The 57,671-nt window shown below is 65.3% G+C and carries 48 protein-coding genes and 1 pseudogene (1 of these 49 running past the window's edge); 14 read left to right on the forward strand and 35 right to left on the reverse strand.

Annotated features, from left to right (window positions below):
- Window positions 1-212 precede the first annotated feature (212 nt).
- Window positions 213-791: a DUF4337 domain-containing protein gene (locus LGN10_RS05300; protein ID WP_124858972.1), complete on the reverse strand. Its 579-nt coding sequence runs from the start codon at window positions 789-791 to the stop codon at window positions 213-215.
- A gap of 520 nt (window positions 792-1,311) precedes the next feature.
- Here LGN10_RS05300 and LGN10_RS05305 point away from each other — a divergent pair.
- Together LGN10_RS05305 and LGN10_RS05310 are read left to right on the forward strand one after the other, a co-directional pair.
- Entirely contained in the window at window positions 1,312-1,752 is a 441-nt protein-coding gene (locus LGN10_RS05305; RefSeq protein ID WP_012340013.1) for a hypothetical protein, read from the forward strand.
- A 138-nt stretch (window positions 1,753-1,890) separates the two neighbouring features.
- A complete protein-coding gene (locus LGN10_RS05310) occupies window positions 1,891-2,901 on the forward strand; it encodes a patatin-like phospholipase family protein (protein WP_059574383.1) in 1,011 nt (336 codons plus the stop codon).
- A gap of 167 nt (window positions 2,902-3,068) precedes the next feature.
- Here the strand turns inward: LGN10_RS05310 and LGN10_RS05315 are convergent, their stop codons facing one another.
- From LGN10_RS05315 to LGN10_RS05350, 8 genes are all read right to left on the reverse strand, one after another.
- On the reverse strand, window positions 3,069-4,514 hold the full coding sequence (locus tag LGN10_RS05315; protein ID WP_124858976.1) for an NAD-dependent succinate-semialdehyde dehydrogenase: 1,446 nt from the start codon (window positions 4,512-4,514) through the stop codon (window positions 3,069-3,071).
- 153 nt (window positions 4,515-4,667) lie between these two features.
- On the reverse strand, window positions 4,668-5,972 hold the full coding sequence (locus LGN10_RS05320; protein ID WP_226222075.1) for a cytochrome c: 1,305 nt from the start codon (window positions 5,970-5,972) through the stop codon (window positions 4,668-4,670).
- Window positions 5,973-5,986: 14 nt separating this feature from the next.
- Window positions 5,987-8,206, reverse strand: coding sequence for a xanthine dehydrogenase family protein molybdopterin-binding subunit (locus LGN10_RS05325; protein WP_226222077.1), 2,220 nt, complete (start codon window positions 8,204-8,206; stop codon window positions 5,987-5,989).
- A 1-nt stretch (window position 8,207) separates the two neighbouring features.
- Window positions 8,208-8,663: a (2Fe-2S)-binding protein gene (locus LGN10_RS05330; protein ID WP_059574387.1), complete on the reverse strand. Its 456-nt coding sequence runs from the start codon at window positions 8,661-8,663 to the stop codon at window positions 8,208-8,210.
- 150 nt (window positions 8,664-8,813) lie between these two features.
- Complete coding sequence (locus LGN10_RS05335) at window positions 8,814-9,113, reverse strand: putative quinol monooxygenase (protein WP_060310945.1); 300 nt, start codon at window positions 9,111-9,113, stop codon at window positions 8,814-8,816.
- A 90-nt stretch (window positions 9,114-9,203) separates the two neighbouring features.
- Window positions 9,204-10,262 (reverse strand): NADP-dependent oxidoreductase, encoded by a 1,059-nt coding sequence (locus LGN10_RS05340; RefSeq protein WP_226222079.1) that lies wholly within the window; start codon window positions 10,260-10,262, stop codon window positions 9,204-9,206.
- A gap of 233 nt (window positions 10,263-10,495) precedes the next feature.
- On the reverse strand, window positions 10,496-11,116 hold the full coding sequence (locus tag LGN10_RS05345; protein ID WP_059574390.1) for a TetR/AcrR family transcriptional regulator: 621 nt from the start codon (window positions 11,114-11,116) through the stop codon (window positions 10,496-10,498).
- Between the two features lie 170 nt (window positions 11,117-11,286).
- The gene (locus LGN10_RS05350) at window positions 11,287-12,306 is read right to left on the reverse strand and encodes a DNA-binding protein (protein WP_226222081.1); all 1,020 of its coding nucleotides are present in this window, start codon (window positions 12,304-12,306) and stop codon (window positions 11,287-11,289) included.
- 240 nt (window positions 12,307-12,546) lie between these two features.
- On the opposite strand from LGN10_RS05350, the gene LGN10_RS05355 reads away from it, so the two are divergent.
- The 3 genes from LGN10_RS05355 (at window position 12,547) to LGN10_RS05365 (ending at window position 15,141) form a co-directional block, all read left to right on the forward strand.
- Window positions 12,547-13,212, forward strand: a complete 666-nt coding sequence (locus tag LGN10_RS05355) for a cation diffusion facilitator family transporter (protein ID WP_226222083.1) — start codon at window positions 12,547-12,549, stop codon at window positions 13,210-13,212.
- A gap of 178 nt (window positions 13,213-13,390) precedes the next feature.
- Window positions 13,391-13,798, forward strand: coding sequence for a helix-turn-helix domain-containing protein (locus LGN10_RS05360; protein WP_226222085.1), 408 nt, complete (start codon window positions 13,391-13,393; stop codon window positions 13,796-13,798).
- A gap of 2 nt (window positions 13,799-13,800) precedes the next feature.
- Complete coding sequence (locus LGN10_RS05365; protein WP_226222087.1) at window positions 13,801-15,141, forward strand: type II toxin-antitoxin system HipA family toxin; 1,341 nt, start codon at window positions 13,801-13,803, stop codon at window positions 15,139-15,141.
- Between the two features lie 158 nt (window positions 15,142-15,299).
- On the opposite strand, the gene LGN10_RS05370 is transcribed toward LGN10_RS05365, so the two are convergent.
- Window positions 15,300-16,427 carry a 4-hydroxyphenylpyruvate dioxygenase family protein gene (locus tag LGN10_RS05370; RefSeq protein WP_059574395.1) on the reverse strand — a complete coding sequence of 376 codons (1,128 nt, stop codon included), beginning with the start codon at window positions 16,425-16,427 and terminating at the stop codon, window positions 15,300-15,302.
- Between the two features lie 356 nt (window positions 16,428-16,783).
- Here LGN10_RS05370 and shiA point away from each other — a divergent pair, with 356 nt between their 5' ends.
- A complete protein-coding gene (gene shiA / locus LGN10_RS05375) occupies window positions 16,784-18,091 on the forward strand; it encodes a shikimate transporter (RefSeq protein ID WP_059639479.1) in 1,308 nt (435 codons plus the stop codon).
- Between the two features lie 216 nt (window positions 18,092-18,307).
- The gene (locus LGN10_RS05380; RefSeq protein WP_012340028.1) at window positions 18,308-19,609 is read left to right on the forward strand and encodes a UDP-N-acetylglucosamine 1-carboxyvinyltransferase; all 1,302 of its coding nucleotides are present in this window, start codon (window positions 18,308-18,310) and stop codon (window positions 19,607-19,609) included.
- A gap of 56 nt (window positions 19,610-19,665) precedes the next feature.
- Here the strand turns inward: LGN10_RS05380 and LGN10_RS05385 are convergent, their stop codons facing one another.
- Together LGN10_RS05385 and LGN10_RS05390 are read right to left on the reverse strand one after the other, a co-directional pair.
- Window positions 19,666-20,328 (reverse strand): hypothetical protein, encoded by a 663-nt coding sequence (locus LGN10_RS05385; RefSeq protein ID WP_226094200.1) that lies wholly within the window; start codon window positions 20,326-20,328, stop codon window positions 19,666-19,668.
- Window positions 20,329-20,379: 51 nt separating this feature from the next.
- Window positions 20,380-20,613 (reverse strand): AbrB/MazE/SpoVT family DNA-binding domain-containing protein, encoded by a 234-nt coding sequence (locus tag LGN10_RS05390; RefSeq protein ID WP_099317453.1) that lies wholly within the window; start codon window positions 20,611-20,613, stop codon window positions 20,380-20,382.
- Between the two features lie 148 nt (window positions 20,614-20,761).
- Here LGN10_RS05390 and LGN10_RS05395 point away from each other — a divergent pair, with 148 nt between their 5' ends.
- Window positions 20,762-21,535 carry an IclR family transcriptional regulator C-terminal domain-containing protein gene (locus tag LGN10_RS05395; RefSeq protein WP_059574399.1) on the forward strand — a complete coding sequence of 258 codons (774 nt, stop codon included), beginning with the start codon at window positions 20,762-20,764 and terminating at the stop codon, window positions 21,533-21,535.
- An 18-nt stretch (window positions 21,536-21,553) separates the two neighbouring features.
- Here the strand turns inward: LGN10_RS05395 and LGN10_RS05400 are convergent, their stop codons facing one another.
- The 6 genes and pseudogenes from LGN10_RS05400 to LGN10_RS05425 all read right to left on the reverse strand — a co-directional run bounded on the left by LGN10_RS05400 (window position 21,554) and on the right by LGN10_RS05425 (window position 27,633).
- A complete protein-coding gene (locus LGN10_RS05400) occupies window positions 21,554-23,854 on the reverse strand; it encodes an ATP-dependent DNA helicase (protein ID WP_226222089.1) in 2,301 nt (766 codons plus the stop codon).
- Window positions 23,851-25,545: a VRR-NUC domain-containing protein gene (locus LGN10_RS05405; protein ID WP_226222091.1), complete on the reverse strand. Its 1,695-nt coding sequence runs from the start codon at window positions 25,543-25,545 to the stop codon at window positions 23,851-23,853. Before LGN10_RS05405 ends, LGN10_RS05400 begins: the two co-directional genes overlap by 4 nt.
- Window positions 25,546-25,642: 97 nt before the next feature.
- Window positions 25,643-26,546, reverse strand: a pseudogene (locus tag LGN10_RS05410) (MipA/OmpV family protein).
- A gap of 182 nt (window positions 26,547-26,728) precedes the next feature.
- Window positions 26,729-27,040, reverse strand: coding sequence for a hypothetical protein (locus LGN10_RS05415; RefSeq protein ID WP_059574402.1), 312 nt, complete (start codon window positions 27,038-27,040; stop codon window positions 26,729-26,731).
- A 14-nt stretch (window positions 27,041-27,054) separates the two neighbouring features.
- The gene (locus LGN10_RS05420; RefSeq protein WP_059639473.1) at window positions 27,055-27,252 is read right to left on the reverse strand and encodes a hypothetical protein; all 198 of its coding nucleotides are present in this window, start codon (window positions 27,250-27,252) and stop codon (window positions 27,055-27,057) included.
- An 81-nt stretch (window positions 27,253-27,333) separates the two neighbouring features.
- Entirely contained in the window at window positions 27,334-27,633 is a 300-nt protein-coding gene (locus tag LGN10_RS05425; protein ID WP_226222094.1) for a hypothetical protein, read from the reverse strand.
- Between the two features lie 120 nt (window positions 27,634-27,753).
- Here LGN10_RS05425 and LGN10_RS05430 point away from each other — a divergent pair, with 120 nt between their 5' ends.
- From LGN10_RS05430 to LGN10_RS05440, 3 genes are all read left to right on the forward strand, one after another.
- Window positions 27,754-28,002 (forward strand): hypothetical protein, encoded by a 249-nt coding sequence (locus LGN10_RS05430; RefSeq protein WP_059574405.1) that lies wholly within the window; start codon window positions 27,754-27,756, stop codon window positions 28,000-28,002.
- Window positions 28,003-28,348: 346 nt separating this feature from the next.
- On the forward strand, window positions 28,349-28,780 hold the full coding sequence (locus LGN10_RS05435; RefSeq protein ID WP_059574406.1) for a CBS domain-containing protein: 432 nt from the start codon (window positions 28,349-28,351) through the stop codon (window positions 28,778-28,780).
- Window positions 28,781-28,881: 101 nt separating this feature from the next.
- The gene (locus LGN10_RS05440; RefSeq protein ID WP_226222096.1) at window positions 28,882-29,385 is read left to right on the forward strand and encodes a PRC-barrel domain-containing protein; all 504 of its coding nucleotides are present in this window, start codon (window positions 28,882-28,884) and stop codon (window positions 29,383-29,385) included.
- Between the two features lie 22 nt (window positions 29,386-29,407).
- On the opposite strand, the gene LGN10_RS05445 is transcribed toward LGN10_RS05440, so the two are convergent.
- From LGN10_RS05445 to LGN10_RS05460, 4 genes are all read right to left on the reverse strand, one after another.
- The gene (locus LGN10_RS05445) at window positions 29,408-29,983 is read right to left on the reverse strand and encodes a DUF4142 domain-containing protein (RefSeq protein WP_319001213.1); all 576 of its coding nucleotides are present in this window, start codon (window positions 29,981-29,983) and stop codon (window positions 29,408-29,410) included.
- A gap of 102 nt (window positions 29,984-30,085) precedes the next feature.
- Complete coding sequence (locus tag LGN10_RS05450) at window positions 30,086-30,631, reverse strand: hypothetical protein (RefSeq protein ID WP_059574409.1); 546 nt, start codon at window positions 30,629-30,631, stop codon at window positions 30,086-30,088.
- Between the two features lie 80 nt (window positions 30,632-30,711).
- Window positions 30,712-31,122, reverse strand: a complete 411-nt coding sequence (locus LGN10_RS05455; protein WP_226222099.1) for a BON domain-containing protein — start codon at window positions 31,120-31,122, stop codon at window positions 30,712-30,714.
- A gap of 68 nt (window positions 31,123-31,190) precedes the next feature.
- Window positions 31,191-33,173, reverse strand: coding sequence for an ATP-binding protein (locus LGN10_RS05460; RefSeq protein ID WP_226222100.1), 1,983 nt, complete (start codon window positions 33,171-33,173; stop codon window positions 31,191-31,193).
- Between the two features lie 149 nt (window positions 33,174-33,322).
- Here LGN10_RS05460 and LGN10_RS05465 point away from each other — a divergent pair, with 149 nt between their 5' ends.
- Both LGN10_RS05465 and LGN10_RS05470 read left to right on the forward strand, forming a co-directional pair.
- A complete protein-coding gene (locus LGN10_RS05465) occupies window positions 33,323-33,622 on the forward strand; it encodes a hypothetical protein (RefSeq protein ID WP_226222101.1) in 300 nt (99 codons plus the stop codon).
- 6 nt (window positions 33,623-33,628) lie between these two features.
- Window positions 33,629-34,606, forward strand: a complete 978-nt coding sequence (locus LGN10_RS05470; protein WP_059639467.1) for a sigma-54 interaction domain-containing protein — start codon at window positions 33,629-33,631, stop codon at window positions 34,604-34,606.
- Between the two features lie 51 nt (window positions 34,607-34,657).
- Here the strand turns inward: LGN10_RS05470 and LGN10_RS05475 are convergent, their stop codons facing one another.
- Window positions 34,658-36,457: a methyl-accepting chemotaxis protein gene (locus LGN10_RS05475; protein ID WP_059639466.1), complete on the reverse strand. Its 1,800-nt coding sequence runs from the start codon at window positions 36,455-36,457 to the stop codon at window positions 34,658-34,660.
- Between the two features lie 199 nt (window positions 36,458-36,656).
- Window positions 36,657-36,911 carry a DUF3562 domain-containing protein gene (locus LGN10_RS05480; protein ID WP_059574414.1) on the reverse strand — a complete coding sequence of 85 codons (255 nt, stop codon included), beginning with the start codon at window positions 36,909-36,911 and terminating at the stop codon, window positions 36,657-36,659.
- A gap of 544 nt (window positions 36,912-37,455) precedes the next feature.
- On the opposite strand from LGN10_RS05480, the gene LGN10_RS05485 reads away from it, so the two are divergent.
- Complete coding sequence (locus LGN10_RS05485; RefSeq protein ID WP_059639465.1) at window positions 37,456-37,890, forward strand: hypothetical protein; 435 nt, start codon at window positions 37,456-37,458, stop codon at window positions 37,888-37,890.
- A 510-nt stretch (window positions 37,891-38,400) separates the two neighbouring features.
- Here LGN10_RS05485 and LGN10_RS05490 read toward each other — a convergent pair.
- From LGN10_RS05490 to LGN10_RS05535, 11 genes are all read right to left on the reverse strand, one after another.
- Complete coding sequence (locus tag LGN10_RS05490; protein ID WP_226222102.1) at window positions 38,401-39,336, reverse strand: universal stress protein; 936 nt, start codon at window positions 39,334-39,336, stop codon at window positions 38,401-38,403.
- Window positions 39,337-39,559: 223 nt separating this feature from the next.
- A complete protein-coding gene (locus LGN10_RS05495) occupies window positions 39,560-40,942 on the reverse strand; it encodes an amino acid permease (RefSeq protein ID WP_226222104.1) in 1,383 nt (460 codons plus the stop codon).
- 721 nt (window positions 40,943-41,663) lie between these two features.
- Complete coding sequence (locus LGN10_RS05500; RefSeq protein ID WP_226222449.1) at window positions 41,664-43,331, reverse strand: ShlB/FhaC/HecB family hemolysin secretion/activation protein; 1,668 nt, start codon at window positions 43,329-43,331, stop codon at window positions 41,664-41,666.
- A gap of 83 nt (window positions 43,332-43,414) precedes the next feature.
- A complete protein-coding gene (locus LGN10_RS05505) occupies window positions 43,415-43,753 on the reverse strand; it encodes a small multidrug resistance protein (RefSeq protein ID WP_124859007.1) in 339 nt (112 codons plus the stop codon).
- Window positions 43,750-44,940, reverse strand: coding sequence for a hypothetical protein (locus tag LGN10_RS05510; RefSeq protein WP_226222106.1), 1,191 nt, complete (start codon window positions 44,938-44,940; stop codon window positions 43,750-43,752). Before LGN10_RS05510 ends, LGN10_RS05505 begins: the two co-directional genes overlap by 4 nt.
- A 14-nt stretch (window positions 44,941-44,954) precedes the next feature.
- Window positions 44,955-46,394, reverse strand: a complete 1,440-nt coding sequence (locus LGN10_RS05515) for a UbiA family prenyltransferase (protein WP_124859009.1) — start codon at window positions 46,392-46,394, stop codon at window positions 44,955-44,957.
- Window positions 46,395-46,560: 166 nt separating this feature from the next.
- On the reverse strand, window positions 46,561-46,737 hold the full coding sequence (locus tag LGN10_RS05520; RefSeq protein ID WP_221622683.1) for a hypothetical protein: 177 nt from the start codon (window positions 46,735-46,737) through the stop codon (window positions 46,561-46,563).
- Window positions 46,738-46,780: 43 nt separating this feature from the next.
- Window positions 46,781-47,140: a hypothetical protein gene (locus LGN10_RS05525; protein ID WP_124859012.1), complete on the reverse strand. Its 360-nt coding sequence runs from the start codon at window positions 47,138-47,140 to the stop codon at window positions 46,781-46,783.
- Window positions 47,137-48,654, reverse strand: coding sequence for a hypothetical protein (locus tag LGN10_RS33780; RefSeq protein ID WP_413227136.1), 1,518 nt, complete (start codon window positions 48,652-48,654; stop codon window positions 47,137-47,139). Before LGN10_RS33780 ends, LGN10_RS05525 begins: the two co-directional genes overlap by 4 nt.
- Window positions 48,651-56,273, reverse strand: a complete 7,623-nt coding sequence (locus tag LGN10_RS05530) for a hemagglutinin repeat-containing protein (RefSeq protein WP_413227137.1) — start codon at window positions 56,271-56,273, stop codon at window positions 48,651-48,653. The genes LGN10_RS33780 and LGN10_RS05530 overlap by 4 nt, the downstream gene beginning before the upstream one ends.
- Before the next feature lie 540 nt (window positions 56,274-56,813).
- Window positions 56,814-57,671: the 3' portion of a DedA family protein/thiosulfate sulfurtransferase GlpE gene (locus tag LGN10_RS05535; RefSeq protein WP_059639459.1), read on the reverse strand. Its footprint extends 168 nt past the window's final position; only the last 858 of its 1,026 coding nucleotides appear in the window; its start codon lies beyond the right edge, outside the window; it ends in the stop codon at window positions 56,814-56,816.

The raw sequence follows: 57,671 nt of genomic DNA on the forward strand, positions 1-57,671 counted from the left end.
TGATCCGTTCCGTTGCAGCCATCGCAGCCTCCGGCGCCGGACAACCGGCGGCCCGTCAGCTTACGCAGCCCGAATGCGGACATCTCTATGTAGCCAAAAGCGGACATTTCTATCTAGCCGCTACAACCTGTTTTGGTGATAATTCACGTTATGTAAAATCACAACCACTGGTCTGTATCGATACGACTGCAGCCCGACGGCCTCTCAGTCAATCAAACCCCAAAGAACGCCAACCCCGCCACCACGATGCCGATCGCGGCTACGCCGATCGACAGCCCCTGCATCCATGATCGCCGCGTGAGGATCGTGATAGCTGCCAGTGCAATCGAGATCTGGATGACGGTCGTCGCCTGCGACCATCGATGGTGCCGGTGCATCCGCTCCTCGCTCGCCGCGTTATTCTTCTCGACTTCCTTTTCGAGCGCCTCGGCGCGTGCCCGGATCGGTTCCTTGTCGGCACGGTATCTCGCGGCATCCGTCTCGAACCGCTTTCGCTGCGGCGATGTCTCCGGGCTCAACGCCGCACCGAGTTCGGCGAGATTCTGCTTGTCACCCTTCGCCTGGTAGTAGGCCCACTGATTTGCAGCCTCGGTTTTCCTGATCGCGGCGTCATTCTTGTAGAGCAGCGCGAGGCTCTCGTCGGCACCGCTCTGGTAGGCCGATATCGCGCCGAAGCACGCAAGCACGGCTGTCAGCACTGCAATGCGCGACGTACCTCGATCGCCACCATGAGACTCGTGATGTTCCACCGCATGGTCGTGAGGGCCATGAACTTCGTATTCTTCAGACATTCGTAGCAAACCCGCAAAAGTTGAATGAATTTGTCGCCGGCTGGCCGTTTGGCTAACGTTAAACGCCACTCCTGCCATCCGACGCATGCGAAACCATCCATGATGGCCGGACAGGTTCGAATGTTTCAAATATATGCAATTCGATCGTAATTGTTTTAGTTTCGATTAAATTCGCCTCTTTCACCAACCTTGTCATCCGTCATTTCATTTCCTATAAATCACTGGTGCCAAGTCAATCGAAAATGTAGTGGCGACACTCGAGATAATCACCCCAATAGAAGGAAATTGAATGCCCGGCATTCAATAAACCAATGCTGCGGCGTGTCCCGCCGTCTCGGCCGTGACCGCTGGCGTTGTCCGGCGCCATCATGGTCGATCTGCCATCGCCCAGCCGGATTGGATCACCACAAAATTCGCCGGAATCGCGGCCTTTGACGATGCCGGCGCGCCATGCGTCCGAAGCGCATGGTGCTGTTCTCGAAGGCGCGGGGAAGCATCCAACCTCTTCAAGGTGAAAAAAATGAGTCTCAATCCGATTGAAAATCAGCCACACGGGACCTTTGCAGAATTCGCCAATACTGCCCCTGTTTCTGCCATTGAGGTCGATACATTCAAAATGGCGCTCTATCACGACGGCGTGCAGTTGGGCTGGCTTGGCCAAAACAGCGGCGAATGGGCCGTTCTCGTCGATTCCGCCGCGAAAGCGTTGACGCTCGAACAGTACCCTTATAACGGCGTGACGTATTATCGGATCCTCGGCACCAGCCGATATATGTCCGTCAGCAATAACGCCTACGTTGGTTTCTATAACTGGATAGGCGCGCGCGGATGGACGCGCCAGGGCTCGATTTTGATTTCCGATTTCAACCACCAGAAACTGTCGCTCTATTCCAAGGACAACGCGTATTTGTATGCGTGGGATGCCTACACCGTGCTCGATGTGAGGTTCGACGAGCAATAACGCACGACGCTTCGCCCGCTGGCTTGAATTTCCGGCGGCGACACGGCGCAGGAAGCGGCGCATCCCCCGGCGACACCGGCGGGATGCCCGCCGGGTTGCGCCATTCGCATTCATCCCACGATCAAAAAGGGAAACGCAATGACCTTCAAGATTCTCAGTTGCGATGGCGGCGGTATCCGGGGATTGATCACCGCCCTGCTCATCCAGGACCTCGACCGGCGCAGCCGGATCATCGCGAGCGCCGACGGCTTTGCCGGCACATCCACGGGGGGCCTGATCGCCCTGGGGCTCGCCCGCGGTGTATCCATTTCCGAGATCGTCGATATCTACAGGACGAAGGGCTCGGTGATCTTTCGGGAAAACGGTGCGTGGCTGGCGCAAAAGCAAGCACTCGAACAGCACACGCAAGCACTCGAACAAGGCACGGTCCTGGCTGGTCCGGGCGTGTTCCAATGCCAGTATGTCAACACCGGGCTACAGGAGATCGCCAAGTCGCTGGTCGGCAGCGGCAAGCTGGCGGATCTGTCCCGCTTCGTCGCAATCAACTCGGCGCGCCTGTGGGATCCGCCCACCAAGAGCTGGGCTCCGTGCACCTTCTCCAACGGAAACGGCAACGCCTATCGTAACGTCAGCCTGTTCGATGCCGCACTTGCCACGTCGGCTGCGCCGACGTATTTCCCGCCGTACGAAATCGCCGGGCTTGGCTATTTCGCCGATGGCGGCGTGTTTGCGAACAATCCTTCCGTGTCCGCCATTGCCGAGGCGCTGGCCAGCACTCGCGCAGGCAGTCTCGACGATGTGCGCCTGTTGTCGCTCGGCACCGGAACCAGCCCCGTGGGCATTCCCCCGGACGCTGTCGTCAACCCGTTGACCTGGGGCGTTTCGAAATGGCTGTGGCCGCTCGAAAGCGGGCGCGTACCGGCAGCAGCCCTGCTCGGGCTGACGATGGATACGACGGCGGCGATCGCCGCACAACAGGCCGGGCAGATACTGAACGCCCATTACCAGCGCGGAAATTTCGTGCTCGGTCAAGCCGTCGCCCTCGATGACTGGCAAAAGGCGCCGGAACTGGAGAAGGAAACCCAGGCGTACATGAGAACCGCCGAGTGGCAACGTGTGTGCCAGTGGGTGGAGCAATTCTGGCGCTGATCGCTCGTCGATAGCCGGGCTTTCGTGAGCAGCAGGCGCTGCAGGTGCCGACGGCGAACGAATCAGAAACAACGAGGCCGGGCAGAACGCCCGGCGCTCGGCAACGCCAGCCGCGTGCGGACCGCAAATGGCGGCACGCACGCGGCCAACCTGCCATCAGACCACCCTCAGACGGCCATCACCGTCACCGACTTCGTAACGAGATACGGCTCCAGCGCTTCCGGCCCGCCTTCCGACCCGTAGCCCGAATCCTTCACGCCGCCGAACGGCATTTCCGGCCACGGCGTCGCCGGCTGGTTGATCCACAGCATCCCGACTTCGAGGCGCTGCGTCAGCAGATGCACGTTCGCGAACGAACGCGTGAACGCGTAGCCGGCCAGCCCGAACGGCAAACGGTTCGCCTCGGCGATCGCATCCTCCAGCTTGTCGAAACCGCGGATCGCCGCGACCGGGCCGAACGGCTCGTTGTTGAACACGTCCGCTTCGAGCGGCACGTTCGCGATCACGGTCGGTGCGAAGAAGTTGCCTTCCGCACCGATCCGCTCGCCGCCGGTTTCGATGCTCGCGCCGACCTTGCGCGCGTTGTCGACGACCGACGCCATCGCGCTCAGGCGCCGCGGGTTCGCGAGCGCGCCGAGCGTCGTGCCTTCGTCGAGGCCGTTGCCCACCTTCAGTCCTTCCGCATGCTTGACCAGCGCGCGCGTGAATTCGTCGCGGATGCTGTTGTGCACGAGAAAGCGCGTCGGCGAAATACAGACCTGCCCCGCATTGCGGAACTTCGCCCCGCCGGCTGCCTTCACTGCGAGCGCGACGTCCGCATCCTCGGCGACGATCACCGGTGCGTGGCCGCCCAGTTCCATCGTCGCGCGCTTCATGTGCTGGCCCGCGAGCGCGGCCAGTTGCTTGCCGACCGGCGTCGAACCCGTGAACGTGACCTTGCGGATCACCGGGTGCGGGATCAGGTACGACGAGATTTCAGCCGGATCGCCGAACACGAGGCCGATCACGCCGGCCGGCACGCCTGCATCCACGAACGCGCGCAGCAGCGCGGCCGGCGATGCGGGGGTTTCTTCCGGCGCCTTCACGAGGAACGAGCAACCCGTGGCGAGCGCGGCACTCAGCTTGCGCACGACCTGGTTGACCGGGAAATTCCACGGCGTGAACGCCGCGACCGGGCCGACCGGCTCCTTCACGACCGTCTGCTGCGCGCCGAGGTTGCGCGGCGGCACGATCCGGCCGTACACGCGGCGCCCTTCGTCGGCGAACCATTCGATGATGTCGGCCGCTGACAGCACTTCGACGCGCGCTTCGGTGAGCGGCTTGCCCTGCTCCTGCGTCATCAACTGCGCGATCGTGTCGGCGCGTTCGCGTACCAGCGCGGCCGCCTTGCGCATCGTCGCCGCACGCTCGTGCGCGGGCACCTTGCGCCATGCTTCGAAGCCGCGCTGGGCGGCGGCGAGCGCGCGGTCGAGATCGGCGATGCCCGCGTGGGCCACCTTGCCGATCGGCTTGCCGGTCGCCGGGTTCACGACGTCGATCGTCCTGCCGCTCGCGGCGTCGACCCACTCGCCGTCGATCAGCAGTTGCGTATCCGTATAAGTCACGTTAGCCATCCAGACACCCCTACATTGCGTCGATAAAACGCGCGCCGCCGCGAACGGCCGCGCGCCGGTTGACAGAAAAAGCCATGCCGCCAGGGCAGGCACGCACCCGGCGGCATGGGGGGCAGGCACGCCGGCCCGCCCTCGTTTCGCGGCGCCCCGCGCTCAGTGCGCGGCCGCCGTCGCCTTGCGGAGTTTCGCGACGTCCGCCGCCTGCACGGCCGGCGCGCCGTTGTTCCACCCGGCGCGCATGAACGTCAGCACGTCGGCGATCTGCTGGTCGTTCAACTGGTTCGAGAACGCCGGCATCGGATACGCGGACGGCACGCCACCGATCACGAGCGTGTCGCTGCCGTTCAACGTCACGTTGATCAGCGACGATGCATCCGCCTCCAGCACGTTCGGATTGCCGGCGAGCGGCGCGAGCAACGGTGCATAGCCGCGCCCGTCCACCCCGTGGCAATGCAGGCAGTAAGCGTTATACACCTTCGCGCCCGGATCAGCTGCCGGCCGGCCCAGCGCGACCTGCGTCGCCTTCGGATCATAGCGGTACGGCGGCGCGCCCGTGCCGCCTGCCGCCGGCAGCGATTTGAGATAGCGCGAGATCGCGGCCAGATCGTCGTCGGTCAGTTCCTGCGTGCTGTGGTTGATCACGCTCACCATCGAGCCGAACGCGGTCGCGTGCTGATTCGCGCCGGTCTTCAGGAACTGCGCGACGTCCGCCTCGTTCCAGCGGCCAAGCCCGGTGTTGTGCTCGCCGGTCAGGTTCGACGCGAACCAGTTGTCGATCGATGCGCCCGACAGGAACGCCGCGCCGCTTTCGTCGAGCGCCTTCTCCTGGAAGCCGACGCCGCGCGGCGTGTGGCACGACCCGCAGTGCCCGAGCCCCTGCACGAGATACGCGCCGCGGTTCCACACCGCATCCTTCGCCGGCTTGTCCGCGTACGGTGTGGAATCGAGGAATACCATGTTCCACAACGCGAGCGGCCAGCGCATGTTGAGCGGCCACGGGATGTCGGACGGCCGGTTCGCCTGCTTCACCGGTTCGACGCCGTGCATGAAGTACGCATACAGCGCCTTCACGTCGTCGTCCTTCAGCTTCGCATACGACGGATACGGCATCGCCGGATACAGGTTGTGGCCGTCCTTCGCGACGCCCTTGCGCAACGCGCTGGCGAAATCGGCCTCGGTATAGCCGCCGATGCCCGTATCCCGATCGGGCGTGATGTTGGTCGTGTAGATCGCGCCCATCGGCGTGACCATCTTCAGGCCGCCCGCGAACGGCGTGCCGCGCGGCGCGGTATGGCACGCGACGCAGTCGCCGGCTTTCGCGAGATACGCGCCGCGAGCGACGAGCGCGCTGTCGGCGGGCGCCGTTTGCGCGGCATGCGTGGCCGTGCCGGCCAGCAGTGCGGACAGCGCGAGCAGCGACGCGCGCAGCGCCTTCAGGTTCAAGGTGAGATGTCGCATGGTCGTCCCTCCCCTCAGGCCGTTTTCAGCTGGTTGCCGACCGGCAGCTTGCGCAGCCGCGTGCCGGTGGCCGCGAAGATCGCGTTCGACAGCGCCGCCGCGGTCGCGGCCGTGCCCGGCTCGCCGATCCCGCCCGGCGCATCGCCGCTCTTCACCAGATGGACTTCGATCGGCGGCACCTCGTTGATTCGCATCATCCGGTAGTCGGTGAAGTTGCTCTGCACGACGCGGCCGTCCTCGATCGTGATCTCGCCGTACAGCGCGCCGGTGATTCCGAAGATGATGCCGCCCTGCACCTGCGCCTCGATCGTGTTCGGATTCACGACCATCCCGCAATCGACCGCGCACACGGCGCGCTTGACCTGCACCTCGCCGCCGTCCACCGCGACGTCGATGACGATCGAGAAGAAGCTGCCGAACGCATGCATCACCGATACGCCGCGCCCCTGCCCCTTCGGCAGCGACGCGCCCCAGCCGGCCGCCTTCGTCGCGACGTCGAGCACGTTGCGGGCGCGCGGCGACTTGTCGAGCAGCGCGCGGCGGTACTGCACCGGGTCGGTCTTGGTCTGCGCGGCCAGTTCGTCGATGAAGCTTTCGACGACGAACGTGCTGCGCGTCGGCCCGACGCCGCGCCAGAACGCGGTCGGCACGTGGCGCGGCTCCTGGCGCACGTAGTCGACGAGCTGGTTCGGCAGGTCGTACGGCAGTTCGGCCGCGACCTCGACCGCGTCGGGATCGACGCCGTCCTTGACCGCGGGCGGCGCGAAGCGCGCGAGGATCGACGAGCCGACGATCCGGTGCTGCCACGCAACCGGCTTGCCGTTCGCGTCGAGGCCGGCGGAGATCTTGTCGTAGTAGCACGGCCGGTACATGTCGTGCTGAACGTCCTCCTCGCGCGTCCAGATCACCTTCACCGGGGCATTGACCTGTTTGCCGACCTTCACGGCCTGGCCGATCATGTCGGTTTCGAGCCGTCGGCCGAATCCGCCGCCGAGCAGATGGTTGTGCACGACGATCTTGTCGGGCGACAGCCCGGTCAACTGTTGCGCCGTGTCGCGTGCGCGGGTCGGCACCTGCGTGCCGACCCAGATGTCGCAGCCGTCGCCGCGCACGTGCACCGTGCAGTTCACCGGCTCCATCGTCGCGTGGGCGAGCAGCGGCTGTTCGTAGACGGCATCGACGCGCGTCTTCGCGTTCGCGAACGCCTTGCCGACGTCGCCTTCCTTGCGCGCGACCGCGCCCTTGCCGTTCGCCGCCGCCTGCGCGAGATCCGCGAACAGATCCTTCGTCGACACCTTCGCGCCCGCCCCTTCGTTCCACTTCACGACGAGCGCCGATGCGCCGCGCTTCGCGGCCCACGTGTGATCGCCGACCACCGCGACCGCGTTGTCGACGCGCACGACCTGGCGCACGCCGGGGATCTTCTTCGCGGCCGTGTCGTCGACGCTCGCGACCGTGCCGCCGAACACCGGGCTGTTTACGATCACCGCGTACAGCATCCCGGGCAGGCGCACGTCGAGCCCGAACTGCGCGGTGCCGTCGACCTTCTCCGGCGAATCGAGGCGCTTCGCGGGCGTGCCGATCAGCTTGAAATCCGCCGGCGGCTTCAGCACGACGTCCTTCGGCACCGGCAGCTTCGCCGCCGCGTCGGCCAACTGGCCGTACGATGCGCGCCGCCCGCTCGGCGGATGCTGCACTTCGCCGTTCGCCGCGCGGCAGCTCGCCGGATCGACGCTCCATTGCTTCGCGGCCGCCGAGACCAGCAGCGTGCGCGCGGTGGCGCCCGCGCGGCGCAGCGGCTCCCACGCGTAGCGCACCGACGTCGAGCCGCCGGTGAGCTGGCCGCCGAGCAGCGGGTCGAGGAACAGTTTCTCGTTGGGCGGCGCATGATCGAGCGTCACGCTCGACAGCGGCACTTCGAGCTCTTCCGCGATCAGCATCGGCAGCGCCGTATAGACACCCTGCCCCATCTCGACCTTCGGCATCACCAGCGTGACCTTGCCGGCGCGGTCGATCTGCACGAACGCGTTCGGCGCGAACACGCCGGGCGGCGCGGGTTCGGCGGCGTCGCCGCCGATCACCGAGCGACGTGTATCGTCACCGGCCGCCGGCAGGCTGAAGCCGAGCAGCAAGCCGCCGCCGGCGGCGGCGCCGAGCGACATGCCAAGTTTCAGAAACGACCGGCGCGACACGCCCGCGCCGGCCCGACCTGCTTCGATCAGTCCGCGTGACATGTCAGGCTCCTTTTGCGGCTTGTTTGACGGCCGCGCGAATCCGGTGGTACGTGCCGCAGCGGCAGATGTTGCCGGCCATCGCCGCGTCGATATCCGCATCGCTCGGGTTCGGGTTCGATGCGATCAGCGCGGTGGCGGCCATCACCTGCCCCGACTGGCAGTAGCCGCACTGGACGACGTCGAGCTCGCGCCACGCCTGCTGGACCTTGTGGCCGGCCGGCGTCGCGCCGACGGCCTCGATCGTCGTGATCTTGCGGCCGGCGACGGCCGCGACCGGCAGCACGCACGAACGTGCGGCCACACCGTCGAGATGCACGGTGCACGCGCCGCATTGCGCGATGCCGCAGCCGAACTTGGTGCCGGTGAGGCCGACGACGTCGCGCAGTACCCAGAGCAAGGGCATGTCGTCGGGGGCGTCGACCGAGCGGGTTTCGCCGTTGATGTTGAGGGTGATCATTCAGCCTCCGGGGCCGTTGTATTTGGGGAAGCGGCGCGAACGAGGCGCGCTGCGCCGCAGGGTCGTCGTCATCGCCGTTGCGTCGTGCGCAACGGGTGCCCCCGCGGCCCGGGTGCGGGCGAGCCGCGGCGGTGTTGCTTGCTTGCGTTGTTAGTCGGCCACGTCGATGGCCGACAGCACCTTGATCACCGGAGGTGCGGTGAACCACTCGGCCGACTTCGTGCGGAATTCGCCGAAATACGGGCTCGCGAGGTGCGCGTCGAATGCCGCCTGGTCGTCGTAGATCTCGTACAGATGCAGGTTCGGCGATCCGTCCTGCTCGCGGAACAGGTCGTAGCGGCGATTGCCCGGCTCGGTGCGCGTCTTCGCGACCATGCTGCGCAGTTCGGCCTCGGCGGCCTGCGCGTGTTCGGGTTTCAGGAACAGCGAAGCGATCACGTGAAGCGCCATTTTTCACTCCTTTGAAAACGGAAACGAGCATGCCACAAGCCGGCGTCTCGCGGCGCCAGCGTGCAGCGGGTATGTCGCCGTGCGGCGGGATCAGGCCAGCTCGTCCGGGCCGACGCGCACGACGACCTTGCCGAAATTCTTGCCGGCGAGCAGGCCGATCAGTGCTTGCGGCGCGTCGGCGAGATCGGGAACGACGTCCTCGCGCGTCTTCACCTTGCCTTGCGCGACCCATTCGGTCATGTCCTTCAGGAACGGCGCATAGCCGGTCGCATAGTGATCGAGGATGATGAAGCCCTGCACGCGGATGCGCTTGCGCAGGATCGCGCCCATCAGCGCCGGCACGCGGTCACGGCCGGTCGACACGGCCTTGTCGTCGTAGGCCGCGTCGTTGTAATGCGCGATGATTCCGCAGACGGGCACGCGCGCATGGTCGTTCAGCAGCGGCCACACCGCGTCGAACACGGCGCCGCCGACGTTTTCGAAATAGATGTCGATGCCGTTCGGGCACGCATCCTTCAGCTTCGCGACAAACGCCGGATCGTGGTGGTCGACGCATGCGTCGAAGCCGAGCGTACCGGTCACGTACGCGCACTTGTCGGCGCCGCCCGCGACGCCGACCACGCGGCAGCCCTTCAGCTTCGCGATCTGGCCGACCACCGCGCCGACCGCGCCGCTCGCGGCCGCGACGACCACGGTTTCGCCGGCCTTCGGCTCGCCGATCTTCAGCAGGCCCGTGTAGGCGGTGAAGCCCGGCATGCCGAGCACGCCGAGCGCGTACGACGGGTGCGCGAAATCGCGGCCGAGCGGGATCAGGTCGCGCCCGTCGGACAGCGCATAGTCCTGCCAGCCGGCGCCGGCGACGACGAGATCGCCTTCGCGAAACGCCGGCAGATTCGACGACACCACGCGGCTGACCGTGCCGCCGACCATCGGCTGGCCGAGTTCGGCCGGCGGTGCGTAGGACGGCGCGTCACTCATCCGGCCGCGCATGTACGGGTCGAGCGACAGCCAGACGGTGCGCAGCAGGACCTGGCCGGCGCCGGGCACCGGCACGTCGCCGGTTTCGGCGCGGAAGTTGTCCGGTGTCGGTGCGCCGACCGGGCGCGAATTCAGGACGATCTGGCGGTTTGCAGTCTTGCTTTGCGGCATGTGAGCCTCCGTCAACAGGAATGAACGTGCGTCGTGGGCACGATCGGATCAGGGATGGACCAGCAGGAAGTGCGCGCCCCCGACGGCCGCGGCGGTGTGGCCGGGGCGGTCGCAGGCAGGCGGTGGGAGCGATCGGGACAGCGTAACGCGGCGTATAGCGTTCGTCATGAATGATTGAGTAGACCAGTCGTCTATAACGAGGGCAAAAACAAGGCGCGCCATGCGCGCCGGAATTACGACTGCGCGCCGTCGGACGCGGCCGGCGGCAGATTCAGCATGCGCCGCGTTTCGATCATCGCCCTCTCGAGCGGTTTGCGGTTGCGGTGAATCTTTTCCAGCAGTGTCGCGCCCAGCCACAGCTCGTACAGGATCGCGGCCGCGTGCGACGGATCGTCGACGCCGCTCAGCGAACCGTCGGCCAGCCCGGCCTCGATGCCGCCCGCGAGCCGCTCGATGATCTGACTGGTGCCGCGCCGCAGTACCGCGCGCATCGCTTCCGACAGGTCCGACACTTCGGCGCCGAGCTTGACCGCGAGGCACTTGCCTTCCGGATCGTCCGCGCACTGCGTGTGCAGCCAGTTGCCCCAGTACGTCATCAGGCGCTCGGCGCCCGTGCCGGCCTGCTGCTTGAACAGTTTGTCGAGATGCGCGAGATAGCCTTCGAAATACGATTCGAGCAGCGCTTCGCCGAATGCCTCTTTCGAGCCGAAGTAATGGTAGAACGAGCCCTTCGGGATGCCCGCCGCGGCGAGAATCTCGTTCAGACCGACCGCCGAAAAGCCCTTGTGGAGCATGATCGGCTTCGCGATGTTCAGGATGTGCTGGCGGACTTCGGCGCCTGAAGATGCATTCATGATGGCGTATGGTAGCAACGATTAGACCGGTCGTCTAGTAACGTCGAGCCGGCATGTTGAGCGGCACTTTACCCGATCCCCGTCGGGCGCCCAATGCCCCGGCCGGCGCTCTCTTCGCTTGTCCGTGCCGTCTGCGTGCGGCGCGTCATATCGGCGCCCCGGTTTCGCTATCAGCGCGGCGCTTCGTCGGCGCGCTTTCTGGTGCGCGCCCGCCGCTCGCTGCGCTCGGCGGCCGGGACGGTCTTGACGCCGCGCAACGGCGGCCGGCGCGCGAGCGCTGCCATCTCGCGCCTCAGCGCGTCGAGTTCGTGGCTGCGCGCCGCGCCGGTCGCCAGTGCGCCGTCGAGTTGCCCCTGAAGCACGCCGCAGCGATGCAGCGCATCGCCGAGTTGGGCCTGTAGCGCCGCCATTTCCTTTCGCTGCTGTGAGTCGCGTTGTTCCGCGCGCGATGTCGCTGCGTCGAGTTCCTTTTGCAATCGGGCGGCCGCGAGCCGCTCGCGATCGATTTCCTGAAGCGCCCGCTTCTCCGACGCGCGCAGCCGCTCTTCGGCGCGGCCGGCATCGTCGCGCAACCTGTCGAGCTGGGCGGTGAAATCCGCGCGGGCCTGCGCGAGCGCGCGGTCGCCCGCCGCGTTGTCGGCTTTCAGGCGCTCGATATCCGCTTGCAGCGCTTGCCGCGATGCATCGTCCGCCGCCCTCGCCTGCTCGAGCTCCTGAATGCGAACCTGCGCGGCCAGCAAGGCGGCCGTGCGTTGCTCCAGCGCGGTTTCGGTGCGGACCAGGTCGGCCCGCACCGTCGCGACTTCCGTTTGCGCCGCGACCCGCTGGGCTTCGACTTCCGCGCGCAGCGCATCGAGCGCGGCGGCCGCGTCGGCACTCGATCGATTCCACAACGCCGCGACGAGTTCGCCTGCCGCCGCCTGCAAGTCGGCCGGCAGGTCGGGATGCTCGATGCGCACGCGGCTCTTTTCCCGCAACTCGGCCCAGAACTCGCCGAGGACGGCCGTCGGCGTGCTCATGCTGCCCTTGCGAACGAGTTGATACAGGCGGTTCGCCGTCGGCGTGATACCGAAGCGGAAGAACAGCAGCGCACACACTTCGCGGTACAACTCGCGCGTTTTCGGGAAGGCGGCCTTGAGCCGCTCGATTTCGGCGGTCAGGCGAGGTTCGTCGGCAGCGAGATCGGACATGGCAGGTTTGGTCGAGAATTTAGTTGATAATATAACGTAAACCGTTAAATATCCAATCAATCGAGCGATGTGATTTGACATTATTTCTATAATGTCGAGATCACATGAATCCATGTGATTCATCTGGTGCGTCAGGAAGGCCGGATTCCTCGCTCGGCGCGTTCGTTCGGCGTGTCATCGGCGTGCCACCGTAGGCCGGTAACGTTCGAAGCCGTCCCCGATTCCGACAAGCGATCCGCCATGCAGCGCCCGTCGCGCGCCACGCCCCACGTCTACGCGGCCACGTCCCGCGCCCTTGCCGTCAGCCTCGCGATCAACCTCCTGCTGCTCGCCGTCGAGACGGCGGCGGCTCGGTCCGCGCATTCGTCGGGTTTGCTCGCGGACGTCGTGCATGCGGCGATCGATCTCGCGGCCGATGCGCTGATCCTCGTCGCCTGCCGGCTCGACGCGCGCCTGCCGCCGGCGCGCCGCCCGACCTACGAGCCGCTCGCGCTCGCGGGCCTCGGCGCGTTGCTGGCCGCGACCGGCGGGCGGATGATCTGGCATGCACTGACCGGGTTCGATACGCCGCCCGTCGTGCAGCCGGGCGCGACCGCATTCGCGCTGGTTGTCGTCACGCTCGCCGGCAAGGCCGTGCTGTCGTACTGGATGCTGCGCAAGGCGCGCGAGACCGGCTCCACGCTGCTCGAGGCGAGCGGCTGGCACGTGCGAACCGATGCGCTGTCGTCGTTGCTCGCGGCGCTCGCGATGAGTGCGGCGCTGGTCGGCTTCGGCCGGCTCGACGATCTGGCCGCGCTCGCGATCGGCGCGCTCGTGCTCGGCACGGGCGCCGGATTCATCCGGCGCGGCTGGATGCAGTGGCCGGCATGGGCCGATTGGGCGAATCGCTCGACGCGCGGATCGTGAACGCCGCAGGTATCGCCTGACGGCACGATTCGTGCCGTTGCCTGCCCGATCGGGCTCCCTGTAACAGGTTATCGTTTGTTTTTTGTCAATACAGGCTATCATTTGTATTTTTGCAATACATGCCATAGACTGTATTTTCCGATTACAAACGATCGCCTGTCATCTCGCGGAGCGCCCGATGGCCTTTCCTGTCCAGACCTTGACCCAGTTGCGTCCGATACTCGTCGGCTTCCGCAAATCCGCGGGGCTCACGCAGGCGCAACTGGCCGCGCGCCTCGGCATCACCCAGCAATCCTATGCGCAGCTCGAAGCCAACCCGTCGGCGGCCAGTATCGAACGGCTTTTGAAGGTGTTGAACGCGCTCGGCGTTCGCATGATGCTCAGCCTGGACGAACGGGATGCGCGGGCGGAAGCGGCCGATCCGGCTTCCGATGCCGAGCCGCCGGCGCGCCGCAAGCCGGCCGCGAGCAACCGCGGCACCACGGCCGCGCAATCCCCGGCCGGGGCCGCGGCCGACGCGGCGCGGAAGCGCCCGGCAGCGACGACTCGGGCCAGGCCACGCGTGTCGAAGCGGGAGGACTGGTGACGATGGCCGCACGCGCCCGCCATGATCGGCTCGACCTGTGGATGAACGGCATTCCCGTCGGCTATTGGGAAATCCGGCGCGGGGTCGAGCGTCTCGTGTACCTGCCGGACTGGCTCGACGATCCCCAGGGCCGGCCACTGTCGCTGTCGCTGCCCTTTACGCCCGGCAACCAGCCGCACCAGGGCGCGATCGTGGCCGACTACTTCGACAACCTGCTGCCCGACAGCGAGCCGATCCGCCGCCGCATCGCGCAGCGTTACCGGCTCGGATCGACGGCGCCGTTCGAATTGCTCGCGTCGGTCGGCCGCGATTGCGTCGGCGCGATCCAGATGCTGCTGCCCGGCGAGACGCCCGCCGATCTCGAGGCGATCGAAGGCGCGACGCTCGACGATGCAGCCGTTGCCGACGTGCTGCGCCACGCGACCGCCGCGCCGCTGCCCGGCCACGCGGAGCCGGAAAGCGACCTGCGCCTGTCGATTGCCGGCGCGCAGGAAAAAACCGCGCTGCTGCGTCAGGGAAACCGCTGGCTGCGTCCGTCGGGCAGCACGCCGACGACCCACATCTTCAAGCTGCCGCTCGGGCGCGTCGGCAACATGCAGGCCGACATGCGCACGTCCGTCGAAAACGAATGGCTGTGTTCGAAGCTCGTCGCCGCGTACGGCCTGTCGGTCGCGCCGTGCGAGATCGGCCGGTTCGACGACCAGAAGGCGCTGATCGTCGAGCGCTTCGACCGGCGGCCGTCGCGCGACGGCTCGTGGATCCTGCGACTGCCGCAGGAGGACATGTGCCAGGCGACCGGCACGCCGTCGGGGGCGAAATACGAATCGGACGGCGGCCCCGGCATCGAGACGATCATGGGCATCCTCGCGAATTCGGCCGATGCGGCCCGCGACCGGATGAATTTCTTCGTCGCCCAGCTCGTGTTCTGGGTGCTGGCCGCGATCGACGGCCACGCGAAGAACTTCAGCATCGCGCACCTGGCCGGCAATGCGTATCGCAGCACGCCGCTGTACGACGTGCTGTCCGCGCATCCGATCATCGGTACGCGCCGCAACCAGATTCCGCCGCGCCGCGCACGCCTCGCGATGGCCGTCTGCGGGAAGAACCGGCATTACGTGATCGGTGAAGTCCAGCCGCGCCACTGGATCGCGCAGGGCCGGCGCGTCGGCCTGACCGAAGACGACGTGCGCGCCGCGATGGCGGCCGTCGCCGCCCGCACGGAACCCGCGATTGCCGAAGCCGCCGCGCAGATCCCGGCGGATTTTCCGGCGGACGTCGCGGATGCGATTTTCGCCGGCATGCGTCGGCACAGCCGCAAGCTCGCAACGGCCGATTCTGCGTGACGAACCGACGGGCCGCGACGGGCTGTCGGCCTTCGCGGCAACACGTCAGCCCTGGATCGACGGGCAGCCCCGACGGAACCGAAGCCGTGACGCCGTCGCCGATACGGCATCTCACGCCCCCACGCCGGACCGCGCACCGGCCGCCGGCACTTGATCGTTCAGCCCGCGTCGCGCGCGCGGGCGAGTGCCGCGAGGTTGCCCTCGCCGAACCCGTGATGCCCCTTGCGCTGCACGATCTCGAAGAAGATCTCGCCGGGCCGGCGCTTGACGAAGGTCTGGAAGAACAGCCTCGGCACGCCGTCGCGGCCGATCTCGCCGTCGACCAGCACCGCGCGGCGGCGCAGCGCATCGAGATCGACGCCGTGCCCGGGCAGCCGCGCATCGACGTCGTCGTAATAGCGTGCGGGCGGCTCGATGAACTCGACGCCGTTCGCACGCAGCGCATCGACGCACGACAGGATGTCGTCGGTCGCCAGTGCGACGTGCTGGACGCCCTCGCCCGGATGGTCGGGCAGGTACGCATGCATCAGCTCGGTGCGCCGCGTGCCTTCCTCGTACACGGGAATCCGCACCGCGCCGCACGGCGACACCATCACGCGCGATTCCTCCGACACATGCCAATGCGCGTCGATCTGGTGGATCTCGCGAAAATGCAGCAGGTCGTGGTAGAAATCGAGCCACTCCTGCATGCGGCCCGCGCCGACGGTTTGCGTGAAGTGGTCGACCTGCTGCAGGCCGACGCCGGCGCAATCGAGATCGGTATGGGCGGTCGCGATGTCGATCGGCCGGAAATCGATGTCGAAGATCGAGATGTCGCCGACGCCGCCGCGCTGGCCATCCCGCCCGCGCCAGCGGTCGACGAAATACAGGTGCGAATCGCCGATGCCCTGGATCGCCGGAATCTTGAGTTCGCCGACGCCGACCTTTTCGCCCTCGAACGCCCACGCACCGAGCTGGATCGCACGCTCGAACGCGCGCCGGGCGTTCGCCACGCGCAACCCGATCGCGCAGACGCCCATCCCGTATTCCTCCGCATAGCGCGCGGCGAACGAATCGGGCTCGGCGTTGATGAGGAAATGCATCTGCCCCTGCCGGTACAGCGTGACGTTCTTGCTGACGTGCCGCGCGATCGCCTTGAATCCGAGCTGCTCGAAGCGTTGCGCGAGTGCGTCCGGCACGGGCGCCGCGAATTCGACGAATTCGAGGCCGGCCATCCCGAGCGGATTGGCGGCCGGATCGGCGACGGGCGGCGTATCGCTGGACAGGGGGTGGGAATTGCCGGGCATTCCAGTCTCCGGGGACATGCGTCGATGGGGGAGCGTGCCTGTCGCGCGCGGCATGCGCGGCCGAGGTGGCGGCCGCACGCGCGCTCCGGACGGGCGAGTTGTCGATGCTGCAGATTTTAACCAGATCGTTCACGGCGGCACACCCCGGCCGAACGGATATCGTCGCGCCGCCTAGTGCAAACCCGGAAATCGTTCGATAATCGCACGGACTTGAACGATAATCGCGCAATTTATCCGATTGGCCGATTGCCGCCGTGCGGCGCGCGCCCTATTCTCCGTTCACTCATCGACTTCAATGCAGCATCGGACGCGGCGCCGCCACGATTCCACGATGCGCCGTGCCAGGAGACATCGCCATGACCCCCACCTTCGACACGCTCGACGCCGCTGCAGGCGCCCGTGCGCGCAACCAGGCCCGCAAGGCCGCGATCGGCAGCTTCGTCGGCGCCGTCGTCGACTGGTACGACTTCCTGCTGTACGGGATCGTCGCCGCGCTGGTGTTCAATTCGGAGTTCTTCCCGAAAGTCAGCCCGACGATGGGCACGCTCGCGGCGTTCGCCACCTTCGGCGTCGGCTTTCTGTTCCGGCCGCTCGGCGGCATCGTGTTCGGCCACTACGGCGACCGGCTCGGCCGCAAGCGGATGCTCGTGCTGACCGTGATGCTGATGGGGCTGTCGACCGTCGCGATCGGCCTGCTGCCGACGTTCTCGACGATCGGCTGGTGGGCGCCCGTGCTGCTGGTGCTGATGCGCGCGATCCAGGGTTTCGCGGTCGGCGGCGAATGGGGCGGCGCGGCGCTGATGGCCGTCGAAAGCGCGCCGAAGCAGAAGAAGGCGTTCTACAGCAGCGGCGTGCAGGTCGGCTACGGCGTCGGGCTCGTGCTGGCCACCGGCATCGTATCGATCCTGAGCCATACGCTCGGCGAGGCCGCGTTCAAGTCGTGGGGCTGGCGCCTGCCGTTCGTGTTCAGCATCGTGCTGGTGCTGATCGGGCTGTGGGTGCGCAAGAACATGGACGAATCGCAGGAATTCGTCGAGAAGGTCGAGCACGGCAACCGCAAGCTGCGCCTGCCGGTGCTGGAAGCGCTGACGCGCCATCCGAAGGCGTTCCTGCTGATCGTCGCGCTGCGGCTCGCCGAACTGTTCACGATGTATATCGTCACCGCGTTCGCGCTCAGTTATTCGACGACGAACCTCGGCATGTCGCGCGACCTGTTCCTGAACATCGGCCTGCTGGTGGGCGCGGTGAGCTGCGTGACGATCCCCTGCTTCGCGTGGCTGGCCGATCGCTACGGCTTGCGCCGCATCTATCTGATTGGCGCGTTGATCGGCGTTGCGTCCGCGGTGCCGTTCTTCCTCGCACTGGAAGCGCGGTCGATCGCGTGGATCGTGATCTTCTCGATCCTGCTGGCGAACGCCGCGCACGACATGGTCGTGAGCGTCCAGCAACCGCTGTTCACCGAGCTGTTCGGCGCTGAGTACCGCTACAGCGGCGCGGGCGTCGGCTACCAGTTCGCGAGCGTCGTCGGCGGCGGGTTCACGCCGTTCATCGCGGTCGGCCTCGTCAGCGTGGCCGGCGGTTCGTGGCACCTCGTCGCCGGCTATCTGGCGGCCGGCTGCCTGATCTCGCTGGTGGTCGCCGCACGGATGCGGGCGGCGCAATGACGCGATGAGCGCGTGGCCGGTCGCCGTCCGCGGTCGGCCACGCGGCTGGTCATTCGGCCATGCCGGCCGGCATTCGACCTGCTGCTTCACGGGCGCGACGTCAAACACTGTCAGTTACGCGCGCCGATTCCCCTTTTCCCCTGCGAACATTCCACGCCGCGTGCCGACCAATGGCATCATATGGGCCTACGTCAGTCACCGATACGCCCCCATATCATGTCGAATCTCATCGTCCACGGCGGCACTCCGCTGCGCGGGGACATCAAGCCGTCCGCGAACAAGAACGCCGTCCTGCCGATTCTGTGCGCCACCCTGTTGACCGATCAGCCGCTGCGCCTCGTCGGCGTGCCCGACATCACCGACGTGCGCAAGATCCTCGACATCTTCCGCACGCTCGGCAGCGACGTGTCGGTCGATTTCACGACGGGTCTGCTCGAGCTTCACCATCGCAACACGAAGTTCGATCCGGCGGTCCACCGGCTGCCCGAGGCGATGCGTTCGTCGATCATGCTGATTCCGCCGCTGCTCGCGCGCTTCGGCGTCGCGCGCCTCGAGAACGACGTGAAAGGCTGCACGCTCGGTGTGCGCGAGATCGATCCGCACGTCGAGGTGTTCGAGCGGTTCGGCGCGCACATCGAACGCACGCCCGATTCGCTGATCGTCCGTACCGACGGCCCGCTGACGGCCAACGATCACTGGCTCGACTACGCGTCGGTGACGACCACCGAGAACTTCGCGCTGTGCGCGACGGCCGCGAACGGCACGTCGACGCTGATGAACGCGGCATCCGAGCCGCACGTGCAGGAGTTCTGCCAGTTCCTCGCGATGATCGGCGTCGCGATCGAGGGGATCGGCACGTCGCGGCTGTGCGTGACGGGCGGCGGCAAGCTCGGCGGCGGCGAGTTCCGCTTCGCCGAGGATTTCCACGAGATCGCGACGTTCCTCGCGCTCGGCGCGATCACGGGCGGCGACATCACGGTGCGCAACTCGTCGCCCGAGCATTTCCCGCTGATCGACCGCACGTTCGCGAAATTCGGCGTTACCGTCACGCACCGCGACGGCTGGTCGCGCGCGGAGCGCGACGGCCCGCTGCGCGTGCGCCGGCCGTTCACGCAGAACATCCTGACCAAGGTCGAGGCCGCGCCGTGGCCGTACCTGCCGGTCGACCTGCTGCCGATCTTCATCGCGCTCGGCGTGCGCGCGGAAGGCAGCGCGATGTTCTGGAACAAGGTCTACGACGGCGCGCTCGGCTGGTCCGGCGAACTGTCGAAGTTCGGCGCGCACGTGCTGCTGTCCGATCCGCACCGGCTGATCACGTTCGGCGGGCTGCAACTGACGCCGGCGCGCGTCGAGAGCCCGTACATCATTCGCGTCGCGATCGCGCTGCTGATGGTGGCCGCGAGCATCGAAGGCCGCTCGGAAATCATGAACGCGCTGCCGATTCGCCGCGCACATCCGCATTTCGTCGAAAACCTGCGTTCGGTCGGTGCGAACGTCGAGTGGACGAGCAGCGAGTAAGGTCGTGACGGATGCGGCGCGCGCAACGGTCGCGTCGCATCCGGTTCGTCCGCTTTTCATGCCGTATCGGCCGTTTCCATGCGCGGCCGCGCGGCGTTCTGCCATCGGTTGCCATCAGTCCGCGTCAGCACGCTGCGTGCTGCTTCACGCCTTTTCCCGTAGTCGGCGTCAGCCTGACGATGCGTCATCGGGACGTCTACTCCCGCGACCCGCCGGCTTTTCCCGCTCGCGGAAAACCAGATTCGGACCCGTCCAATTGCCGAAACGTGAGCCCGGCCATAGCCTGCTTTCCTGATCCGGCGGAAAGTGCAAAAAACCGCACATCCTCCCTCCAGCACGAAAATGCACAGCCTATGGAACCTCGATTCACCCTGGCGCAGATGCGCGACGTCTGGATCGACGCGTATCGTCACGCCGATGTCGAACAACTCGATTTCGTCGCGAGCCCGCATTTCTTTGTCCGGCACGAAGCTCGCATTCGCCCGAAAGCGCAATTTCTTGCGCGAATGCGCGTCGTAGCGGCCGAACGCACACCGGACAGACCGGCTATCGCATATCGGGACGAAACCATGCAAATCGTTACGCGCGGACGGTGCGCGACGATAACGGGCATCGGATCGGTACGGATCGACCAGGCAATCGATTCCCGCTTCGATTTCGTTGAGCAGTGGTGCGTGATCGACGCCCGATGGCGCATTGCCGCGCTCTGGCACGAACACAAGTAAGCTGGGCGGCGCCGCAGGCGCGTTCCGGCGCTTGAATGGGTCGACTCAATCCGGCTCGTTTGCGTCGTTCCGCCTGAACCTGAAATCGCCCGGCAGCTTGCCTCTGAAACGCCTCAACGGCAGCAGAAGCGCTTCGGGGCTCGCGTGGCGGCTCGCGGCCAAAGCACCGGCATGGTGAACGACTATTTCGACTTCGTCGCCTTCACGTAGCCCCAACGCGTCGACCAGACCGGCCGGAAGGCGCACGGCCAGACTATTCCCCCACTTTGCAACCCGCATACGTCCTCCTTGAATGGATGTCGCCGACTCTATATCGGCCCCTATCCCACGGGCAAGGATGGCGGATCAACCGACCTCCCGCTCCCCCACAACTCGCGCGATAATCGCCCACTCCCGCGCGAACACCGCGCGCCACCACCCACCCGTGATGACGAAAAAGCCGGACCTCGACCGACGCGACTGGATTGCCGGCCTCGAAAAAGGCCTGATGATCCTGGAGGCCTTCGACAGCCAGCACGCGCGCATGACGCCCACGCAAGCCGCCGCGCGCACCGGCCTCACGCGCACGGCCGCGCGGCGCTACCTGCTGACGCTGGAATCGCTCGGCTACGTGTACACCGACGGCAAGCTGTATGGCCTCACGCCGCGCGTGCTGCGGGTCGGCTGGTCGTATTTCGATTCCGCGCGCCTGCCGCGCACGGTCCAGCCTTATCTGCAGCAGTTGAGCGCGTCGCTGAACGAATCGGCGTACGTCAGCGTGCTCGACGGCTGGGAGCTCGTGTTCATCGCGCGCAACGGCGTGTCGCGCGTGATGACGACGGGCTTCGTGCTCGGCGCGCGCGTGCCGGCGCCGCTGACGTCGCCCGGTGTCGTCCTGCTCGCCCATCATCCCGATCGAGAAGCCGTGCGCGCGTGGCTCGACGAGACCGAGCTGGCGCCGTTCACGCCGCACACGATCACCAACAAGGCGCGGCTGCTCGAACAGGTCGACCGGGCGCGCGAGGCCGGCTACGCGGCGATCGAGCAGCAATTGCAGGTCGGCGTACGCGGGATCGCGGTGCCGCTGAAGAACCGTCACGGCGAAGTCGTCGCCGCGCTGAGCACGAACATGCCGATCGGCGCGGAGACGACCGACGCGGCCGTGCGGCGCGTGCTGCCGCATCTGCAGGAAGCCGCGCTCGCGATGCTCAACGTGCTGTAGCAGCCGGTGCCGCCGCCGTCACCCGATCCGCCACCACCGCGGCAGCAGATCGCGCACTTCGCGCCGCCGGTAACGGTCGTCGATCAGATGCACGACGCCCTCGTCGTGCTCGGTGCGGATCACGCGCCCGGCCGCCTGCACGACCTTCTGCAGCCCCGGATACAGGTACATGTAGTCGTAACCGTTGCCGAAGCGCGCGTCCATCGCGCGCCGCATCTGCTCGTTGATGTCGTTGACCTGCGGCAGCCCGAGCGTCGCGATGAACGCGCCGATCAACCGCTCGCCGACCAGGTCGACGCCTTCCGAGAAGGCGCCGCCCAGCACCGCGAAGCCGACGCCGCGCCCGCCCGCGTCGAAGCGCGCGAGAAACGCGTCGCGCTCGCTTTCGGCCATGCCGGGCGCCTGCGCCCACACGGGGACGTCCGGATGGCGCGTCTGCATCAGCGCGACCACACGCCCGAGGTAGTCGAAGCTGCTCAGGAAGCCGAGATAGTTGCCGGGCCGTGCCGCGTATTGCGCGGCGATCAGGTCGGCGATCGGCTCGAGCGAACGATCGCGGTCGCGCCAGCGCGTCGACACGTGGCTCGCGACGCGCACCGTCAGTTGTTCGGCGCGGAACGGCCCGTCGACGTCGAGCCAGCCGGTATCGCCCGGCAGCCCGAGCGTGTCGCGGTAGAAATGGAACGGGCTCAGCGTGCCCGAGAACAGCACGGTCGCGCGCGCGGCTTCGTAGCGCGGCGCGAGGAAGCCGGCCGGGATCACGTTGCGCACGCACAGCGTCGACTGGACGCGGCGCCGGCGGCCGGCCGTCGCGACGCCGTCGAGCGCCGGCTGGCGCGGCATCGGTTCGCCATGCAGCGTCGCGTCGAAGATCGACGCGCTGTCGAACGCCTCGGCCAGCACGCCGAACTGGATCGCCTCGAAATGAAAACGCAGCAGCGCGTCGCCGTTCGCGCGAGGCGCGTCGGTCAGGTGTTCGCCGATCGCCGCGACGAGGTTCTGCACGGCCGACACGATCGGGCCCGGCACCTCGGGATAGGCGGCATAGCGCTCGGCCTGCGCGCGATTGAGCGTACCCCACGCGCGGGCGAGCCGGTCGAATGCCTTGCGCAGCGCGGCGGGCGCGGCTTCGCGCGCGGCCGCGAACGCGAATGGATCGAGCGACGCGCTGTACATCTTGCGGGCGCGGTCGAGCAGGTTGTGCGCTTCGTCCACGAGCACGCCGACGCGCCACTGGTTCTGCTGCGCGAGCGTATGCAGCATCGCGCTGCCGTCGTAGTAGTAATTGTAGTCGCCGATCATCATGTCCGACCAGCGCGCGAGCTCCTGCGCCAGGTAGTACGGACAGACGTCGTGCGCGAGCGCGGCGGCGCGCACGGTCTCCCGATCGAGCAGCCCGGCCTCGATCGCCGCATCGCGCGCGGCCGGCAGCCGGTCGTAGAAGCCCTTCGCGAGCGGGCACGATTCGCCGTGGCACGCGTTGTCCGGATGCTCGCACGCCTTGTCGCGCGCGACGAGTTCCAGCACACGCAGCGGCAAAGCGGGCGTGCCGGCGCCGAGCGTCGTCGCCGCTTCGAGCGCGAGCGCGCGGCCGGGTGTTTTCGCGGTCAGGAAAAATACGTGATCGAGTTCGCCCTCGCCGCAGGCCTTCAGCAACGGGAACACGGTGCCGAGCGTCTTGCCGATGCCGGTCGGCGCCTGCGCCATCAGGCAGCGTTCGTCGCGTGCCGCGCGATAGACGGCCACGGCCAGCTCGCGCTGGCCGCTGCGGAACTGCCCATGCGGAAACGCGAGCGCGCGCAGCGCCGCGTCGCGCGCGGCGCGATGGGCCGTCTCGCGTTCGGCCCAGCCGACGAAGCACGCGCACTGCTCGGCGAAGAACGTCGCGAGCGCGCCGGCATCGAGCGTTTCCGTCAGCACGGTCTCGCGCTCGGAAACGATGTCGAAATACACGAGCGCGACGTCGATTTCCTTCAGATCGCGCGCAGCACACATCAGGTGCGCATAGACCTTCGCCTGCGCCCAGTGCAGCGCGCGGTGGTTGGCCGGCATTGCATCGAGGCTGCCGCGGTAGGTCTTGATTTCCTCGAGCCGGTTCGCCACGGGATCGTAGCCGTCCGCGCGGCCGCGCACGGTGAGCATGCCCCACGTGCCCGTCAGCGCGATCTCGGTTTCGTAGCGCCCGCCGCGCTTCGACGTGACCGCGCCGTGGCCGGCGATGCCTTCGAGCGCGGTCGGCGCGGGCGTGAAGCGCAGGTCGAGATCGCCGCGCCGCGCGGTGAACTCGCACATCGCCCGCACCGCGACGACGTAGCTCATGCGGACAACCCCGCCGCCTCGGCGTGCGAGACGCCCTCGCCGGCCCACTCGACGTCGACGACGCGCACCGGCATGCGGTGCGCGAGGCAGTAGGCGAGCCAGCGCGTCTGGTTGTCCTGCAGCCGGTCGCCGGGGCCCTTCACCTCGATCAGCTCGTAGCGGCGTTCGTCGGGCCAGAAGCGCACGAGATCGGGCAAGCCGGACCGGTTGCCGCGGATATCCGCGAGCAGGCGCGTGAACCACAGCCGCAGGTGCTCGGGCGGCAGGCACGCGAGCGCTTCGTCGAGCAACGCGTCGGTCAGCACGCCCCAGAACACGAACGGCGACTGCACGCCGGCCTTCGTCGCGAAATGCCGACGGATCGTGTCGCGGTACGCGCCCGAATCGAGCTGCGCGAAGCACGCGTCGAAGGCCGCCGCGCGACGCGCGGCGAAATCGGGCGCGTGCAGGTCGGCCGGGCCGCGCTGGAACGGGTGAAAGAACGCGCCGGGCACCGCCGCGAACACAGGTTCCCAGCACAGCAGCCCGAACAGCGAATTGATCAGCGTGTTTTCGACGTAGTGGACCGGCGACGCCGGCTGCGCGAGATGGTCGCGCACCGCGAATTCGACGCTGACGGATGCGTCGGGACGCGCGAGCACGAGCGTCTCGCGCGGGACCGCCGCGGCGGCGACCGCGCGTTCGACCCGCTGGCCGGCGCGACGCTGCAGGCGCGGCAGCATGCGCTCGACGCGCTGGCGCTCCTCGTCGCTCTCGAAGCCGCCGCGCGCGTCGAGCGCCAGCGCGAGCGCGTCGCCGTCGCGCCCGCAGCGTTCGAGTACGCGGATGCGCCGATGGCGGCTGCCGGGCCATGCGCTGCGCGTGTACGCGTCGAGCGCGGCGCACCAGTCGGCACGGCGTTCGCATGCCTGGCCCAGCGCGAACAGCAGCTTCGCGCGGCGCGTCGCGAGCCACGGCTGCGCACAGTCGACCGCGTCCAGCGCGCGGATCAGATCGTCGAACGGCAGATCGTCGGGCCATGCGTCGAGCGCGTCGCGGCACATCTGCAGCGCGAGATATGCATCGACGTCGCCACGCTGCTGGAACGCGCGCGACGACGGCGCGATCGGCACGCTTTCGTACTGGAACACGCCGAGATCGGCGAGCACGAACTCGCTCCAGTCTTGATGCAGATTGCCGAAGAACATCAGCCGCAGCCGGTCGCACAGCGGGCCGACCGTCACGCGCAGCACGCGGTCGTCGGCCTGCGCGCACCACGCGTCGAGCGGTTGCGCGACGTCGTGCGCGGGCCTCAGCCGTTCGAGCCAGTCGGCCTTGCGCTCGCCAGCATGCGCGGCGAGCGACGGAAAGATGCGCAGCAGATCGGCCTTGGTCGACAGCGCGAACAGCTCGTCGAGCGTGAGCGCGGGCGCCGGATCGACCCAGCCGAGCGCGACGAGCGGCGCGGCGGCGTCGAGCGTGCAGCCGATCTCGTCGTACACGAGCTTGCTCGCGCGGAAATCCGAGCCATTGCGCATCAGCATCCGCACGAGCAGCGCGCGCGACGCCTGCGGCAGCGCCGCGAACTGCCGGACGAACGCATGCTCGTGCGCGTCGAACAGGTCGTCGTAACGCTCGCCGAGCCAGGCCAGCGCGCGTTCGAAATTGGTCAGGTAGTAAAACGCCGGAGGCGTCGGCGAAGCAGGCGTCACGGGGATCGATCACTGTACATTTGTACAGGTCGCAATCATATCAAATGTGGCGGCCAATGCCGCACGCGGCATTGCCGTTCCGCTGCCCCGGCTTCGGTCAGAACTGGTAATTCACCGACATGTCGAACACGCCGTTGGTCGACTGCTGCGTGATCGGGCTGCGCGCCGCGCGGCCGACGAGCTGCTCGAGCGCGCCGTCCATCGTGACGAACCAGTGCTTGTTCACGAACCACACCATCGTCACGCCCACGCCGGCCGACTTGATCCCGGCCCCGGACGAATAGGCCGGCAGCCCCGAGCGCGCCGCCGCCCCCCTGGCTCACGCCGAACCAGCTGTTCATGTAGCGGGAATCGGCGAACGACACGGTGGGCCCCGCGAACCAGAAGAAGTGTTCGTTGCTGCCGGGCATCGGCATGTACGCGGAAAAATCGCCGGTCCAGCCGTTCGACCCGCCGATGCTGCGCCGCACGTCCGCGCGCAGCACGAGCGGGAAATCCTTCGAGACCACGTAGTCGGCCGCGAGCTTCATCACGGGCGCCGCATTGATGTTGTCGAGACCGTTCAGATGGCCGAGATCATCGGCCGAACGGCGCCCGAGGTCATAGCCGACCGACAAACTCACGCGCCAGTTCGGCCCGCGCAGCACGTTCGCGCCGAGCCCCTCGCCGGTCGACAGGAAGAACAGGTCGCGATAGCGGATATCGAAATTCGGGCCGCCCATCACGCGATAGCGGTCGGAGCCCGCATAGCGCGGCTGCAGCGTCATCGCGGCGCCGACGCTGACCTGCCAGGTCGGGATATTCGGATCGAAGAGTTTGCGCAGCGGCACGCCCGCCGTGTATTGCCATTCGCCGAGCGGCGAAGGCGTCTGGGCCGACGCGTCGCGGGCGCCGGCGGCGGCGAGCGCCGCGAATGCCGACAGGCTGGATACGAACCGGCGTGCGCCGGGGGACAGCAACAGGCGAGCAACAGGGGTCAAGGCGGTCTCCGTCGGTTGCATGAAAGGAACCTGAGGGAAAGCGCGTCGCGCTTCGTCGGCTGCAACGGCACGCAGCCTGCGGCGCGAACGTAGCATGCGCTGAATTAATGGACATCCTACGCGACGCGCGCACAGACGCAAAGCGCCCGCTGTATGCGGGCACTTTGCCGGAAGCCGGCATGAGCCGGCGGATGATTGCGGAATCAGAAACGCTCGACGTGATAGTCGCCGGCGAGCGCGGCCGGACTGCGCGTCGACATCATCCGGGAGAAACCGTCGGCGAGCCGGCCGAGCGCCAGCTGCTTCTGGCTGGCGTCCCAGTGCGTAAAGGTGTCGTACGCGACATCGTCGAACGAAACGGTCACGGCGACCGGGCGGCCGCTCGCGCGAAAGCCGATCTGCAGCACGCCGCCCGGCAATTCCTCGATGTGATAGTGCAGCGAACGCGATTCGAAATAGCGGCCCAGTACCTGAGCGATCGCGCGCTTGTCTGGCGATTGCACGTGAATGTCCATGACGGTCCTCCTTTTCAGTGTTCGCGCGGCCGGTGGTGGCGCACTGCCCCGGCCGGCATCCGCATCGGCGGCGGGTTCGACGGCGGGTCGCCCTGCGGCAGCCCGTCGGGCACGGGCGGGTCGACCGGGTCGTCGTGCCCGGGCGGCGGCGGATCCGGTTCGACGTCGGGTGTCGTCGGTTCGGGGCGGTGCAGCATGGATGGCGTCTTCATGTCACTCCTGCGCGACGGCGCGCGCATCTCGATGGCGAGGCGAGCCCCGCAAGCGCCGTGCCCGCTCTCCCGCTGTTCCGTTCAATCGTCGTAAGCGGCCATGACGAGCCACATCGTGCGCCCCTCGGCGGACAGTTGCACGGCGAGCGCGAACGGGTCGGACGGTTCGCATTGCGCGACCAGCGCCTGCTGGGCCCGCTCGGGGCTGTCGTAGACGACGTGGTTCAGCTCGCGCACTTCGTCCTTGCCGTCGAACATGCGCCGCTCCGGCCGGTAGACCCGCGATTCGCGCTTCCACGTATCGAAACGCTCGCGCACGGGGCCGAAATCGCCGCCGCATACGTTCGCGTCGTAACGTATCCTTTCCCTGGCTGCATTCATCGCGATGTCCTCTCGTCCAGACCGGACGCGTGCCCGGCCGTCCTGGCCGGCTTGCAAGCGCCGTGCCGCGTGCGCCGCGGGTACGCCGCTTGCGCTTCTCATCGACAAGGAGGTCCGACCATGATCGTTCACGCCACCGGCCGCCGCGACGCCGTGTCACCGGTTGCCGGAGTGCTCCGGCTCGCCACGTCGCGCCCGCCGTCCGAAGACAAGACGGAGGAGCGCATCGACGAAGGGCTCGAGGAGACGTTCCCGGCCAGCGATCCGCCCGCCGTCGGCGGTGCAACCCGTATCGACCCCGCCAAGCCGTCCGGCGAGCACGAACGTCGCGCGCCGCACGTCCCTTCACCGCCCCCCGATCACGGCTGACGGCGGCACCCGGCCCGCGGTGCGGCAGCGCATGCGCGGGCCGGCGAAATCAGGAGCGATTCGATGAAAGTCCTTGAACGCAGATGGCATGAAATCAGTGGCGCGGCCGGCGTCGCGGCACTGGCCGCGATCGAAAGCGCCGTGGTGCTGGCGATCGTCACGATGACGGGAATTGGCCACTGACGTCCCGCGTTGATGCCCCTGCCGCGAGGCGGCGACCGCCGTGGAAGATGTACAAGCGGGCTGGCAAATTTCTCCGTCCTCCGGCCGTCCGGGCGCCGCGTGCGCGCATCGCGCGCGGCACGCGGCCTGCTCCCGTCTGGATCCGATCACGAAGGAGGCGTTCATGTATCGCGTCAACGAGATCATGTCGCGCGACGTAGTATGCGTCGCACCGACCGACACGATTCGCCGTGCGGCCGAATTGATGCAGCGCTTCGACATCGGCGTGCTGCCCGTGTGCGAGGGCACCGAGCTCGTCGCGATCGTGACCGACCGCGATCTGGCGGTGCGGGCGCTGTCGCACGGTCATTCGCCCGATACGCCGGTGCACGCGGTGGCGTCCAGACCCGTGCAGTGGTGCGTGGAAGACGACGGCGTCGGCGACATTCAGCAGCGGATGGCCGACGTGCAGTTGCACCGGCTGCCGGTGCTCGATCGCAGCCGGAAGCTGGTCGGCATGGTGTCGCTCGGCGACATCGCGACGCGCGCGGGCGGCCCGGCGCGCGACGAGCTGGCCAATACGCTCGAGGACGTATCGCTGCCGCGCCGCCGCTGACCGGCATCTCTCATCGTTCTGCGTTGCCCGCTACCCCGGCGCCGTACCCGCGCGATGGATTTGCGCGTGGACCGCGGTGCCGCTTCTACCAGGAGGTTTCGATGACAACGGACAAACCGTCGCGCGACGCCGCGCGCATCGTCGGCGCGAACCCGCGCACGGCCGCCGGCGGGCCGGGGCCCGACGTGATGGCCGCTCGCACGCTCGAAGACGATCGCGTGCTGACGATGGACGGCGACGACATCGGCAAGGTGAGCCACATCATGCTCGACGTACGCGCGGGACGGATCGCGTACGCGGTCGTGTCGTCGGGCGGCTTGCTCGGGATTGGCGACAAGCTGCTCGCGGTGCCGTGGAACGCGCTCGTTCTCGACGCCGAGCGCGAATGCTTCGTGCTGCCGGTCGACACCGCGCGCGTGCGCGAGGCGCCCGGCTTCGACAAGAGCCGGTGGCCCGCGATGGCCGACCCCGAATGGGCCGAAGCGCTGCATGCGTACTACGGCAGCTCGCCTTACTGGCTGATCGAGGAAGGCGAAACGGCGCTCGATTCGCCGCCGTACGAGGCATCCCCCGGCGGCCCTGAAGACGGCACACGGCAGCACTGAAGCGCACCCGCCGCAATGCGGGTCACTGCGCGGTGGCCACCGTCTTCGCGAGTTGCCGCGCGGCGCCCAGGTGCGCGTTCAGCGTCGGCAGCGTGCGGGCCGCGAACGCGCGAAGCTGCGGGTCGCGACCGTCTTTCGCCTCGGTTTCGTAGAGCCGGACTGCCGCTTCCTGCGCGCGGGGCCCGGCCAGCGCCACGTACGCCGTATCGAATGCGTGCCCGTCCTTCGCTCGCAATGCCGTCACCTCCGGATCCACGAGCATCCGCGTCTGGACCGGCACGCCCTTCTGCGCGCCGAGATGCCGCAATTCGTCTGCGATACGCGCGTGATCGTCGACCATCCGGCGGGCGAAGGCTTTCACGTCCGCGTTCGACGATCGATCGAGCGCGAGCTGGCCGGCCTGTCGTTGTACCTTGCCGATCATGCCGGCCTTGTCGACGAACTCGGCGTCGAGGCCGGCCGGCCGCTGCGTCATACCGGCCTCGTCGGCGGTCGAGCCCGGCCGGATGACGCCCGGCGCGACCTGCGCGGACGAAGCGGGCGGCGCCTGCGCGTGCGATAGCGCGAACGTCCCGACACCGGCGGCGGCCATCAGCATGATGACTACCGGCCGACGCCCGCGTTGTTTCGTCCGGTTCGTTTTATTCATCCGGGCCTCCGAGGTCGGGCGACGAAGCGGGGCCGGCCGCGCGGCTTCCCGTCACGCGGGACGATGGGCCGACGTGAAGAAATCGGTCCACGCGCCGTTGTGCCATGCGCCCTCGGTGCGCTCCACCGACAGCGCGCCGGCGGCGAGCATCGTCCGCTCCGCGAACGCGATCGTGCGCCGCGTCACGTGCGCGGCCAGCACGACGCCGTTTTCGCATTGCTTCAGTGCGCCATGTCCCTCCGGTGCATCGCCGCGCATCCGGCCGAGCGCGCCGCACAACGCGCCGACATAGGCGCCGACGAGCGGCACGCCGATCCACGCGAGCGGGGAATGAAGCCCGCCCAGATGGAGCACCGCGGCGCCGGCGAGCCCGACGACCGCGCCGATGGCCACGCCTTCCAGCGCGCCGAGGCCGCCCGGCCGCGCGGCGGAGTCCGCATAGACGTCGCCGCCGAGCCAGAACAGCGCGTGCTGCCCGGGCGGATTGAGAAAGAAGACCTTCACGTCGTCCCGATGGATGGCGTGGCCGCGCAGTTGCTCCGCGCAGCGTTCGGCCTGCTCGAGCCGCGAGAAACGGCCCGCGATGATGGTGTCCATGTCGAACCCTCCTGCCCGGTGACGCGCAGGGTCGCGGGCGCGCGACGCCCGGTCGGCCCGGCGCTGGCCCGCGCATCACATTACTTCCGGCGGATCTGCAGCTTGTCGCGCACGCCGCTCACGCCGCTGACGTCGTGCGCGACGCGGACCGCGGCCGCGCGTTGCCGCTCGTCGGGCACGTTGCCCGTCAATTCGACCACGCGGTCATGGACCTGCACGTCGATGTCGCCGGAAGCGAGGCCGCGTTCGGCGACGAGCGCGGCCCTGACGCGGGACGCGAGCGTCGCGTCGCGGATCTGGCCCCCGACGGCCGACGCCTGGCTCGCCAGCTTCGCACGCGTAGCCTCCTCGGCCGATGCGTAGCGGGGCGTCGCGATCCATGCACACGACAACATCAGTATGCTCGCGATCCGCCCGATCGGCGTCCTGCGTCGCGTGCGTGCCGGCTTGCCGCCCGTGCCGCCGCGCCGCGTGCTTTCCGTTGCGTCCATCGTGCCTCCTTTTTCGTATGCGGCCGCGGCGGTCAGGCGGCCGGATAGCCGCGCCCGTGTATTGGCCGTCACCGCTCGCGCGGCTTCGCGTCGCCCGCGTCGTCCGGGGCGACATCGACGATCACGCTCGCGAGGGTCGGCATGTCGACCGGCTTGCACAGATACGCATCGAACCCGGCGGCCATCACGCGGCGCCGGTCGGTCTTGCCGGCGTGCGCGGTCACCGCGACGACCGGCAGATGCCCGCCGCCGTTCGGCAGGCGCCGGATCCGGTCCAGCAGCCAGTAGCCATCGCCGTCCGGCATCGCGAGATCCGACAGCACGACGCTCGGCGGCTGCCGTGCCACCGCGTCGAGCGCGTCGTGCCCCGAACGCGCGGTCGATACCTGCGCGCCCATCGTTTCGAGCGCGGCCGCGAGGCTGGTGCGCGACGTCGCGTCGTCGTCGACCACCAGCACGCGCTGACCGTCGAGTGCGACCGTATTGGCCATGCCCTTCGCGCGCGCCGGCCGCTCCACCGGATCGTCGGCATCCCAGCCGGCCGGCAGCGTCACCGTGACGGTCGTTCCGCGCCCGGCGCCCGCGCTCGTCGCGACGACGTCGCCGCCGTGCAGCTGCACGATGTTGCGCACGATCGACAGGCCGAGCCCGAGGCCGCGCTTCGGCGACGTGAACGCGCCTTCCGGCCGGCTGAACGTCTCGAACAGATGGGGCAGGCGTTCCGGCGCGATACCTTGCCCGGTGTCGGCGACCGACAACCGTACGCGTTCGCCCGCGCGCGTCAGCGACACGTTGATGCGGCCGCCCGGCGGCGTGAACTTGATCGCGTTCGACAGCAGGTTCGACAGGACCTGGCGCAGGCGTTCGCCGTCCGCCGGAATCACGCAGGCCGGCATCGCGTACTCGGTCGACAGCACGAGCCCGTTCGCCTGCGCCGTCGCGTCGAGTTCGCGCGCCGCATCGCGCACGATCCGCACGAGATCGACCGGCACGCGTTCGAGGCGCAGCCGGCCGGTCGCGAGGGACGACGCGTCGAGCAGATCGGCGACCATGTGCGACAGCGACCGCGCGCTGCGGTCGATCGCATCGACCGCCTGTTGCGCGAAGCCCTGCCCGTCCGCGTTGCGCAGTACCTCGACCCAGCCGTAGATCACGTTCAGCGGCGTGCGCAGTTCGTGCGAGACCGTGGCCAGCAGCTCGTCCTTCAGCCGGTTCGACGCATCGGCCTGCACGCGTGCGTCGCGAGCGCCACGCAGCGAACGCAGGTCGCGGCGCTCGCTGCGGCGGCGTTCGCCCGCTTCGCGCAGCATCAGCGACAGGCCCGCGCAATGGCCCTCTGCATCGACGATCGGCGAAGCGGCGAAGGTGGCGCGAAACCGGCCGCCGTCGTGGCGCACGCAGAGTACGTCGAGCGGCCCGACCGGCGCGCGCAGGTCCGCGAACGACGCCGGCACCGCATGCCGGCGCAACCAGCGCGGCGCGATCATCGTGACGATGTCGCGTCCGCTCGCCTGCGCCGCATCGATGCCGAAGATTCGTGCCGCGGCCGGATTCCAGCTGGTGATGCGGCGCGCGGCGTCGATCCCGACGATCGCATCGGGCGACGCATCGACCACCTGACGCAGCAGCCCGTCGTCGCGCACGCCCGCGCCGACGGAAGGCTCGCGGTGCGGCGGATGCGGCTCGCCACCGGCGGCGTCGAACGCGCGCGGACGATCGTTCGCGAGCAGCGGCTTCACGGCCGCCACCAGCACGCATTCGACGAAGCCGATCGCGACGAACGTGCCGGCTTGCGCGAGCAGCGTCGCCAGCGGCGCGGCGCGCCACCACCATGCGGCGATCACGCCGATGCTGGCGACGGTCGCGACCAGACCGCCGCCGAACGACGTCAGCCATGCGGCAGCCGCCACGCCGGCATAAAAAGGCAGCGGCGCAAATGGCGCGTGCTCGCCGACAGCCCGGATCGCCCACGCCTGCAGCGCGGACGCGAGCCCGACGGCCAGTACGACCCATGCACCCTGCCGGAACAGCTCAGGGGTCAGAGTCCTCATTGCATCCTTGCATCGCGCCGGCTCCCGTCGTGCGGGGGGAATGCCGCCTTTCGGCCATCCGGCATGCCGTCGAACGCGCCGGGGCGAGCTTGAGGGCGTCAGCAAAGAACGTACCCGGGTGGCGGCGCATTCGCGGCCCGCGGCAGCCGATGGCCGGCCCCGCGCCGGCGCCCGGTGCGACCGGGCCGGTGGCGGGCGGGTTCGCCGGGCGCGCCGCCGCGATATGTCGCCGGCCGCTTTTTTCATCGGGTTTCTGTAAAAAAGCGCTGGTCCTGACCGAATGCGTCATCACGCCGGGGCCGGCGACAAACCCGATGGCCTGTTGCTTTCACTCACGCCGCGCACATTGGAATTTTCCATTCGGCGGCACCTTCGCGGTCGTTTCGCTGTCGATGATAAATATTGCAATCAACGGAACGTGCGATGCCGTTTTTCAAAACGGCCCGTGAACGCCTATGGGTGAATCCGCCAACCGGGCGAAGCAGCGCGCAGACGGTCGCCGGCTGTCCGGCCGGTCCGCCGCGATGCGCACGCTGCTCGCCCGTATCGAGAAAATCGCGCCGACCCGCGCGAGCGTGATGATTGCCGGCGAAAGCGGGGTCGGCAAGGATATCGTCGCGCGGCGGCTGCACGATCTGAGCGCGCGACGCGACGGTCCGTTCGTGCCGATGAACTGCGGCGCGATTCCGCCCGACCTGGCCGAGGCGCATCTGTTCGGGCACGAGAAAGGCAGCTTTACCGGTGCGATCACGCAGCGTGAAGGCTTCTTCGAAGCCGCGCGCGGCGGCACGCTGCTGCTCGACGAGGTCGCGGAAATGCCCGCGGCGCTGCAGGTGAAGCTGCTGCGGGCGATCGAGTCGAACACGATCGTGCGCGTGGGCGGCACCGAATCGATTCCGCTCGACGTGCGGTTCGTTTCGGCCACCCGTCACAATCCGGCCGACGCGGTGCGCGACGGCCGGTTGCGCGAGGACCTGTTCTACCGGCTCGCCGCGTTCGCGATCTACGTGCCGCCGCTGCGCCAGCGCGACGGCGACGTCGAGACGATCGCGCAGGAGTTCGTCGACACGCTGAACGCGCGGCATCGCGCGCACAAGCGGCTGACCGACGCGGCGATCGCCGCGTTGCGCGCGTATTCATGGCCCGGCAACGTGCGCGAACTGCACAACACGATCGAGCGTGCATACATCCTGTCGGACGAAGGTATCGACGTCGCACTCCCGAAGCAGCCGCTGCCGGCGGCCGCCAGCACGTCGGAAGGCGCGATGGCGCTGCCGCTCGGCGCGACGCTGCACCATGTGCAGCAACGCTTCATCGCGGAGACGTTGCGTCACTTCGACGGCAACAAGCCGCGCGCGGCCAAGGCGCTCGGCATCAGCCTGAAGACGCTCTACAACCGGCTCGCGCTGATGCGCGACCAGGGCGGCTCGTGAGCGGCGCGGCCCGCATGGCGCGGGCCGCGAGCCACCCGGCCACGGGGCGCGTCAGGCGACCTTGAACTGCCCGACCGTCGTCGCCAGCGCATTCGCCTGCGACTGCAGCGCGGTCGCCGCCGCCGTCGACTGTTCGACGAGCGCCGCGTTCTGCTGCACCATTTCGTCGAGCTGGCTGACCGCGCGGTTCACTTCCTGAATACCGCGCGTCTGCTCGTTCGCCGCGTGCGTGATCTCGGAGATGATGGTCGTCACGTTCGCCACGTTGGACACGATCTCGCGCATCGTGTCGCCGGCCTGGCGTACCTGCCCGGACCCGGCCGACACGCTCGCAACCGTCGATTCCACCAGCACCTTCACTTCGCGCGCGGCCTGCGCGCTGCGTTGCGCGAGGCTGCGCACTTCCTGCGCGACGACCGCGAAGCCGCGGCCCTGCTCGCCCGCCCGCGCCGCTTCGACGGCCGCGTTCAGCGCGAGGATGTTGGTCTGGAACGCGATCCCGTCGATCACGCCGATGATGTCGCCGATCCGGCCCGACGCTTCCTCGATCTTCCCCATCGTCGCGACGACGTCCGACACGACCACGCCGCCGTGCGACGCGATCCGCGACGCGGCCGCCGCGCGTTCGTCGGCCTGGCTGGCGGCGGCGGCCGACTGCCCGACGGTCGCGGTGATCTCTTCCATCGACGCCGCGGTTTGCTCGAGGCTCGCCGCCGCCGATTCGGTACGCGACGACAGGTCCTGGTTGCCGGCCGCGATCTCGTTCGCGGCCGTGCGCACCGATTCGCTCGCGTCGCGGATCTGGCGCATCACGTCGTTCAGCTTGTCGACGAAGCTGTTGAACGAGCGCGCGATGTCGGCCACTTCGTCGCGGCCGGCGGCCGGCAGGCGCTGCGTCAGGTCGCCGGCGCCCGAGCCGATCGCGGCCATCGCCTGGCGCACCTGCGACAGGCGGCGGAATGCCGTCGTGGTGATCGCGCCGATGATCAGCGACGCCACGCCGACGATCACGATCAGCGTAATCAGCGACGCGGTCAGCAGCGAACGCATGCCGGCCGTCGCTTCGGCCTTGTCGAGCAGCACCAGCGCGTACCAGTCGGTGCCCGGCACGGGTTTCGCGCGCACGAGCTTCGCGTCGCCGCCGACGCCGACCTCGACCGGCGCGTTCGCCGCCGCGATCGACGCGACGCCCAGCGAACCGAGTTCGGGCGATACGTCGGCGACCGGCTTCAGCGTGAGCTTCGCATCCGGGTGCGCGACGACGTGGCCGCTGCTGTCGATCAGCATCCCGAAGCTCGCCGGCGTCGGGCGGATCGACTTGACGTTGGCGATCACGCTGTCCATCGACAGGTCCGCGGCGACCACGCCCTTCAGCGCGCCGTCGCGCAGGATCGGCACCGCGAACGTGACGACGAGGTTGCCGGTGCCGGCATCGACGTACGGCGGCGTGACGACCGGCTTGCCGGCCTGCGCGGCCTGCTTGTACCACGGGCGGCCGGTCGGGTCGTAGTCGGGCGGGATGCCGGTCGGGTCGGAGAAGTGGAACGCCTTGTCCGCATAACCGGCATAGACGTTCGTGAAGCCGCCGGCCGCGGCCATCTGCTTGAACACCGGCAGCGGATCGGGCGTCAGCGCGGCATCCTGCAGCGACGCGATCATCCGGCTGCGGGTCGCGACCCAGTCGGCGATCCCCACCACGTGGCCGCTCGCGACTGAGACCAGGTTGCGGTCGATCGCGTCGTCGTTGTACGAGCGTGCGATGAAATAGTTGATCAGGGTCGTGGCGACGAGCGCGAATACGACGATGGAGACGCACGCGGCGAGAATGCGGGCGCGAATGGACGAAAACATGGCAACGACTCGGTAAGAGCGGGCGAACGCCCGGTGGACGAATTCACCGGGTAAACGGCAAATCGCACCACTTTCTTGAGGTCGTCGTGACGATTCAGTGAAACATATGACGAAAGGCGCCGGCGACTGTCGGCGGACCGTCAGGATGGCTGGCGCGACGGGCGCGCCGTGCGCCTGGCCCCCAACCGGCCGCCATCCGCTACAGTCGACGGCTCGGCCGCGGATCGGTGTCCGCGGGTGCCGCATCGGCGCGCGTATCGCGGTCGAGGTCGTCCTTCTGGCGCATCCGCTCACGCAGATGGCGGATCGCGAATACGTGGATGTAGTCGTGCACGCGCGCGCCCGACGACAGCGCGCGCACTTCGTCGTCGAGCATCGCACGCAGCTGATCCGCGCCGATCGCGCGCCGTTCGGCGGCTTCCTTCAGTGAATCGAGCAAATTGTCCTTGGACATCGACGGACTCCTGGCGGTCGAGGAACGAAACGGATGACGGTACTGGAAGCTTAAGACTGGATGGACGCGCGGCGTACGATGCGCCGGCGCGTGTTTGCGCGCGATCAACGGCACGTTGCGTGCCGCCGCGCCGATCCGTTTCCGGACCGGCCCCGCGAAGTTCGCGGGGCACATGGCCTGCGAACGACACCGGAAACCCTGCCACGCCACCCCGGGGCGCGGCACTGGCGACGGACGGCAGGTGGAACGCCATGCGACGCCGGTGCAGACGCGAACTTAGACCGGCCGAAATCATGCGTCAAGCAGCGCCGCGCGCGTACCGTCCATTCGTCGAACGAACGCGCCGAATCGGCCGGTCGGCCGCCACGTGTGTCAGCGGATTCCGATACGTGTCGCGCCATTTCCTGACAACGACTTCAGCACGCACCGCTTGGCAGCGCGCCGCCGCCACACGATACTGATCACATGAACCAGGCGTTCATACCGGAACATCGCTCAGCCGGCCACCGAGCCGGCACGCGGGGTTCCGCGCAGGAGACCAACCATGGCACATCGCAACTTACCGGGCCGGGACGGCCAGCGGCGCACGTCGGGCAACGCGCGCGCCCTGCCCGACCGGGCCGCGTCGGCCGGCAATCGTCCGTCCGACGACCTCGACACCTTGCTCGCGCTCGCACGCGAGGCCGGATTGCTCGTCACGCTGGACGGACAGATCGGCCGCGAAAAGTATCAGAGCGTCGCGGGCTCGGTCCTCGCACTGCAGCGGTTCGCCGCGGCACTGTGTGCGCGAAACGCGGCCGACGCGCCGGCCGCATCGGAGCCGCGTCGCAAGGCGCGCCCGGGCTGGCCGCATGCGAATCGTTTGCGCAGCCGCACGTGCAGCGCATGCGCGCCGCTGCATGTCGTGCGTCCGCATGGGCGGGTACGACGCGGCGCGGGCCGCCGGCACGACCTGCGATCGATTCTTCGTACCCTCTGATCCGCGCACGTAACCGATGCGCGGCACGGGGCCATGCAATGGTTGCGCGCATCACGACCCGGCCGCCACGCCGGCGTCGCGCCGTGCATCCGCCATGCTCGCCGCGATCCGTATCGAGGTGACCGCGCGCGACGACGCGCCGCTCGACGCAGCCGCGTTCCAAACCATTCGTTCGGGGAAGTGAATTCGACGGGGCCACGCGGAAAGCGGACGGGGTGACTTCCACCCCGCCCGTCCTCCAAGGCAACCGTCGGTTGCCTACCCTCGTGCCAGAGAGTTCCCGGTCGGATGACGCGCCGGACAAATACGTGGCGCGATTCCTGAAACGATGTGACATGTGACGGCGGCGCGTGCGACCGTGATCGCCACTCGCATGCAGGCGCGGCCAGGAACGCGCCTGCACGGCAGACCGGCCGCGTCGCAGGATGTTCCATCACTGTCTCACGCGATATGCGCGGCGTTTCTGATGCAGGTCAATCCAGAACCGCTTCCACCGTCACGATGCGCGACTCAGTCCGCGCCGCGCACCAGCAGCACGGGCACTTCCGCGAGATGCGCGACCCGCCGCGCGACGCTGCCGATCAGCCAGGCGGCGATGCCGCGACGGCCATGCGTGCCGACCACCAGCAGCTCCGCCCGCCAGTGCACGGCATCGCGCATCAGCGCATGGGCCACGTCGTCGCTGGTCGGACGCGTTTCGACGATGGCGCGCTTGGTCGGATTGCCCGTCGCATGGAACAGCGGGCCGACCTTCGCGAGCGCATCCTCGCCCTCCGCGCGGTATGCATCCTCGAGCGCGCGTACCGGCACGACATCCGTCAGACGAACCGCGCGATCGATCACGTACGCCGCATACAGCAACGTCGTCGGCGCCGCGAAGCCGAGGCCGACGCGCACCGCGTGCAGCGACGGCTCGCTGCCGTCGACCGCGAACATCAGCCGCTGCAGCGTGCCGTCCGACGGCCGTCCATAGGTGCCCGGCACGATCAGCAGCGCGCAGCGCGCGCGTTTCGTCAGCATGTCCGACATCGCGCCTTCGACGAGCCGCAACAGCCGGTGATGCGGATTCGCGCCGATCACCAGCACGTCCGCATGCCACGTCGACGTATCGTTCACCAGCGCGTCCGCCACCGAGCCGCCCGTGACCGACGTATCGATGACCGCCAGTTCGACTTCGATGTCGCTGTCGTCGAACAGCGCCGCGATCCGCTCGCCGGTAGCCTGCGCTTCGCGCATCATGTCCTCGCGCGCGGACGTCAGTAGCGCGTCGATGCGCGGAATGTCGGGCAGCACGAGACGCGGATTGTCGACCGCGCAAATGATGCGCAATCGCATGCCGGGACGCATCAGCGTGCGCACGTAACGCGCGGCGGTCAACGATTCGGGTGTCGAATCGACGGCCAGCGCGATCCGCGCGAGCGTCGGGATGGGCTGGGCAGGCTGCATGGCGAAGGCCTCCGTGCGTGCACGTCGTCGCTGAACGACGACGGGCGCTTCGCGCGGTAGCGGCACGCGGCGGCCGGACTGCCGCCGCGGTCGCGGGGACCGGCGCGGTGCCACGCGAAGCGCGGACAAGCAATGCGTTCGTTCAGCATAGGCCGTCCGGCCCGCGCGTGCATGATCGCGATCAATGATCGCGAACGGTCGCGCGGCATCCTGCCCGCGCGGCTTACGACTTCGTCGGCATCGACTCGGCCGGACGGTTCGCATGGAACAGCGCGTACGCGATGCCGAGCAGCACGATCCATACCGGCCCGATCACGAGCGCGACGCGCGTGTCGGGCGTGAGCGCCATCAGCACGACGACCAGCGCGAGAAAGCCGAGCGCGACGAACGAACCGAGCGGATAGAACGGCACGCGGATCGGCAGGCGCGCGATCCTGTCGGCCGACAGCGTGCGACGAAAACGCATCTGCGCGATCAGGATCACGCACCACGTCCAGATCGCGCCGAACGTCGACACCGACGTGAGCCACGTGAACACGTGCTGCGGCGCGAGATAGTTGAGCAACACGCCGATCAGCAGCAGCGCGACCGACACGGCCACGCCGTACACGGGCACGCCGCTGGGGTTCACGCGACCGAGCGCGGCAGGCGCCTGGCCCTGCTGCGCGAGGTTATAGAGCATCCGCGCGGTGCTGAACAGGCCGCTGTTGCACGACGACAGCGCCGCGGTCAGCACGACGAAGTTGATGATGCCGGCGGCGGCGGGAATGCCGAGCCGCGAGAACGTCATCACGAACGGGCTGCCCTGCGTGCCGATCTGGTCCCATGGATAGAGCGACATGATCACGAACAGCGCGCCGATGTAGAAAATCAGCACGCGCCAGAACACCGAATTCACGGCTTTCGTCAGCGACTTCTCCGGGTTGCGTGCCTCGCCGGCCGTGAGGCCGAGCATTTCCACGCCGAGATACGCGAACATCACGATCGGCAGCGCGGCGATCACGCCATGGATTCCATTCGGCATGAATCCGCCGTGCGACCATAGGTTCGAGATGCCGGTCGCGATACCGCCGTTGCCGATACCGAACGCGATCATCAAGCCGCCGCCGATGATCATCAGCACGATCGTGACGATCTTGATCAGCGCGAACCAGAATTCGAATTCGCCATACAGTTTGACCGCGATGAAGTTCACCGAGCCCATCGCCAGCAACGCCACGAGCGCCCAGATCCAGTTCGGCACGCCGGGGACCCACATGTGCATGTAGACGCCGACCGCCGTGATTTCCGCCATGCAGGTGACGATCCACACGAACCAGTAGGTCCAGCCGGTCAGGTAACCGGCGAACGGGCCGAGGTAGTCGCGCGCATAGCGGCTGAAGGCGCCGGCGACCGGGTTGGTGATCGCCATTTCGCCGAGCGCGCGCATGATCAGGAAGATCGCGAGGCCGCCGAGCAGGTAGGTCAGCAGGATGGCCGGGCCGGCCGTGCGGATCGCGGTGGCCGAGCCGAGGAACAGGCCGACGCCGATCGTCGCACCGAGCGCCATCAGGTTGATGTGCCGTTCTTCCAGCCCGCGGTGCAGCTGGTCTTGTGGTTGTTTCAAATTCGTCTCCTGGCAGCCGCGAGCGGGCCGCCGTCATTGTGTCGATGACAATGCGCGACCGTTCATGCCGATTTCGGCAGCCGAAAACGAAATAATCCCCGTTGTCGATTTCCGAATGAGAAACGACACGGATACCGCGTCAATTCGGTTGGAATTGTCGTGGATTATCCGTATTTCCCTGCGCCACCTGGAAAACGGATATGGCCTTTCACGGAATACACCCGGGCGGCCCGCGTGACGCGGCTGTGCGCGTGACGAGCCGTAACGGGATCCATCGCCTTCGGCGCGAACGAACGCGCGTCGAATGTGTGCAATCAAGCACACGCAATATGCAGGCGGGATTATAGGGAGGATCGGCGGTTTCACGCCAGGCGATTTTGGGGAAAATCGCGGCGGGTGAAAGTGGTTGTGGATTGAAATGCGCGGGATGGCGCGCGCGTTCTGATCTTCAGACGCCGATATATGGGAGCGACTGCGACGCCACCAGCTTCGGCCGCGTCGGACATGCGCACCGACAGAGGTCGTCGCAGGTCGCCGACCGTCGGCCGTTCGGTCAGGTGCCTGAAGGACACGGGCCATTGTATGCGACCGTGCTGGATGGCTCGCTTAGCCGCGGAAGCCGGTCAGTTCCCTGTTTTCCTGCTTCGATTGCTGTCGGGACTTCGCGATTGCCGACTATGCGAAATACAACACGAGATCGCGACGGGCGTCACGATTCCGATCAAAATTGGGCCGTCACCTGAAATCCGACCGTCACGCGTGCGGTCAGAAATCCAGACGGCTTGTAGACCGGCGTACCGGCGAACAGGTCGTAACCGTAGCCGCCGAAACGTGTCGCTACGCTGCCTTTGATGCCAATTACCGCCCCGGCCAACTGCGTACCGACCAACGCAACCGGCTGCGGCCCCCAAACGCGACCGTAGTCCAATCCTGCATAAATCGCCTGTCCGGTTTGTCCGATCGGCATCTGCAGTTCGTTGCGCCAGTAGAAACCGCGTGCCGCCGCCAGCATCGTTTCGCCGTCGAAACCGCGAACCGTGTAGCGACTGCCGATCGTCAAGTCATCGATGTAGTACAGCGAGTTCCCGGTATATTGGCCGTGGATGCTCGTCACGTATCGGAACGGCTGCTTCGCGATCGCAAAAGGCACCGACAGGTTCGCGTCGAGTACCGCCATCTTGAAGCGGTAAGTCGGACCGCCGCCGGCAGCAAGAATGTCGTCCTGCGCGCCCAAACCCCCGACGCCCTGTCGGTACGCCAGCGTGCCGTCGAACTGCGCGCCGTCGAAGTAGTGACGGTCGGTCAGGCCGAATTCAACGAACGTGTTGTTGCGCCGCTGCTGCGAGATTTCCGTATCTTCGATGAAGCTCTGACCGAAGCGACGGGACAAGCGGACATAGCCGCCGAATACGTCGTTCTGGCTACGGGCAAGCACTCGAGCAAGCTTGAAATCGATCGTCTTCGAATTGCCGCTTGCAACGAATGTCTGATTAACGCCGGCGATCTGCTGGTAGTACGTGTTCGTGTAGGCCGATAACGTCGCGGTCCAGTAACCCCACGGAATCGAGTAGAAGCCGTTCCAGCCGTGCGAACCAAGGCGCTTGTCGCCAAGTTCAAGGTCCTGGCTCACGCCGACGTTGAAGATGTCGTTTAGCCCGAGTGGGTTGTCGATGCCGATCGACAGGTTGCCCTGTAGCTTCCCGGTCGCGCGCGTGCCGGAGTTGTCGATCGACGCCACCACAGTCCACGGTTTGCCACGCTTCACATCGAGCACGACATCGCTTTCGCCCGGTACATCGCCCGGAACGATCTGCATCGATACGTCTTGACTCTGTACGCGCTTCATCTGCTCCAGACCTTGCTCGAGGTCGCGCAGGTTCAACAGTTCGCCGTCGCGCGTCGGGAATGCGGTTTTCCATGTGCCACGCAGTTTTTCATCGGCGAAGCGCACGTGTCGGATCACGCCGGGAATCAGCGAGACTTTCAACGTACCGGACGACAAATCCTGTTCGGGGAGCAGCACGCGCGTCGTGATGTACCCGCGCGACAAAATGTCTTGCGACAGCGCCTTGATGAGCACATCAAGCCCTTGCTTGCCAACGCACTGCCCCGTGTAATGCTCAAGCCATTCACGCGCGAACGCGAAGCGATCCATGGGCAGTACGGACGCACCCTGCGCTTTCACGCCGTCCGGCAGTGAATCGGGAACGTCGACCGTGAAACGATCAATGCGGAAGCACGGTGTTTCGGTCGGAAGATGTGGATAGCCAGCACTCGCCGCGACACTCGAACGAACTCCCGGCGCGGAAACGATTCGTTCACGCTCGCGCGCTTCCTCCTGCTGACGAGCCTGTTGTTCGTTACCAAGCGGCTGTACCGACTGTGCCATCGCACAGGTCGATGCGATAAGCAACGACCCCGCGACAAGGCTCCCCCCCCGGATTTTCTTCTTCATGTATTTGATTCTCTCGATTACGCGTACCGCGTGACCATCCAGACCCCAATCAGGATGACGACAGCGCCGACGACCTGCATCGGCCGCAGCAGGTGTTCGTGTAACGCCGTGAACGACAACACAACGAGCATGGAAATCGCCACCATCGCCGGATACGCAACGCCTAGCGTTGTTTTGCGCAGCGCGATTGCGTAAAGGAGGAACCCGACTCCGTAGGCGCCTATGGCTGCCCCGCGGGCGATCCATGGCAACACGCTCGACTCACCCAGTGCGATTCCCTTGATAGCCGCAACTCGGAGCAATATGCTCGCGAGACCACCGAAAAAGCCACTTGCGACGACGATCAGCCAGTTCACCGCGCGGCCTCCGTCACGACCGCCACATCCGGCCGCGGCCCGGTGTTTGTGCGGATGCCATCGGATGCGCCCGTTTTTCCATCAAAAATCATATTGAATCGATTCGCGCCATGGAGCGCGATCAGCACGATGGCGGGAAAGACGACCGAAAAGTTTCGTGCCTCATCGCGGTAGCCGAAAAAGAAGAACAACACCAGCACCGGCAGGAATGCCGCAAAAAAATAGATACGGTATCGATGTGGCGTCGCGCGCCACGCCGAGCCGAAGAACACCGCAAGCGGTACAAGCATCAGCGGATTTTCGAGACTTGGCGTAAAGATGCCCTTGCCGATCAGGTTGTAGAACGACAGGTAAGACAAGGGATTAAGCCAGAATTTCAGGTTATCCCAGACGTGAAATTCGACGAAACCACCTGCATTCGCGTCGTAGCCGCTCATGATGAAATGGCGCGTGCCCACGCAGATCACAAGCTGCAGCACCAGCCAACCGACTCGTTTCAATACCGGAACGTCACGCTCGTGTAGGAAAAATAGCGCGAGCGGAACAAGGAAGAACGTTTCCTTGTTCAGGGAGAAGATGGAAACCATCAACGTACACGCCAGCATCCGCTTCTTCAACAGGAAATAGCAGGCACCGAGTACGCCGAGCAGTTCGAAAAAGTCATAGTAGTAACCGCCCTGCTGAAACGTGAGCGGATAGACGAAGCCGAACGCCGCCAGAAAGCCAACGGATTGCCCGAAGTTCAGGCCGTGTAGTCTGGCCAGCTTGTAGACCAGCAACAGCGCGAACAGCGTCGACAACACGATCGCGATGTACGTCAGGTGATAGACGAGTGCCACGATCGGTGTCCAATATTCGTCCGGCACACTGGTGAAATAGGCGTTGTGCAGCGAATCATGTCGTTTGATCGATTTGAAAAGCTTTTCCTGCTTTTCCTGTCCAAGCCGCTCGGCTACCCATTTTGCGGCTCGCGGGAACGACGAGCGATAGACATACGGCTTTGGTGCCTCGCCGTTCATCATGCCGACGAGGCTGTAGCTGGTTGCGAAATCCCCTTTCTGGTCGTCGCGAAAACCCCACTTCAGCAACATGCTGTTGGTGATGTTTCCCGCGCATACGAACAGCAGCACATAGACGATGGCGAAGCGGCAGAACGCCAGCACGCGGTTTTGGTTTTTTTCTGTCATAGGAACTGTGCCGCTCACGGAGCTGGCAAGAAGTGAGCGGCCAGCACGATCACCACCATGATGCAAAGCATGCTGAAGCTACCGCGATTCTCGAGAATATGGACGATCGGATCGTCGTGCATCGCACCCCGTACTGTTGCGATCCATAGACGACCGAACAGATAGATCAACCCGATCTGCACGAACCAGAGAAGGTGCGGAACCGTGTAACGAGCTACCGTTTCCGGGGCGTTGATGAACAGACCAAACACGACCACCGCAGCCAGGGAAGCACCGATGCCGAACGGCCAAAGGACTTCGAGGTCACTTACTCGATAATCCCGACCGGCCGTTGCGCTTTTGTCATTCTGGCGCAAGAACACCAACTCGGAGCAACGTTTCACGAGCGCGAGGCTGAGAAAAGCAAACACGGAAAACGCAAGGAGCCATCGACTCACCAGAATTTCCGCTGCAACTGCCCCTGCGACGATTCGGTACGTGTACAGCAATGACAGAACGACCACATCGAGTAGCACGACTGACTTCAAGCGCCAACTGTACGCGGTCGTCAGGAGCAGATAGAGCGCGAACATGCCGGTAAATTCGGCCGACACCGCCGACGCCAATGCAAACGCCAATGTCAGCAGTACCGCTGCGCACGCGATGCCTTGACCGATCGACAACACCCCGCTCGCAAACGGACGATTGCGCTTTCTTGGATGTCTGCGATCACTGTCCAGATCCCAAAGATCGTTGCCGATGTAGGTTGCCGACGCGCCAAGCGACATTGACAAGAACGCCAGTGCGAGCACGCTGACTTTGTCGACATCAAGAAATGCAAAGGCCGTCAGCAGTGGGACGAACAGCAGCAGGTTCTTTAGCCACTGGTGAACACGCAGGGCCTTGCACCATGTGGAGAACGTTGCACGGACATTCGTGAACTCGTGTTCGATGGGAACGTGGCTGCGAACGTCCGCGCCGACATCCGATGAAACGCCAGCAAGTACGGCACCTCTCGCGCCCGCCCAAACCGGCAAGTCGGCTTTGCTGTCACCCGCATACACGAAGTCGTCGCCGATCTGCTCGCGAATGCAGGCCAGTTTCGCCTCCCCCTTGAGATTCGTGTCGCCACTGGTAGCGATGACACGATCGAACAGGCCGAGATGCGTACTCACACGCTCAGCGATCGAACAATGTGCGGCAGTTGCAAGCACGATTTTTCGACCGCTCTCGCGTTCGCGGGTGAGGTAGTCGACAAGCGACTTCCGATATGGAATTGTTTCCGCTCGAAAATCGGCATGCTCTGCGACCTTGGCCTTGAAGGCGGCGCGACCACCCGCGAGCCAGAAAGGCAGGCGCAGTAGGTTTGCAGGCTTTCGCTTGACGACACGTATCACGGATTCCATCAAGGTATCCGAAGTTGTCAACGTGCCGTCAAGATCAACCACGAGTGGAAATTTTCTGGTCTCTCGCATTTCTTGTGATTCAACTTAAACGGGGCGCCATACTACATATATTCGTCATTTTTTGCCTAAAATTTCCACTCTCCCCTCAAACACTAGGGCCATGTCTGATGCCGGGCCCAACTCACATAGGGAGCTTCCACCGTGAAATCCAATCTCTCGCATGACATGACGCAAATTACCTCTTAAATTCAATTTCGTCAGGCTTAATTATACCCCCCGATTTATTCGCCACCCCTTGAAAACGGGACTGTTGTTCGTTTTCAAGCGGCTGTACCGACTGTGCCATCGCGCAGATCGAAGCGAAAAGCAACGATTCCGCGACAAAGCTAGCCCCTCGAATTTTCTTCTTCATATCTTTTATTCTTTCGGCTACGCGCAGTGCGTAACCATCCAAATCACGGCAAGGACTTAATCAACTCTAGCGCCATAGCTAGCTTCTCCCGAACATCCCGTGAGTGCCGCTTATTCTGATAAGAGGCAAGTTCGACCATTTGCAATTTTGGCAGATAAAATTTCGCATCCTCACCCCTCGCAATCTCAATCTGAGCAATACTCGTCGGGTCAACCAATACCCAATAAATATCTTCAGACTGATCCGGTATCCAATTAATCACAAATGCATGTTTCAAGCCCGGAAAAAACTCACGCAGAGCCACGCCCAATGCATCCGAATTATTGCCCGAAATTAGATTGGCGGATCGCTCAATCAACTGATTCCGCATCACTCTCGCACCTTCCTGTCTGCTCGAATTCATTTCAATTTCCCCGGAAATGCGCTTACCAGATTTCCAAACTTGTCCGTCAAGACAGTCATGACAGATGTCGGCTGACTGTTATTGAACTTATCGGTCCCAATTGGCCTCCCAACATTAACCTCTCTGACGTATCGAATCCCATCTGCACTTTGCAACTCTCTTGTAATCGGTGTCGATACCGTGTTGGGGTCTTGAAGGAGCTTTCGTACGTCGCTCTCACTAATTGTAAACTGGCTTGCGTTCACATTCGGATCAAGATGGCGATCGCCGATATGATCCATACCATCATTCGTAATATTGATTCGCGACTGTGCACGGCCCGGTGCGGAATTCGCACTGTCACTCGACTGCTGATCGTTGCCGCTGGACAATATAGGGGCACCTGGTGCATAGCCTGCAACACCCGGCTTCGCAACTTGCCCACCTGTCCCTGCCTCTCCTGCCAATACCAGCCCCGGACTCGCCGTAGGCGGCTTACCGCCACCAAACCCACTAATCGCGTTCAGCCCGTTCGCTATACTCTGAAATATCAGATCGAGCGCTGTCGTTTTCTTGCGGGGCGTGCCTTGTCCACTGGCCTCTTCAAGCGTGTCCGTATCCGTGTGGTTCCACTGGTTGTACAGGTTCACATTCGAAGCAGTAGCCGCGCCCGCTGTTCCTCCGACCAGCCCACCCAATGCGCCAATGAGCAAGTTCCCTGACACCTTCCCGGCAAGGGTCGAATCCGTCGCACCGGCCACCGCATTTGCGGCCTGCTTCGTCTGATCGGCCAGCAACGCTGCCAGTCCTGCTCCCGCTGCGCCCTGCGCCGCGCTCCCGACTCCGCCGCCACCCAAGCCGCCGATGAGCGCACCGCCTGCTATGTGCAGATAAAGTCGGTTAGTTCCGCCTTCGTCCCAAGAATCCGCTTCGGCTTGATAGGCGGCTTGCGCCGTCGTATCGCCTGCCAGCTTGGCCGCATCGGCAGCGTGTTGGGCTTCCTTCTGCTTCATATCCGCGTAAGCGCCGATGCCTTGCGCGACGACCTGTCCTGCAGCTTGCGCAGCGTTCATCGTATCGGCTTGCTTATCCAGCAGATTCTGCACGTCCGGTGTTTTCGATACCGTTCCGTTCAGGTTCGACGTGTCGCGGTTCAGGTTTGCCACGTCTTGCGTCTGGCCCGCCGGGTTGGTGATATCGATCGTGCCCACGCTCACGCCGCTTCGTGTGGTCGCGTTTTCACTACCACTATCCGACTGCGAAATCATCGGCGTCACGCCACCCGCGCCGCTGACCGATCCCGGTCCGATCGACTTCCCGGTGACACCAACGCCTGCGCCCGCGCTAAAACCGCTGCTATCCGCGTTGTAGGTCGAATGGTTTTCGATATCCCGATAGGTCAGCGTACCAGTCGTCAGCGTGTTTTTCGACGGATCGGCTGTGCTGGCGATCGCCGCGCCCGTCAGGTCCGTATTGCCCTTGACGTTTACATTGAACCCTCCCTCACCTGCCTGAATCCCGGCCTGTTCGTTCACGGCCGCGTAATTGCCGTTCGCGTTTCCGTGCGACGAACTGAAGCTGGCACTCCCCCCCCCATCGTGCTGACGCTGATGCCGCCGCCCGCGCTACTTTGATGCGCGCTACTGACGGTCGTGTCCTGCACGCTGCGCATGTTCAGATTGCCGCCCACGTCCGCAGTGACGGTGCGGCCCGATACAGTCGAGCCGATTACATTCGTATCACCACCGCTAACAAGCGTCACGCTATTCGCACCGGTCACGTGCGAGTTGTTCTGCATCACCGCATCGCTGTTGCCGTCACCATGCGCGCGCGACATGGCGGCCGACACCCCGATACCGTTCGTGCCGATCGACACGCCGACACTCGCGCTTGATGACGAATTCGAACTGCGCGTCGAATCGGTGTTCGTCGTGTTCTGCACGTCAATCTGATTCTTCGCGGCCAACAGCACATCGTTGCCGGAAACGTTCGAACCGGCCACCGTGATATTGCCGCTACCAGGCGCGCCGTTGCCGGTCGCAATCAGCGATGTAGTGCCGCCAGCGCTGACGCTCGATCCGCGTTGCGTAGTCTGGTTCTCTGACGTATCGAGTCTGCTATGACTCGATCCGACGCTGACTTGAACGCCGATGCTCGGTGTACCGCCGCCCGCAAGCGCACCGCCTGTCAAACCGGCCACACCCATTGCTGCATTACCTGCCGCTGCAATCGCATGCAGGGCCGTCGCCCGACCGTCGCCGCTTCCGCTCTTCGCTGCCTGCGCTTGTTGGTAAGCGCCGTTGATCGCATCGCCAATGCTACCCGACAAGCCGAGCGTGACGCCACTGCTACTGGTTGTCTCGCTATGGGTCCTGTTGCTGGTATCGGTTGCCGAATCGATCACAACATTCGACGCTACGCCGGCCAAATTATTCCGGGCGATCAAGTCGCTACCTGTCACGTGCAACGTATCGCCAGCCTTGATAGTCAGATCGCCATTGAGCGAGCCCACCGTGCTCGCGTTGTTCGTGACGGACGAAGCATGATCCGTGTCTTTCTTCGTTTGCGTGCCGATACTCACGCTCAAGCCGCTGGTTCCAATACCCGAATGCGTTTCGTGATAGTAGCTGTCCTGCGTGACCGTATCCTTGGACGTGGTGATATTGACGTTGTTCGCCGCCGAGAGATTGACATCGTTCGTCCCGACGACCGTGCTACCTTGAACGGTCAGGTCACGGCCTGACTGAATGTTGACCGTATTACCCGACACGGTGCTGCCGACGCCGACATTCGCCTGCGTATTCTGCATCGAATCGGTTTTCGTGCTGCTGACGAAGCTGCCGCGTTGGACCTGCACCGACTGGTACTTGTCGTGTTCCTCGCGGGCCTCGTTCACCGTGACGTTGCCCGTTGCAACGATGTTCGCCGCGCCGGTGCCGTTCTCAACACCGTTCGTCATGCCCGCCGTCAGCGACGAACCTGTCAGCGTGACGTTGCCTTTCGACACATCGGCGCTCGCCGCGCCGAGCGCCGCATTGCCGCCTGCCGTGAATTGCGTGCCAACAGCGTGCTCGTCGTAGTTGTGATCGACTTCCTTCCGCGTCTTGCTGTCCGCCGCCACATTGTCGAGCTTCGCGGTATCCGTGACCGTCGTTGCCGTCAAATTCCCGCCTGCAAGTGCGGACAAGTCTTTTCCGGCGGATACAGTCGCGCCCTTCAGCGTCATGTCGTTGCCGCTTTGCATCCCCAAGCTTCCGCCTGAGGTGATGCCGCTCGTCACGTTCTTCGTCGTGGATTCTTCCCAATGATGCTGATCATTCAGATACATCGATTGGTTCGTCGTGGACTGGACCGTATCGACGTTGATATCCCGACCTGCCGTCACCAGTGCGTCACCGCCCGCCGACAAATTCGCGCCGTGAATGGTCAAATCGCGTGCGGCCTGAACGGACAGATCACCCGTTGCCGCGATCGTGCCTTGCTGGCCGATCAGACTCGTGCTGACCTTGCTTGCGCCCGACGTGCCGGTTGCGCCAACCGTATCGACCAACGTTGTATTGACGATATCGTGACCGGCTGACACTGCGACCCGATTGCCGGTGATCATCCCCGACGCATTCACCACATCATTGCTTGCCGACACGACCGTTGTGCCGTTCTTGCCGCTGCTCGAAATCGTACCGCCACGATTCAGGATATCGGTGGCGGTAATGACCGTTTTCGTCCCACCCTTGATCACGCCGGAATTCGTTGCGCTACCCGTCGCATGAATTTCCACATCGTCCGCCGCGATCAACGCGCCAGTCGGTTGCAGATCGTTCGCATGCGTCTGCGCCATGTAGACGACAGGCGCCAGCACGTGCGTCGTGCTGCCGTTCGGCAACGTTACCGTCTGATCGACCAGCCATACGATATCGCTCGTCAGCGCGTCCATCTGCGCGGCCGTCAGCGCCATCCCCGGCACCAGGCCGAACTCTTTTGCGTAGTTCGCCCCGTTCGTCATCAGCGCGCGATATTCATCCTCGGCACTCGCGTAGCCCGGCAAGAACGTGCGGCCCGTCAGTTGCGTGATCTGATTGCGCACCATCTGCTGCTCGTACATCCCGTCACCCAGGCGCTTTTCGATGCTCGCCGGGTTCAGGTTCAACTGGCCGAGCATGTAGTCGCTCGAAATGAAGTTCGTATAGCTCGTCAGACGCGGATCGGTCACGATCAGATACGGCTGGCCCGGGGCGTCGTGAATCGAATAAAGACCGCTTGTCGGCAACGTGATCGGCAGTGCGCCCGACGCATTCGCGACCGATTGCTGTGCGCCAACCGGTGTCGACGAGCCGCCTGCGGCCCCAACCGGCGTCAACTTGCCACCGGATACGCCCCCATTGGCCGAATTGTTTCCAAGCGTGCCACCGGTTGCACCAGTAGAAGAATTCTGCGCGGCAACGTTCTGGTTGTTGACATCCTTCGCGTCGATGATCACCGACTGGTTGGCGATGATCGTGCCACCCGTGCCGCCGATGGCAACCGGTGTATACACCTTCGAAGGCTGAACGATCGTGCCGCGATCCTGCGTCGTATCCTCGTTCCACGCGTACATCGATACGATGTTGTCGGTCTGATACTGATACAGCGTCCGCCCGACGTTGTTCACGACCGTACCGCCGTAGCTGCCTGAGCCTGCACTACCGGATACATCCGAATCGCCGATCTTGATCGAGCCGCCCGCCGCAATCGAGCTGTATTCGTTGTTGATCGTGCCGACGTTCTTCATCACGATGTTGTTACCAGCTACGAGTTGCGCTTGCTGCGCCTGGCTTGCGATCTTGTCCTGCTGAACCGTGGTCGTCGTGTCGCGCCAGATTTCGACACGCTGATAACCGTTGTGGCCATCGCTGCGCGTCGTGTATTCCGTATCCGGAACGTAGTTGACGTGCGGATCGTACGCATCCCAATAGTTGACCGTAACCGTACCGTCCGCGTTGGTCGTCAGCGTGTTGTAGTAAATCGTCTGCTGCTTGCCGTTCACGTTCACGACCAACACCTTGTCAGTCGCGCTAGGTCCGGACGTTTCCGAAACAACCTGCGAAGGGCTATAGGTCGAGGTGAGCGGCGTCTTATAGCCGTTCACCCACATTGCCTGCGAGCACCCGCCGTTCGGGTCCGCATTCATCGTCGCGCACACGATGTACTTCTGACGCTTCGTTTCGTGCTTGCTCGTCGTGCTCGTGGTTTCAGTGGTCACCACCGGAGCCGGACGCGTGTTCGTGAATGTGCCAGCCGCGAGTTCGATGCTGCCTTGGGCTTCGATCGTGGACTGATCGTTCAAGACATTTTGCGTACGGTTCGCGAGAAACCCGTTCGCATCGCGCTGACCGTTCGCGGCGATATTGATGTCGCCAACGCTGAAGACATTCGCGCCGCCCGTGTTTGAAAACTGGTTGGTCGCGTAAAAATTCACCCTTTCGGCTGCGGCGATCACCGCCGCCGCACCGGTATTGGTGATCGTGCTCGCATTGGTGGTGACTTCGCGCCCGATGATCGTGGCGGTGTTGTTCAGCGTCGCGCTGTTGGTCGCGACCGTATCGCCTTCGATGCGACCTGCGTTATCGATCGTGCCGCCGTTCGCGTTGACGGTCGTCGTGCTGGAATTCAGATCGGCGCCCGCTTGGTTTTCAACGTTCGCGGCATTCACCGTCAGCGCGCCGTTGGCGTCCAGCACGCCTTGGTTCGTCAGCTTGCCCGACGTGGAAAACGTGAGGTCGCCGTTTGCGTGCAACTTGTTCGCCGTGGTTTGCGTGTAGTCGCTCCCGAGCGTCACCGTACCGTTTCGGCCTGCTACGATCGATCCGTCACCGCTCAACGCGCTCGCGGTCAACGTCAGGTCCTGATCGCTGCCGATAACGCCGTTCTGGTTGGAAAACGTGCCGGTCTGGATTGAAATACTGCCGCCGCTGCCTGCGTCGTTGCCGATTTTGCCGGACGTGTTGTCGATCGATGCCGTGTTCAATGACAGCACGCCGTTTGCACGGATCGATCCGGCCTGATTCGACAACGCAGCGTTTACCGCGTTCAGCTTGAGGTTGTTCGCGGCGGACAGTACACCACTCGCATTACTTACGTTATTCGCAACGTTCAACGTCAGATCGTGGCCGGAAAGCGTCTGACCGCCTTGTGCATTCGTGAGCATTTGGGCGGTCAGCGTAACATCGCCATTGCCGCCGATCGTGCCCGCCCCCGCTTTGCCGGACGCGTTCGTGTTCGTGATCGACGCGCCGCCGTCGATCGTCGTTGCACCGTTGCCGATATTCGCGATACGCCCGTCGCTGTTGTCGACGTTGCTCCCCGACAGCGCGAGCGTCGAATTCGTGCCGTTCGCTTCGATTTGCCCTGCGTTGTTGTTGATCGCGCCCTGTGCTCGCAGCGACAAATTCCCGTTCGCCTGAACAAGACCGGCTGCATTCGCGATCGCACCGTTCGACTGCACCGAAAGCGCTTGTCCAGCCAGCACGGAGCCACCGGAATTATCGACGCTGCCTGCCGACACTGAGACGTCCCCGTTGCCGCCAATGGTGCCGCCCGCCGTATTCGTCAGCGCATTTGTCGTCGTAACCGACAGCGCGCTCGTGCCTACGTTTTTGAGCGAACCGCCATCATTGGCGAGACTGTCGGCCGTCACTGAAACGCCGTTGTTCGCTTCGAGCGTGCCCGCACGGTTGTCGACAGCGCCTTGAGCCTTCAACGTAATGCTGTCCGCGCCGACGTAGCCGCCCGCATGGTTATCGAGCGACTGCACGTCGAGCGCTGCCTGTCGCTGCGCGGCCAGCGTACCTGCGCTATTCGATACGGTCGCCGCTTTCAGGCTCAATGCACCGTTGGTCGCGATCGTGCCGCCTTGGTTCGACAATGCGCCGGTCGAAATCGACAGCGCACCGCTTCCGGCGTGAGTGATTTTCCCGTGGTCGTTGATCAGCGTCGCGGGCGTCAGGTTCAGGTCGGTGCTGTTGGTCTGAATAACGCCGTTGCTTGAATTATCGAGTGTGTTCGAGACGGCGACATTCATTGCGCCGGTCCCGGTTTGTGTAATGGTGCCGCCGTGGTTCGATAAATTCGTCGCCGCGAGCGACAACTGCGCTGCCTGTACCGAACCCGCATCGTTGCTCAGCGTCGCGGCATTCACGGTCGCGGATTGTCCGGCCGTGATGCTGCCCGAACCGTTCGTCAACTGCGTACCCGCATTGATCACTGCGTTTTGCGCAGCCGACAACGTACCGCTGCCGTTGTCGAGCGATTGCGTGTCGACATTCAGATTCGTTTGCGCACTGACCGTGCCGTGGTTGACGACGCTGCCCGATTGAATCGCCACGCCGCCGTTGCCGCCGATGACACCGCCTTGGGCACCGAGTGCGGTCGTACCGGCTGCATTCGTCAGTTGCCCCGTCGTGGCAATGGACAGACCGTCCGAATTCAGCGACGTCACGCGACCTGCGCTGTTGTCCAACGAGCTTCCCGAAATATTCATTCCGGCCGCGCTCTGGATCGTGCCCTGGTTGTTCGCGATTGCACCGCCGCGCACCTGCATTGCGTTTTCGGAAACCAGTGTGCCGCCCTGATTCGCGATCGCGCCGTTCGACTGCACGTTCAGCGGACCTTGCGCCGAGATCTTGCCGCTTTGATTCGAAATGCCGCCTGCGATCAACGTTGCGTTACCTTGGCTCGACAGCGTGCCGTGATCGTTGATCAACGCACCCGCCGCGTTCGCATTGAGAGCGCCCTGCGCACTCGTTGTCGCATTCGAGAGGTTCAGGTCCCCGGCGCTGGCGTTCAGCGACACGTTACCGTTCGCGGCCGTCTGGCTACCCGTGAGGCTCACCGCAGCACCTGAAATCGATGCGCTCCCACCTGCAACGTTCTGCCCGGTCGCAGTCAATTGGCCGGTGCTCGACAGATTCAGATCGCCGCTTTTACCGACGGATTCATCGCTATTTACACCCGCGCCGAGCGTCCCGGTCGAATTGATACTGCCTGCGCTGACCGTCGTATTTTGCTGTGCGGCGAGCGTGCCGCTGTTCGACAACGTACCGGCTGTTGAAACGTTTGCACTCTGTTGCGCATACGTCGTGCCGCTGTTTTGAACGCTATTTGCGGTTGCCGTCAGATTTCCGCTCGCGGTCGTCTTGCCCGTGAGTACGAGCTGCCCGTTGGATTGCAGCGTCAGGTCGCCCGCTTGTGCCGCGATCGTCCCGGCGTTCGCGACACCGACGCCGTTCTCGTTCGATACGAGAAAGACCCTGTTCGCGTACATGCCGCCGAGTTGGCTCACGTCGATCGCGATAGCGGGTGCGGCACCGTCGCCAGCGATCGGTGTCGCCGCCAGCGTGTCGTGGTTGACTTGGTTCGCACCTGCAACGACGTTCAGATTCTTTGCGTAAATGGCTGCATTGGCCTGCACTGCACGCGAAATCAAGTCGACCTGATCGACATTCGATGCATTCAGGCCAGCACCGCTGACGGAAATCAGGCCGCGCGACACGTTGAATCCACCCAGCGATCCATCGGCGCCGTAATACGGCGTGCCAGTGGTGAGAACGGCTCTCGACGTATTGATGAATCCGCCGCCGTCAACCTGAATACCGGCACTGTTCGACAAGATCACTTCGGCGCGATTGCCCGCAACCTCGACGTAACCTCGCAGTTGCGACGGCGCATTGCTGTTGACCTGGTTGACGATGATCCGCGCAGACTGGCCCGCACCGAAATTCGGGTTGCCGTTGATCATCCCCGCCTGCTGCGTGTTGACGATCGTCGGCGAGTTGTTCAGGATCGCGCCCGGCTTTTGTACGTCGAACTGGTTGTACGTGTTCACCGACACGCCAGCGCCTGACGGTGCGGCAATATTCACCTGCGGGATGCCGCTCTGCGTCTGAATTACATGAGTGCTCGTGCCCGGAGTCGGCGCGATTTGCGCGAAGCTGAATAACGGCACACCGAACAGCAATGCAGCAGCCATCGCGATCGGCTGCCAAACGATACGCAAGCGCGATGGCGCACTCACGCCTTTGGAATTCCCGGCTGCATGCGGTGAACTACCGTTTTCCCGAACGACCATCATCGCGCCCCGCGCGCGATTGAACACAACCCGATAGCATTTCTTGTTCATTCTTCGTTGACGCGCACTGCGCCCCTGCTTGCAGTCTTATTTGAATTCAGCGTCGATAGGACCGAACGTAATTCGCTGTGTGGTCTTGAACGCGCTTGCAACGGATAGTCAGAGCGACAACGCCTCTCATGCATGTCGCGATTGCGAGACGGCGCTCGCAATGGGTCTCCTCTTATCCACTGCGCGATGCTAGCAGAAGCAATCACCGCACACTGTCAGAAAAGATTAACGCGATACGAGGAGCATCGGCGTTCCCTGCTCCGGAGCCGGAGATTTTAAAAAATTCCGAAGAATTAATATTTTTATAATGTTTTCAGATTGTTAATTCTGAGGCGGGATGAGATTTTATTGGGATAGGCTCGACGTGGCTTTAGACACTGTGCCAATCGTCCGATCGCGGCCGGATGCTCATGATATTGTTGGCCGACCGATCGCGAGATAAGCGGCGATAGTGTCGCGAAACTCGCTTGTCGAAAATGTATAAACCAAGATGGGAAAAATATGCGCTCTCGAGCGCCGAAACCAGCAATGCCGGTTGCATCACTTCGACAACGTCGCCCGCACCGTATATTCGCCTTCCAGCCCACCGTGATCGGGCCGCACGAAGTACCGCGACGAATCCAGATCGGCCGGCAGCGGCTCGACCGGATAACCGTGCTTTTCCCACGCATCGAGGCCGCCCTTCAGCGCCCGGATGTTGTGGATCATCTTCTTGCGCTGCATCTTCGCGATCAGACGCTTGGCCGTGGCCTCGTTCGGGCATACGCAATAGACGACGATCGGCCGCTTCAGCACTTCCGGGTCGAGCAGGTCAGGGGAATCGAGATCGACCGGCAGCGCGCCGGCAATCCGGTACGGCTCGCGTTCGCGAATCGCTTTCGGCCGCGCATCGAAGATCAGCGGCGGTTCGTCGGACGTCATCATCTCGACGAGCTGCGGCGGCGAGATGCGTACCTGCGCGAGATAGCGGCGGAACTGCACGCGGCGCACCCAGCGGTACAGCAGGAACGTGATGAAGATCGCGAGGAACGCGTCGAGGATCGTGCCGCCGCTCGCGCGTACCCACAGCACGAACTGGACGATCTGGTCGTGAATGGCCGCGCCGCCGATCAGCCAGAACGCCGCCCACAGCGACGCGCCGGCCAGATCCCAGAACAGGAACACGCCAATGCCGATCGCGGTCGTGCCGAGCAGCGGCGCCGACACGAGGCCGAGACCCGGCAGGAATTTCGACAGCACGAGCAGCGGCGCGCCGTACCTTTCGAATACGTTACGCGCGAAGCGCAGCGTCGTGTCGAGCGACAGCGAGAAGCGCACGAGGCCATTCAGCAGGCGCCGGCCGCGCGTGCGGCCCATGAAGAACCACAGCGAATCGGCCAGCATCGTCGCCCCGATCGC

The organism is Burkholderia sp. AU32262, from assembly GCF_020419985.1.
GTDB lineage: Bacteria > Pseudomonadota > Gammaproteobacteria > Burkholderiales > Burkholderiaceae > Burkholderia > Burkholderia semiarida.

Coding starts and splice junctions, on each gene's coding strand:
- LGN10_RS05300 (WP_124858972.1), bottom strand. CDS start 791: ATGTCTGAAGAATACGAAGTTCATGGCCCTCACGACCATGCGGTGGAA.
- LGN10_RS05305 (WP_012340013.1), top strand. CDS start 1,312: ATGAGTCTCAATCCGATTGAAAATCAGCCACACGGGACCTTTGCAGAA.
- LGN10_RS05310 (WP_059574383.1), top strand. CDS start 1,891: ATGACCTTCAAGATTCTCAGTTGCGATGGCGGCGGTATCCGGGGATTG.
- LGN10_RS05315 (WP_124858976.1), bottom strand. CDS start 4,514: ATGGCTAACGTGACTTATACGGATACGCAACTGCTGATCGACGGCGAG.
- LGN10_RS05320 (WP_226222075.1), bottom strand. CDS start 5,972: ATGCGACATCTCACCTTGAACCTGAAGGCGCTGCGCGCGTCGCTGCTC.
- LGN10_RS05325 (WP_226222077.1), bottom strand. CDS start 8,206: ATGTCACGCGGACTGATCGAAGCAGGTCGGGCCGGCGCGGGCGTGTCG.
- LGN10_RS05330 (WP_059574387.1), bottom strand. CDS start 8,663: ATGATCACCCTCAACATCAACGGCGAAACCCGCTCGGTCGACGCCCCC.
- LGN10_RS05335 (WP_060310945.1), bottom strand. CDS start 9,113: ATGGCGCTTCACGTGATCGCTTCGCTGTTCCTGAAACCCGAACACGCG.
- LGN10_RS05340 (WP_226222079.1), bottom strand. CDS start 10,262: ATGCCGCAAAGCAAGACTGCAAACCGCCAGATCGTCCTGAATTCGCGC.
- LGN10_RS05345 (WP_059574390.1), bottom strand. CDS start 11,116: ATGAATGCATCTTCAGGCGCCGAAGTCCGCCAGCACATCCTGAACATC.
- LGN10_RS05350 (WP_226222081.1), bottom strand. CDS start 12,306: ATGTCCGATCTCGCTGCCGACGAACCTCGCCTGACCGCCGAAATCGAG.
- LGN10_RS05355 (WP_226222083.1), top strand. CDS start 12,547: ATGCAGCGCCCGTCGCGCGCCACGCCCCACGTCTACGCGGCCACGTCC.
- LGN10_RS05360 (WP_226222085.1), top strand. CDS start 13,391: ATGGCCTTTCCTGTCCAGACCTTGACCCAGTTGCGTCCGATACTCGTC.
- LGN10_RS05365 (WP_226222087.1), top strand. CDS start 13,801: ATGGCCGCACGCGCCCGCCATGATCGGCTCGACCTGTGGATGAACGGC.
- LGN10_RS05370 (WP_059574395.1), bottom strand. CDS start 16,427: ATGCCCGGCAATTCCCACCCCCTGTCCAGCGATACGCCGCCCGTCGCC.
- shiA (WP_059639479.1), top strand. CDS start 16,784: ATGACCCCCACCTTCGACACGCTCGACGCCGCTGCAGGCGCCCGTGCG.
- LGN10_RS05380 (WP_012340028.1), top strand. CDS start 18,308: ATGTCGAATCTCATCGTCCACGGCGGCACTCCGCTGCGCGGGGACATC.
- LGN10_RS05390 (WP_099317453.1), bottom strand. CDS start 20,613: ATGCGGGTTGCAAAGTGGGGGAATAGTCTGGCCGTGCGCCTTCCGGCC.
- LGN10_RS05395 (WP_059574399.1), top strand. CDS start 20,762: ATGACGAAAAAGCCGGACCTCGACCGACGCGACTGGATTGCCGGCCTC.
- LGN10_RS05400 (WP_226222089.1), bottom strand. CDS start 23,854: ATGAGCTACGTCGTCGCGGTGCGGGCGATGTGCGAGTTCACCGCGCGG.
- LGN10_RS05415 (WP_059574402.1), bottom strand. CDS start 27,040: ATGGACATTCACGTGCAATCGCCAGACAAGCGCGCGATCGCTCAGGTA.
- LGN10_RS05420 (WP_059639473.1), bottom strand. CDS start 27,252: ATGAAGACGCCATCCATGCTGCACCGCCCCGAACCGACGACACCCGAC.
- LGN10_RS05425 (WP_226222094.1), bottom strand. CDS start 27,633: ATGAATGCAGCCAGGGAAAGGATACGTTACGACGCGAACGTATGCGGC.
- LGN10_RS05430 (WP_059574405.1), top strand. CDS start 27,754: ATGATCGTTCACGCCACCGGCCGCCGCGACGCCGTGTCACCGGTTGCC.
- LGN10_RS05435 (WP_059574406.1), top strand. CDS start 28,349: ATGTATCGCGTCAACGAGATCATGTCGCGCGACGTAGTATGCGTCGCA.
- LGN10_RS05440 (WP_226222096.1), top strand. CDS start 28,882: ATGACAACGGACAAACCGTCGCGCGACGCCGCGCGCATCGTCGGCGCG.
- LGN10_RS05445 (WP_319001213.1), bottom strand. CDS start 29,983: ATGCTGATGGCCGCCGCCGGTGTCGGGACGTTCGCGCTATCGCACGCG.
- LGN10_RS05450 (WP_059574409.1), bottom strand. CDS start 30,631: ATGGACACCATCATCGCGGGCCGTTTCTCGCGGCTCGAGCAGGCCGAA.
- LGN10_RS05455 (WP_226222099.1), bottom strand. CDS start 31,122: ATGGACGCAACGGAAAGCACGCGGCGCGGCGGCACGGGCGGCAAGCCG.
- LGN10_RS05460 (WP_226222100.1), bottom strand. CDS start 33,173: ATGAGGACTCTGACCCCTGAGCTGTTCCGGCAGGGTGCATGGGTCGTA.
- LGN10_RS05465 (WP_226222101.1), top strand. CDS start 33,323: ATGGCCGGCCCCGCGCCGGCGCCCGGTGCGACCGGGCCGGTGGCGGGC.
- LGN10_RS05470 (WP_059639467.1), top strand. CDS start 33,629: ATGGGTGAATCCGCCAACCGGGCGAAGCAGCGCGCAGACGGTCGCCGG.
- LGN10_RS05475 (WP_059639466.1), bottom strand. CDS start 36,457: ATGTTTTCGTCCATTCGCGCCCGCATTCTCGCCGCGTGCGTCTCCATC.
- LGN10_RS05480 (WP_059574414.1), bottom strand. CDS start 36,911: ATGTCCAAGGACAATTTGCTCGATTCACTGAAGGAAGCCGCCGAACGG.
- LGN10_RS05485 (WP_059639465.1), top strand. CDS start 37,456: ATGGCACATCGCAACTTACCGGGCCGGGACGGCCAGCGGCGCACGTCG.
- LGN10_RS05490 (WP_226222102.1), bottom strand. CDS start 39,336: ATGCAGCCTGCCCAGCCCATCCCGACGCTCGCGCGGATCGCGCTGGCC.
- LGN10_RS05500 (WP_226222449.1), bottom strand. CDS start 43,331: ATGGCACAGTCGGTACAGCCGCTTGGTAACGAACAACAGGCTCGTCAG.
- LGN10_RS05510 (WP_226222106.1), bottom strand. CDS start 44,940: ATGACAGAAAAAAACCAAAACCGCGTGCTGGCGTTCTGCCGCTTCGCC.
- LGN10_RS05515 (WP_124859009.1), bottom strand. CDS start 46,394: ATGCGAGAGACCAGAAAATTTCCACTCGTGGTTGATCTTGACGGCACG.
- LGN10_RS05520 (WP_221622683.1), bottom strand. CDS start 46,737: ATGAAGAAGAAAATTCGAGGGGCTAGCTTTGTCGCGGAATCGTTGCTT.
- LGN10_RS05525 (WP_124859012.1), bottom strand. CDS start 47,140: ATGAATTCGAGCAGACAGGAAGGTGCGAGAGTGATGCGGAATCAGTTG.
- LGN10_RS05530 (WP_413227137.1), bottom strand. CDS start 56,273: ATGAACAAGAAATGCTATCGGGTTGTGTTCAATCGCGCGCGGGGCGCG.